The organism is Pseudomonas sp. HMSC08G10, from assembly GCF_001808425.1.
In the GTDB taxonomy this organism is placed as follows: domain Bacteria; phylum Pseudomonadota; class Gammaproteobacteria; order Pseudomonadales; family Pseudomonadaceae; genus Aquipseudomonas; species Aquipseudomonas guariconensis.
Genome location: NZ_KV793331.1, coordinates 69,982 through 126,339 on the forward strand (window position 1 = coordinate 69,982; position 56,358 = coordinate 126,339).

Here is a 56,358-nt window from a genome sequence, read left to right on the forward strand (position 1 = left end):
CGTTGCCATGACATCATCAACCACCCCGAGCGGCCGATCGCCCTGTTCGTGGCGCGTCGACCAGGTACCGAAAGCTACCTGATCGACCTGCGCGAAGGGCGCCTGCTGCAGACCGTCACCTCGCAACCGGACCGGCACTTCTACGGCCACGCGGTGATTCATAAAAGCGGTGAGTGGCTGTACGCCACCGAGAACGACACCACCGATCCGGGGCGTGGCGTGCTGGGCATCTACCGCTTCGAAGGTGATCGCCTGGTCCACAGCGGTGAGATCCCTACCCACGGCATCGGCCCGCACCAGGTATCCTGGCTGCCGGACGGCGAAACCCTGGTGGTGGCCAACGGCGGTATCCGCACCGAGGCCGAAAGCCGCGTGGAAATGAACCTCGACGCCATGGAGCCCAGCCTGGTGCTGATGCGCCGCGACGGCACCCTGCTGAGCAAGGAAACCCTGGCCCAGCAGATGAACAGCGTGCGCCACCTGGCCATCGGCAGCGACGGCACCATCGCCGCCTGCCAGCAGTTCATGGGCGATGCCCACGAGACCGCCGAACTGCTCGCGATCAAGCGCCCCGGCGAGCCGTTCAAGGCCTTCCCGGTGCCCGAGCGACAGTTGCAGTCGATGGCCCAGTACACCGCCAGCGTCGCCATCCACAGCGACCTGCGCCTGGTGGCGTTGACCGCACCGCGGGCCAACCGCTTGTTCATCTGGGACCTGGACAGCGGTGCGGTCAAGCTCGACGCGCCGATGCCCGACTGTGCGGGCGTGGGCGCGGTGAAGGACGGTTTCGTGGTTACCTCCGGCCAAGGGCGCTGCCGGTTCTATGACTGCCGCAAAGCCGAGCTGGTCGCCCAGCCGCTGAACCTGCCGTCCGGGTTCTGGGACAACCACCTGCACCTGGCCTAGGGGACCGCACGGCCCTTTCGCGGCCACCCCGCGAAAGGGCTGCAAACCTGCGTGTTCGCCCATAGGCGACCACCTGTCCATCCCCGCCTTCCCCCATCCCTGAAAAACAGGCAATACTTCTCACATCCGCACGTGGGCAGGATCGCCCGTTGTCGTGCCAGACGAACAACAACTATCCAAGGAACCGGACTATGCTGCGCCGCCGCATGCTGATCATGTTGGCCGTGGTCCTGCTGATCGTATTGACCTTAGGTGGCATCAAGGCGTTCTCGATCTACAAGCAGATCCAGATGTTCTCCGCACCGAAACCGCCGGTCAGCGTCGCTGCGGCAATGGCCGAAGAGCGCCAGTGGCAGGAGCGTCTGCCTGCGATCGGCAGTCTCAAGGCGTTCCAGGGCGTCGAGCTGAGCCTGGAAGTGGCCGGCACAGTCAAATCGCTGCATTTCGAGTCGGGCCAGAAGGTCAAGGCCGGCCAGCTTCTGTTGCAACTGGACCACGACCAAGAGACCGCACTGCTCGGCACAGCCCAGGCAGACCTGGGCCTGGCCAAGGTGGATTTCGGCCGGGGCAGCCAGTTGGTTGGCGATTCGGCGATTTCCCGCGGCGAGTTCGACCGCCTCACCGCCCAGTACCGACGCAACCAGGCCGTCGTCGACCAGCTCAAGGCCTCCCTGGCCAAGAAAAGCATCAGCGCGCCCTTCAGCGGCACCATAGGTATTCGCCAGGTGGACGTGGGCGATTACCTCGCCAGCGGCACAGTGATCGCCACCCTGCAGGATCTCTCCAGCCTGTATGTCGACTTCAACGTGCCCGAGCAAAACCTGCCCCAACTGAGCCTCGGCCAGCAGGTGCTGGTGCAGGTGGCGGCCTACCCGGGCCAGACCTTCCCTGCCAGCCTGAGCGCCATCAACCCCAAGGTCGAGGAAAGCACCCGCAACCTGTTGCTGCGCGCCACCCTGGCCAACCCCGACGGCAAGCTGCTGCCTGGCATGTTCGCCAGTTTGCTGGTGCTGTTGCCCGACCCGCGACCTCAAGTCGTGGTACCGGAAAGCGCCATTACCTACACGCTCTATGGCAACTCGTTGTACGTGGTCGCCCAGAAGAAAGACAAGAACGGCCAGGTGGAAAAGGCCGCCGACGGCCAGCCGCAACTGGTCGCCGAACAGCGCACGGTCAAGACCGGAGAACGTCGTGATGGTCTAGTGGTGGTGGGCGAAGGCCTCAAGGCGGGTGAACAGGTGGTGACCGCCGGCCAGCTGAAGCTGACGCCTGGCACGGCCATCCGCATCAGCCACGACAAAGCCCTCCAGCTGGACGGCCAGCGCGCCTCCGGCGCCAACTGATCAGGAGGCTGGCATGGCGTTCACCGACCCATTCATCCGCCGCCCGGTCCTGGCCAGCGTGGTCAGCCTGTTGATCCTGCTGCTGGGCTTCCAGGCCTGGAGCAAGCTGCAGATCCGCCAGTACCCGCAGATGGAAAACGCCCTGATCACGGTGACCACCGCCTATCCCGGGGCCAATGCCGAGACCATTCAGGGCTATATCACCCAACCTTTGCAACAGAGCCTGGCCAGCGCCGACGGCATCGACTACATGACCTCGGTGAGCCGCCAGAACTTCTCGGTGATCTCGGTCTATGCACGCATCGGCGCTGACACTGACCGCCTGTTCACGCAACTGCTGGCCAAGGCCAACGAGGTACGTAACAAGCTGCCCCAGGACTCCGAAGACCCGGTGCTGAGCAAAGAGGCCGCCGACGCCTCGGCCCTGATGTACATCAGCTTCTACAGCCAGCAGATGAGCAACCCACAGATCACCGATTACCTTTCGCGTGTGATCCAGCCCAAGCTGGCCACCCTGCCTGGCATGGCCGAGGCGGAAATCCTCGGCAACCAGGTGTTCGCCATGCGCATCTGGCTGGACCCTGTGAAGTTGGCAGGCTTTGGCCTGGCGGCCACCGACGTGACCAACGCGGTCCGCCGCTACAACTTTCTCTCCGCTGCCGGCGAAGTCAAAGGCGAGTATGTGGTCACCAGCATCAATGCCACCACCGAGCTCAAATCCGCCGAGGCCTTTGCCAAGCTGCCGGTCAAGACCGTCGGCGACAGGCGCGTGCTGTTGGGCGATGTGGCGCGGGTGGAAATGGGCGCGGAGAACTACGACACGGTCAGCTCCTTCGACGGCCCGCCCTCGGTGTACATCGGCATCAAGGCCACCCCCGCCGCCAACCCGCTGGAGGTGATCAAGGAAGTCCGGCGGATCATGCCGACGCTGGAAGCGCAGTTGCCGTCGAATCTCAAGGTCTCCATCGCCTACGACGCCACCTTGTTCATCCAGGCTTCCATCGATGAGGTGATCAAGACCCTCGGCGAGGCCGTGCTGATCGTCATTGTCGTGGTGTTCCTGTTCCTGGGTGCCCTGCGCTCGGTGCTCATCCCGGTGGTGACCATTCCGCTGTCGATGATCGGCGTATTGTTCTTCATGCAGATGATGGGTTACTCGCTGAACCTTTTGACCTTGCTGGCCATGGTGCTGGCCATCGGCCTGGTGGTGGATGACGCCATTGTCGTGGTGGAGAACATCCACCGGCACATGGAAGAAGGCAAGACGCCCTTCGAGGCCGCCTTGGAAGGCGCTCGGGAGATCGCCATGCCGGTGGTGTCGATGACCATCACCCTGGCGGCGGTCTATGCCCCCATCGGCTTTCTCACAGGCCTGACCGGCGCGCTGTTCAAGGAGTTCGCCCTGACGTTGGCCGGGGCGGTGGTCATCTCCGGCATCGTCGCCCTGACCCTGTCGCCGATGATGTGCGCCCTGCTGCTGCGCCAAGAACAGAACCCCAGCGGTCTTGCCCACCGCCTGGACGTGCTGTTCGACGGCCTCAAGGTCCGCTACCAACGCCTGCTGCACGGCACCCTGAACAGCCGGCCGGTGGTGCTGGTGTTCGCCGTGATCGTGTTGTGCCTGATCCCGGTGCTCTTGATGTTCACCCATAACGAACTGGCGCCGGACGAGGACCAGGGGGTGATCTTCATGATGAGCAATGCCCCGCAAACGGCCAACCTGGACTACCTCAACGCCTACACCGATCAGTTCACACCGGTGTTCAAGACCTTCCCCGAGTACTACTCATCGTTCCAGATCAACGGCTTCAATGGGGTGCAGAGCGGTATCGGGGGCTTTCTGCTCAAGCCTTGGAACGAACGCGAGCGCACCCAGATGGAGTTGTTGCCGCTGGTGCAAGCCAAACTGGAAGAAATCGGCGGACTGCAGATCTTCGGCTTCAACCTGCCGTCGCTCCCGGGCACAGGCGAAGGCCTGCCGTTCCAGTTCGTGATCAATACCGCAGGCGACTACCCTGCCCTGCTGGAGGTGGCCGAACGGATCAAGGCCCGCGCCCAGGCATCAGGCAAGTTCGCCTTCCTCGACATCGACCTGGCCTTCGACAAGCCCGAGGTGGTGGTGGACATCGACCGGGACAAGGCAGCGCAGATGGGCGTGTCCATGGATGATCTGGGCGGCACCCTGGCAACGTTGCTGGGCGAGGGCGAAATCAACCGTTTCACCCTTGAGGGGCGTAGCTACAAAGTCATCGCCCAGGTCGAACGGCCCTACCGGGACAACGCCGGCTGGCTGAACAACTACTACGTGAAGAACGATCAGGACCAGTTACTGCCCTTGTCGACCCTGATCACCGTCAGCGACCGCGCAAGACCCCGCCAGCTCAACCAGTTCCAGCAACTGAACTCGGCGATCATCCAGGGCTTTCCACTGGTCAGTGTCGGCGAGGCGCTGCAGACCGTGCAGGCGATCGCCCAAGAGGAGGCACCGGAAGGGTTCTCGTTCGATTACGCTGGCACCGCACGGCAGTTCGTCCAGGAAGGCAGCGCCCTGTGGGTCACCTTTGGTCTGGCGCTGGCGATCATCTTCCTGGTGCTGGCGGCGCAGTTCGAAAGTTTCAGGGATCCGCTGGTGATTCTGGTCACGGTGCCGCTCTCCATCTGCGGCGCCCTGTTGCCGCTGTTCCTCGGCGTTTCGAGCATGAACATCTACACCCAGGTGGGGCTGGTGACGCTGATCGGCCTGATCAGCAAGCACGGCATTCTGATCGTCGAGTTCGCCAACCAGTTGCGCGAGCGAATGGGTGTGGATGCCCGCGAGGCCATAGAAGTCGCCGCAGCCATACGCCTGCGGCCGGTGCTGATGACCACTGCAGCCATGGTATTCGGCATGGTGCCGTTGATCCTGGCGACCGGGGCCGGTGCGGTCAGCCGCTTCGACATCGGTATCGTCATCGCCACCGGCATGTCGATCGGCACACTGTTCACCCTGTTCGTGTTGCCCAGCATCTACACGCTCTTGGCGCACCGGACCGTGGCGACGTCTTCACGGGTAACCCCGGTCCCACCAGGTCCGCCCTGATCCCTGTGGGAACGGGTTTTACCCGCGATGCGGTCGACACAAACAAAATTGGCGGGCAATAAAAAACGCCAGGGACCCTTCATTGGGCCCCTGGCGCTTCACCATCATGCGCTCGATCAACCGAACGGTCGCAGCCCTTGGCGCATACCGAACAGGAACAGCAACAGGTCATGATCCGGCTGGGCCGTATTCTGCTGCTTCACTTCGCGGGGCACCGCGCACAGGCCACCGATTTCGGCCTTGCTGAACACCGCCGGTCTAGGCTCTTCCCACGCCGCCACAGCAGCGGTGGTCACTGCCAGTGCCGCGACCAGGAACAAAGCTCGAGCGATTTCTAGTTTCATTGCTCTAACCCTTTGACAGCGCTGCCAAACGCCATCTGGTAAAAATAGAGCAGGCTCTGCCACTGTGCATCGTTGAGTGACGAATGGCGCCGCAATTGGCGCAGGTCCTTAGCGGCTGCGCGCTGGCAACTGATGCGCCGGCGGCACTTTTCCAGGTCCAGCAGCGCGACTTCGACCCGGGCCTTCTCGCCCTCGCCGATGACCTTGACGAACACATGCTTGCCATACAGGCAGCCGTGCTGCCAATGGCCCAAGTGCATGCGCGCCAGATTGTCGGCCAGCTCCTTGAGCATGCGTTCGTGCAGCACTTGCGGGTAACGCTCGCGGGCGCCTTCGGCATGCCAGGTGTCCAGGTCGACGAACCCGTCGAGCGCCTCGCTCACCAGCAGGGCTCGCCATTGGTGATCGGCGCCACGCTCGGCGCCAGCGAACACCAACCGCGGCACACGCACGCCAAGCTGCTCGAAACTGTTCAGGGCATCCAGCTCACGCAGTACCGTCGGGCGGCCGAACGGATGGCGCAGGCTGCGATAGATGTGACCGACCTGACGCTTGGCATACAGGACCTTGCCCTTCGCGTCGCTCAAACGCTGCACACCACTTTCCCCACCGCGCCGCTGGTTGGGCTCCTCCACCCATTCACCCTGTTGCTGCCAGTAGTACTCGAAATCGGACATCGCATTGCCGGCCACTGCCATGAACACCTACCCCTTGCGTAATACGTATACCCGCCACATCGCATACAACGGCAGGAAATCCAGACGGTCCTGAATTCTGAAACCGGCTGTAACAAACTCATTTTCGATGGTATCGACCGGCAACACAAAGCGATTTTGATAACTGCTCTGCGCGGCCTTCGCACTGCGCCGATGCTCGAGCTTTTTGCGTCGCCAGGCCTTGAAGTTGCCATCGACCCACAGCGACAGGATCACGCTGTCGCGGCTGACCCGATGAAACTCCGAGAGGATCGTCTTGCGGTGGGCGGCATCGCCGATGTGGTGGAACAGGCGCATGCAGAAAATGCTGTCCACCGCGTTGTCCGGCAAATCGATAGCGAATGCGGAAGTCTGCAAGGGGCGCACCCGGGCAACCACCTCTGGCGGCTGGGAAGTACAGGCGGTCTCGATCATGTCGGCGGAATTGTCGGCGCCGATGATCACCCGATTGGGCTTTTCCGCCAATAGCGGCCAGAAACGCCCTGCACCACACGGCAGGTCGAGTACCAGGCCAGGCTCCCCTGCAAGCGCCAGGGCGCGGCGGGCCAGTTGTTCGTCACGGTAATGGGAAAGGCGGCGTGCCAGACCATCTTGATGCTTGAGGAAGTACTCCTGGGCATGCTGACGGTCATACTTCTCGGAAAATGGGAGTTTGATCGGGCTCCGCATTGGGCATCTCCTGATTCAATTCCAGCCACTCTACGGAGCGAAGCGTTGGAATCAGGTCATGCCCATGTGAAAAATCCGTCATGCGTGCAACAGCATATTTCAGGTATCACCCCAACAGTGGGGCTTGGTCGCCGGCCTCGCTGTCCGCTGTAATCGCCTTGCCCCTGCTCAGGTCCACCTGGAAGCGACAGCCATGAGGCAACGTCGCCGTCAGGGTGACGCGCCAGCCCTGGTCGTCGCAGATCCGCTGCACCAGCGACAAGCCCAGACCCAGGCCCTCGCCACGGCGTTCGTCACCGCGCACGAAGGGGCGGAACATCGCTTCGCGCTGCTCCTCAGGGATGCCCACACCGCTGTCCTCGACGCTGAAACCGTTCGGTTCCAGGCTAAGACGAATGTAGCCACTGTCGGTGTAGTGGGCGGCATTGCGCAGGAGATTGCCCATCACCGATTGCAGGAACGTCGCGTTGTACAACACCGGGCTCGCACTGACCCGGCCGTCGTAATAAAGGGTCAGGCCCTTCTGTTCGATGGTATCGCGCCAAACCCCTACCAGGTCGTCGGCCACTTCGCTCAAGGTCGCCTGCGAAGCGACGGCGCCTTCATCGCGCTGGGCACGGGCCAGCATCAGGAAGGTCTTGACCAGCTCACGCATCTCCTCGGTCGCCCGCGCGATGCGCTCCACCTGGCTGCGTGAACGGCTATCCAAGTTGGGATTCTCCATCAGCAGTTCGCAGGAGGTGGCGAGCACCATCAGTGGCGTGCGCAGTTCATGGCTGACATCGCTGGTGAACAACCGCTCGCGGGTCAGGGCATCACGCAAGCGACCGAGCGTATCGTCGAAGGCCACGGCCAACTGCCCGACCTCGTCCGCGGCATAGTCCGGCGCCAGAGGGGGCGCAAGGCCCAGCAACTGGTCACGGTGGCGGACCTGCCGGGCCAGTCGGATCACCGGTGCCATCACTCGCCTGGCCAACAGCCAGCCCAGAGTCACCGCCAACACCAGACTGAGCACGAAGCCCACCACCACGACCGCGAACAGCACCCGCTCGCGCTCTTCGAAATCGCTCTGGTCCTGCAGCAGCACGTAGCGCCGGCCATCGACGATCTCGACCATCGCGTGATAGGAAAGCTGGTCGCGGAACACCTCGTGGAAGCCCGGCGTCAGGTGCCGCAAGTCCTTGGGCAGTTCGAAATCGTCACGCCCGCCACTGAAGTAGAACAGCTGGTCAGGACGGGGCCGATGGCTCCAGTCGCTGATGCTGTCCATGCGCAACAAGCGCTGCAAATCGCCACCGAGCACGGCGGAGATCAAACGCTCCTCGACCAGGTGGACCGTGGCAACGATGCCGAAAGCGAAGGCCCCGGCCACCAGGGCGCTCATCAACGCAAAGGCGATGATGATGCGCTGGGCAAGACTTTGCTTAAACTCCATCACGGCCCTCGGCGAGGCGATAGCCGACGCCATGGACGGTATGCAGCAACGGTTTCTCGAAGGGTTTGTCGATGACCTGACGCAACTGGTGTACATGGCTGCGCAAGCTGTCGCTGTCGGGGCAGTCGTCCCCCCAGAGGGCTTCTTCCAGCACCTCGCGGCGCAGCACGTGCGGACTCTTCTGCATCAGCACGGCCAGCAACTTGAGGCCGACCGGGTTGAGCTTGAGCAGGCGGCCCTGGCGAGTGACCTCCAGGGTGTCGAGGTCGTAGCTCAGATCAGCAACCTGCAACGTGCGTCGGCCACCCCCCTGGGAGCGTCGCAGCACTGCCTCGATACGCGCTGCCAGCTCCGACAGGGCAAAAGGCTTGAGCAGATAATCGTCGGCACCGGAACGGAAGCCCTGCAGGCGATCATCGAGCTGATCGCGGGCGGTGAGCATGATCACCGGGGTATCACGGCGGGCGTCTTCGCGTAGGCGTTTGCACAGGGTGTAACCGTCGATCCCAGGCAGCATGATATCGAGCACGATCAGGTCGTAGTGTTCGGTCGCGGCCAGATGCAGCCCGGACAGGCCATCCTGGGCGCAGTCGACGGTATAGCCTTTCATCCCCAGGTAGTCGGCCAGGTTGGCGAGGATATCGCGGTTGTCTTCAACCAGTAGAATGCGCATCGGTTTCTCCTGTACGACGCTTTCGCTCTGCGCGGCAGGCGCAGCTTAAGGCCATCGCCCGCGCCGCGCCAGCCTTAGGGCATTTGGCCGTTGCTGACGTATTTTTCACTGATCCTTCACGAACCCAGGATAGCGGCAGGCCGACAATGCCCGGCATTTATCGTCCCTGGAGTCGTCATGCAAGAAACCACCCGCCCCCGCCCGATCAACCTCTGGTTGTACCTGGGTATTCCGCTGGCCACCGTGGTGGCCCTGCTCCTGAGTGAATGGACCTCTTTGGACATGGACGTGGCCAATCTGGCCTTCGACCCAGTGGCTGGGGCATTCATCGGCCGTCATAGCTACTTTCTGGAAAACATCCTGCATGACCGGGTCAAGCAGATCGTGATCATCATGGGTTTGCTGTCCATTGTCGCCTTCATCGCCAGCTTCTTCTGGTCGCGCCTGTTCGGCTGGCGTCGCGAACTGGGTTGCCTGGTGCTGGCGCTTGCGCTCTCCACCTCCTTCGTCACCCCACTCAAGGCGGTGACCGAAGTCCAGTGCCCCTGGAGCCTGAGCCAGTTCGGCGGCAAGGAAACCTATAGCAAATTGATGGAGCATCGTCCGCAAACCGACAAGCCTGGCCGCTGCTGGCCAGGCGGCCACGCGGCAACGGGTTTCAGCCTGTTTGCGCTGTTCTTCATGCTGCGCGATCGCAGACCACGCCTGGCCCGTGCAGCCTTCACCGTAGCGTTCGTGACCGGTACCGTGCTGTCCATCGGCCGTATGCTGCAAGGGGCACACTTCCTGTCGCACAACGTGTGGACGGCGGTTTTCTGCTGGTTGATCGGGCTGGGCTGCTATTACCTGGTCTTGTATCGCCGAGGCATTGCGCTGGAGGCAGTGCCTCAACGCAGCGTGGCCTGAAGGGGCACGGTGCGCCCCATCGCAAGCTGTCGCCAGCTGCCACATCGATCTGTGGGAGCGGGTTTACCCGCGAGAAGCTGCGCCATCGGAGCAAAACACACGCCCAAGAAAAAGCCCCGCACTAGGCGGGGCTTTTTCATGCAGCGGGTGAGGCTGGCTTACATCATGCCGCCCATGCCACCCATGCCGCCCATGTCAGGCATGCCGCCTGCAGCTGGCTTGTCTTCCGGCAGGTCGGCAACCATGGCTTCGGTGGTGATCATCAGACCACCGATCGAAGCTGCGGCTTGCAGAGCCGAACGGGTGACCTTGGCTGGGTCCAGGATACCCATCTCGATCATGTCGCCGTATTCGCCGGTAGCGGCGTTGTAGCCGTAGTTGCCCGAACCTTGCTTGACCTTGTCAGCGACAACGCTTGGCTCGTCGCCGGCGTTGGCAGTGATCTGGCGCAGCGGTGCTTCGACCGAGCGACGCAGCAGGGCGATACCGACGTTCTGGTCTTCGTTGTCGCCTTTGAGTTCGGCAACGGCCTGCAGAGCGCGAACCAGGGCAACACCACCGCCAGGCACCACGCCTTCTTCGACGGCTGCGCGGGTAGCGTGCAGGGCGTCTTCAACGCGGGCTTTCTTCTCTTTCATCTCGACTTCGGTGCCAGCACCGACCTTGATCACGGCAACACCGCCAGCCAGCTTGGCCAGACGCTCTTGCAGCTTCTCACGGTCGTAGTCCGAAGAGGTTTCTTCGATCTGGGCACGGATCTGCTTGACGCGTGCTTCGATGTCAGCGTCGGAACCTGCGCCGTCGATGATGGTGGTGTTTTCCTTGGACAGGATGACGCGCTTGGCGTTACCCAGGTGCTCCAGGGTGGTGGTTTCCAGGGTCAGGCCGATTTCTTCGGAGATGACCTGGCCGCCAGTCAGGGTGGCGATGTCCTGCAGCATGGCCTTGCGACGGTCGCCGAAGCCAGGTGCCTTGACAGCCGCGACCTTGACGATGCCGCGCATGTTGTTGACGACCAGGGTAGCCAGGGCTTCGCCTTCGACGTCTTCAGCAACGATCAGCAGCGGACGGCCGGCCTTGGCAACGGCTTCCAGCACTGGCAGCAGTTCGCGGATGTTGGAGATCTTCTTGTCGACCAGCAGCAGCAGCGGGCCTTCCAGCTCGGCAACCATGGTGTCCGGCTTGTTGACGAAGTAAGGCGACAGGTAGCCGCGGTCGAACTGCATGCCTTCTACGACGGACAGTTCGTTTTCCAGGCCCGAGCCTTCTTCGACGGTGATGACGCCTTCTTTACCGACTTTTTCCATGGCTTCGGCGATGATTTCACCGATGGAGCTGTCGGAGTTGGCGGAGATGGTACCTACCTGGGCGATGGCCTTGGAGTCGGCGCAAGGCTTGGACAGGTTCTTCAGCTCGGCGACGATGGCAGCAGTGGCCTTGTCGATGCCGCGCTTGAGGTCCATCGGGTTCATGCCGGCGGCAACGGCCTTGAGGCCTTCGTTGACGATGGCCTGAGCCAGAACGGTAGCGGTGGTGGTGCCGTCACCGGCAGCGTCGTTGGCCTTGGAAGCGACTTCCTTGACCAGCTGGGCGCCCATGTTCTCGAAGGCGTCTTTCAGCTCGATTTCCTTGGCAACGGAAACGCCGTCCTTGGTGATGGTCGGAGCGCCGAAGCTCTTGGCCAGGACAACGTTACGGCCTTTCGGGCCCAAGGTCGCTTTTACTGCGTCAGCCAGAACGTTAACGCCAACCAGCATTTTTTTACGGGCGGAATCGCCGAATTTTACGTCTTTAGCAGCCATGATCGTTTAATCCTTGAATTCTAGAATGCTTCTGGAAACCGGGAGGGGGAATCAGCCTTCGACGACAGCGAGGATTTCGTTCTCGCTCATCACCAGCAGGTCTTCGCCGTCGACTTTGACGGTGTTGCTGCCCGAGTAAGGGCCGAAGACCACTTTGTCGCCCACTTTGACGGCCAGGGCACGAACTTCGCCGTTGTCCAGGATGCGACCGGTGCCGACGGCGACGACTTCGCCGCGGTTTGGTTTTTCAGCGGCCGAACCCGGCAGGACGATACCGCCAGCGGTTTTCGATTCTTCTTCGCTGCGACGGATGACGACGCGGTCATGCAGAGGACGAAGCTTCATTGTCGATCTCTCCCAAATTGTGGTTTTCATCGGCCGGTGTCGATACCGGCGGGTTGATACGGTCCGGCGTTGCCGGTCAGGGCTCGCACGGGACGAGCCCCGTATATATGTCTGGTGTCGCCACCAGAAACCTTGCGGTGACCCATACATGTGGTCGGCAAAATCAATTACAAGGCTTGGCTCGGAAAATTTTTCATCGACTTGAAAAAAGCGAGGGCCGCATCGCCTTCCATCGCAGCTTTACCGGCGATGGAAGGCGATGCGGCCCCTGGAACGTTACTTGTCGTGCCGCTCGTACTCACCCTCGATCACATTGGGGCGATGGCCGGCATCGTTGGGACGAGACTGGAACGGGTCATCCTGAAAGGCCCGCTGGCGCATGGCCTGGGCTTCGGCGCGCTGACGCATCTTGCGTGCGGCGAGATGACGGGTGAAAGGCAACAGGCACAGCAGGCCCAACACGTCGCTGATGAAGCCCGGCAGCAACAGCAGGCCACCGCCCAGCGCCAGCATCATGCCTTGGAACATGTCCTCGGCGGGCAGTTCGCCGCGCTGCAGACTCTCACGGGCGCGCAGGGCGGTGGCCAGCCCGGCCACCCGCATGACCAGCACACCCAAAGCGGAACCGGCGATGATCAGCAGCAGCGCCGGGAAGAAACCGATGGCGGCACTGACCTTGACGAAGACGAACAGCTCCAGCACCGGAAAAATCAGAAACAGCAATAGAAAAGCACGCATCAAAGGATCCTCGGCGGAAGAAAACCTTCCATTACGACCACCAGATGGATGCGTGGACTCGGCATTTCAACCCTCGACTTTCGCCGTAACCGGCCATTGGTCGGCGCGGGCCAGCAAGACCAAGGCTTCGCGAACCTGTATCGGCGTATTGCAAACCTGGGGGAAAGCCAACCAGTGGATACCCTGGCCGATGCGAAGGTGCATGCCCTCGCTGTCGATGCCGACCAGCTCGGCAGGTGCGGTGCGCGGCAGGTCGGTCAGCGCTACGTAATGCGCAATGGCATTGGCGTGATCACTGTTCATGTGCTCGATCATGCTCGCCTCGACCTTGCCGGCGAAGGGGTTGGCCAAGGTGACCTGGTCGAGCCAATGGATTGCGCCGAAACCACCGATATAGCGGTGGCGCACTGGCTGCAGGACCCAGAAATCGAAATCATGGGCCTTGTGATAGTTGGCCGCTTCGGGAAAGTAACGGTAATAACGCTCGGCCGCCGCTTCGATGGCCGCCTCGTCGGTGAGCTTGTGCGCCTCGGCCATCACCGTCAGGCGCCCTACCGCCTGGACATCCTCGGCATCGCGCTCGCCCACCAGCAGTGAGCACTTGGCATCTTTCTGCAGGTTATGCGTGTGCTGGGCGATGCGGCTGATGAGGATCAGCGGGCGCCCTTCGGCGTCAAGACAGTACGGCACCACGGAGCCGAACGGATAGCCGGGCATGGATTTGGAATGGGTCGAAAGCACGCCGCGGTATTCCTTGAGCAGGAGTTCTCGGGCGGGGCGCAGGGCGTTGTCACTCACGAAAGGCGCTCCTGGTGGCGGACTGGTTGGCTGACAAGATAAGCATTATCCCTGTCGGGTGCCAAGATTCCCCACGCGCCAGGGAGCACTGCCTTGCTCCCTGGCGCCCTGTTCGCGAAGGGCTGCGTGGCAGCCCAGGCGCTCACCAGGTCACGCCAAAGCCTGCGGTGTAGCGGGTTTTATCCAGGTCGCTGTCACGCGTACCGCTGATGATGTCTTTCTCTGCTTTGAGGTTGAGCGAGGCCCATTCGGTGACTTTGTAGCGCAGGCCTGCCTCGGCATCCAGCGCATAGTTCGCCACACCGCCCAGCGGTTTACCCACCTCGCCGCGGGTGAACAGCTCGACACTCTTGCCGATCAGATAGCGGTTGTAGTCCCACTTCACGGCAGCGGAATAGAAATTGTCCTTGCCGCCATCGCGGTATTCGAAATCCGTGCGGTTGATCAACGAGCCAAGGGAGAAAGCCCCCAACTCGTCGTCCCAGAACTGGTAGCCCGGGCCAGTACCCACGGTGCGCTGGCGAGCCAGGTCCTCGACATGGTCACGCTTGTATTCCATACGCCCCTGCCAGAACCACTTGTCGGTGATGAAGCGGTCCAGTGCGTATTCGGCGCTCCAGTTGTTGGTGGTGGTGACGTCGTCCTTGGTCTCGCGGTTGTACTCGCCTTCGGCGTTGTGCCGCCAGCGGCCATGGCGGGCGGTGGTCTTGAAGCTGATGTCGTAGTCGTCGGTATCGTTTTCGGCGCGCTTGTAGTCCATGGCCAGGTCCACATTGCCTTTCCACAGGAAGTCTTCGACCAGCGGCTGAGGCTTCATGATCTGCTCGATGCTGGCAAGGTCCACGGTCTTGGGGACATCGCCATTGGCCAGGGTGACTTTGCCGGGCTCGGCGGCCTTGAGCGACTTGGCCTTTTCACCGCTATAGGCGTCCTGCTTGACCAGCAGTTCCTGATCGCTTTCCAGGGTCTGCACTTGCTTCCAGTCCAAGGCGATGGCACCGCCGTAAGTGGTTTGCAACAACAGCTTGCCACCATCGAAGACCTTGATCGTGCCACTGAGCCTGTCGCCGTTTTTCATCCATACCGTGTCGGCAAACGCCGGCACGCAGGACAAGACAGCGAGAATGAAAAGCAGGGTTCTAGAATACATAAGCTGACTACAGGTTCGATTTGACGAAAAAAGCCGGGCATTATCCAGATCGCCACGACCAGAGCAAGGACAGACCCAGACCATGCCGTTGAGTTCCACTCTCATTTATCCCGACCGTTGGTCCGCTTTCATCTGCAGGCCAGGGGGCCTTTGATGTCCGGTTCCTCACACGCCTCCACCGACGAGGCCCAGGCCCGACGAATGGCGCTGTACTCGGTGCTCGGCGAGATTCCACCCGGCAAGGTGGTCAGCTACGGTGAGCTGGCCGAGCTCGCAGGGCTGGGCCGCGCGGCGCGTTGGGTGGGTCGCACTCTCGGACAACTGCCTGCGGACACCCGCTTGCCCTGGCATCGGGTGCTCGGAGCCGGCGGTCGCCTGAGCCTGGCGTTGGGCACCCCGTCAGGAGACGAACAGCGCGCACGATTGCGTGCAGAAGGCGTGACAGTCAGGAACAATCGCGTGGATATGTCGCGTCACGGCTGGCGTCCAATGGAGCACAGCGGTTAGAGTGCGCGTTTTGTTTTCGCAAACTTGAGGCAGATGTTGGCCCATGCCCCGTAAAACCTGGCGCGCTGCGCTCGCTGCCTATGCCAGCCCGTCGACCTTGGTGCTTTTGTTGCTCGGCTTCGCCGCCGGCCTGCCCTACATGCTGGTGTTTTCGACATTGTCGGTCTGGCTCCGGGAAGCCGGCGTTGCCCGCGAAACCATCGGCTATGCCAGCCTGATTGGCCTGGCCTACGCCTTCAAGTGGGTCTGGTCACCGTTGCTCGACCAATGGCGCCTGCCAGTGCTCGGCGCTCTGGGCCGTCGCCGCTCTTGGCTGCTGTTTTCACAGATGCTGGTGATGATCGGCCTGGTCGGCATGGGGCTGTGCGACCCGCAAAAGCACCTTTCCTGGCTGATTGCCCTGGCCGTGCTGGTGGCGTTTGCCTCGGCCACCCAAGACATCGCCGTCGACGCCTACCGCCTGGAAATCGCCGATGACCAGCGCCAGGCCGCCCTCGCCGCCAGTTACATGGCCGGTTACCGGGTCGCCGCCCTGCTCGCCACCGCCGGCGCCCTGTTCTTCGCCGAATGGTTCGGTTCCACCGGCTTTAGCTACCTGCATCAGGCCTGGACCGGCACTTACGTACTGTTCGGCGTGCTGATGCTGCCAGCTGTGTTCACCACGCTGGTGATGCGCGAACCGCCGGTGCCCATGCGCACCCAGCTGTCGGCGGCGCGCTATGGTCTGGTACACCAGCTGGCGTCGGTGTTCGTGCTGATCATCCTGCTGGTGTCGGTACCGGCGAGTTTCACCCAGATGTTCAATACCGGATGGTCGAGCGTGATTTCCGGCGACGCGACGGTTCTGGACCTGCTGATCGAGGACCGTGCCTTCCTGCGCCTGATTCTCTATGTGCTACTGACCTGGGCCTGCCTGTCGTCCCTGGGCCGGCGGGGCCTGGCGCCTGTGCTGACACCGGTCAACGACTTCATCCTGCGCTATCGCTGGCAGGCGCTGCTGCTGCTGGGCCTGATCGCCACCTATCGCATGTCGGATACCGTGATGGGTGTGATGGCCAACGTGTTCTACATCGACCAAGGCTTTACCAAGGACCAGATCGCCAGCGTCAGCAAGATCTTCGGCTTGATCATGACCCTGGTCGGCGCGGGTATCGGTGGCCTGTTGATCGTACGCTTCGGCATCCTGCCGATCCTGTTCATCGGCGGTGCGGCGTCGGCGGCGACCAACATCCTGTTCCTGATGCTGGCCGATATGGGTCCGAACCTGGAGATGCTGGTGGTCACCATCTCGCTGGACAACTTCAGCTCGGGCCTTGCCACCTCGGCCTTCGTCGCCTATCTGTCGAGCCTGACCAACCTGAAGTTCTCGGCGACCCAGTACGCCCTGCTGAGCTCGATCATGCTCTTGCTGCCACGTTTGATCGGTGGCTATTCGGGCGTGCTGGTAGAGAAGTTCGGCTACCATGACTTCTTCCTGATCACCGCCCTGCTCGGCGTGCCGACCCTGATCCTGATCGCCTTGCACTGGCATCAGGAAGCCGGCCGAGGCAAACAGGCGCCGGTGGAAGACTCCGCGGCCGAGCGCCCTTGAGGAACAGGGGCCGCCTTGCGGCCCCCCAAACCCAGGGTTTGCTTTCCAGTGAGTGAGTACGGAAATATTTCGTACAGCGCCTAGGCCACGGCTCCTTCGTCCCGGCGCCCACCCACCACGTACCACAACGGCCACAGCGCCAGCGCCCCGGCAATACCTGCCGCCAACGCGAAGTGCAGCAGGCTCGCCCCCGCCCCCAACATCGCCAGCAACGCGCCACCGAGCCCCAACAGGGCAATGGTGATCATGCCCAGCATGGCCGATACCAGCCCCTTGCTCTGCTCGCTGGAGAATAGGGTCATGCGGTACAGGACCGCATTGGCCACCCCCAGGCCCAAGGCATACAGGGACATCCCCGCGACCAGGCTGGTCACCGTCGGCCAGGTCCAGGTGGCCACGACCATCAGGCACAGCCCCGCTAGGTAGGGCCACAGCGCGCCGCGTACCAGGCTAGGCAACGGATAGCGGTCGGCGATGCGGTTGATGATCAAGTTGCCCAGAATCAGCCCACCAAACACTGGCAATTGCCACAGCGCATACTCCATCGTGCTCAGGCCCTCGTCGCTGATCAACAGCACAGGCGACAGGCCGATCCAACCGATCAGTGGCAAGCCCACCAAACCCAGCGCCGCGCTGCCCGCGACGAAGCGGCGGTTGGCCAGCAACTGGCCATAACCCGCCAGCAGCGGCAACAGGTGAATCGGCGTGAAGGGCAACCGCGAGCCATCGCGCCGCTCTACGCCCAGAGTTTCCGGCATCAACCGGTACAGCAGCAGCCAGGTCAGCACCGCGCCAGCGGCGAACGCCAGGAACAACCAGCGCCAGTCCAGCCATTGCAACAGCAAGGTGCCCACCAATGGGCCCAATAGCGGCGATAGCAGGGCGATGTTGGCCAACAAGGCCATCATGCGTACCGCATCGGCTTCGCTGAAGGCCTCGTTCAGCGCCGGGTAGCTGACCGTGACGACGAAGCCCAGACCTACGCCCTGCAACAAGCGCAGCAGATTGAACAGGCCAATGTCGTGTACCCAGTACGTGGCCAGGCAAGCCACGCCAAAGAACGCGCAACCAGCCAGCAACAGCGGGCGACGACCGTAGCGATCGGCCAGCGGACCGATCAGCCATTGCAACAGTACACCGCCGAGCAGGTACAGGTTCAGGGCGTGGGGAATGTACTCGGGGCTGGCCTTGAGGTCGTCGACCACCACGGGCATGGCGGGCATGACCGCATCGCTGGCGAGATACGTCAGCAATTCGAACAGGGCCAGGGTCAGTGCGAACAGCAAGGCTCGCAGGGGCGTGATATGCAGCAATGGCTTCATGATGAAAAACAGCTGGAAACAGGAGGGATCAGCCTATATGCCAGAAATGACAGGATCAGGCTGTGAACAAGTGTAATGGAGAGAAAACGCATCGCGGGGCAAGCCCCACTCCACCGATCGTATGCGCGTTGCACACTTGCGCTGCATCGGTAGGAGTGGGCTTGCCCCGCGACACTACGTCGTGCGGTGCAGCTTACTGCACAGCCGGCTCCTGCACTACGCGGATAACCCGCTGCGGGAAGGGAATGTCGATGCCTTCAGCCTTGAGGCGATCGCGAGCATGCTCGTTGAGCATGAACATCACGTCCCAATAATCGGCGGTCTTGACCCACACACGCAGGGACACGGTGATCGCACTGTCGCCCAAGGTGGAGATCACCGCCTGCGGGGCGGGATCCTGCAGGACCCGTGGATCCTTGGCCAGGTCCAGCAAGACATTGCGGGCTTTCTGCAGGTCGGCGTCATAATCGACGCCCACATCGAACACGACCTTGCGGGTGGGCTGGCGGTTGAAGTTGGTGACGATACCGTTGGACAAGCTGCCGTTGGGCATGATCACGGTCTTGTTGTCACCGGTGCGCAGCACGGTGTGGAAGATCTGGATACTGTCGACGGTGCCGCTCACGCCCTGGGCTTCGATCCAGTCGCCGATACGGAACGGGCGGAACAGCAAGATCAGCACGCCACCAGCGAAGTTCGCCAGGCTACCCTGCAGGGCCAGGCCGATGGCCAGGGCAGAACCACCGATGGCCGCCACGAACGAGGTGGTCTCGATGCCGATCATCGAAGCCACACTGATCGCCAGCAGAATCTTCAGCACGATATTGGCGATGGTACTGATGAAGCTTTGCAGCGCCGGATCAGGGTTGCGCATCCCAACCAGCTTGCCCAAGCGAGCGCTAAGCTTGTTGGTGACCCACCAACCGATGGCCAGGGTCACCAGCGCGAGCGCCACACGGCTGCCGTATTCCATGATCAAAGGGATCCAGGTCTGCGATTGGCGGACCAGCTGATCGACTTCAGCGTTCAAATCCATATTCATCTCCTGATGCCGGATGACACATACACGAAAAAACAGGCCGCGGAAATTCCGCGGCCTCAGGGCCCCATGGACATCAATACGCCATCAAGGTTCCTGCGATACCTGATCAGTCGCGGAAGTTGTTGAACTGCAGCGGCATGTCGAACTCCTTGGTGCGCAGCAGGGCGATGGCTTCCTGCAGGTCGTCACGCTTCTTCCCGGTGACGCGCACTTGCTCGCCCTGGATGGCGGCCTGGACCTTCAGCTTGCCGTCCTTGATGGTGGCAACGATCTTCTTGGCCAGATCCTTGTCGATGCCCTCGCGGAACTTGGCTTCCTGCTTCATTTCCTTACCCGAAGGGTAAGCGTCCTTGACTTCCAGGCACTTGACGTCGATCTTGCGCTTGACCAGTGCCAGGCGAAGGATCTCGATCATCGCCTCGAGCTGGAATTCCGCCTCGGCGGTCAGAAGCACGGTCTGCTCCTTGTCCTTGAACTCGAAGCTGCCCTTGCCCTTGAGGTCGTAGCGACGGTCCAGTTCCTTCACCGCGTTGTCCACGGCGTTGGTGACTTCGTGCTTGTCCAGTTCCGATACCACGTCGAACGAAGGCATGGTTGTTCTCCAAAAATAAAAGCGCGCTCGGTCGGATGGAGCGCGCCAGGTTTGACGGTTAAAATGCGGACTCATTATAACGGGTTGCGAAACGCAGATGAGCAGCACCTGGCATATTCTCGGCGCCGGTAGCCTCGGCAGCCTCTGGGCCTGTCGCCTGGCCCGCGCCGGCAAGGCGGTCCGCCTGATCCTGCGTGACGAGCAGCGCCTGGCCGCGTACCAGGCCGCCGGCGGCCTGACCTTGCTGGAGCAGGACCAGACCAGCCACTACGCGATTCCCGCCGAAACCGACCAGGCCCACGCGCCTATCCACCGCCTACTGGTGGCCTGCAAGGCGTATGACGCCGCGCCTGCCATCGCCTGTCTGGCGCCTCGCCTGGCCGCGGGCGCCGAATTGGTGCTGCTGCAAAACGGCCTGGGCAGCCAGGATGAAGTGGCCGATCAGGTGCCTCACGCCCGGTGCATCTTCGCCTCAAGCACCGAAGGTGCCTTTCGCGAGGACGACTGGCGCGTACGCTTTGCCGGGCAAGGCTTCAACTGGCTGGGCGATCCTGTGAACCCGTCTGTGCCGCAATGGTTCGACGATCTGCACGATGCCGCCATCCCCGCCGAATGGACGGTGGATATCCTCACCCGCCTGTGGCGCAAACTGGCGCTCAATTGCGCAATCAACCCGCTGACCGTACTTCACGACTGCCACAACGGTGGTCTGCTGGCACACCTGGAGCAAGTCTCCACCCTGTGCGTAGAACTGGCCGATCTGCTGCGTCGTTGCGGCCAGCCAGAAGCCGCCGAGGGCCTGGATGAACAGGTGCAACGGGTGATTCTGGCCACCGCGGCCAACTACTCTTCCATGTACCAGGATGTTCGCCATGGCCGTCGCACCGAAGTGCACTACCTGCTTGGCCACGCCTGCCGGGCCGCTGCCCGCCATGGCCTGAAGCTGCCGCATCTGGAACAGTTGCACCAGCGCCTGGTCGATAACTTGAAGGCCCGTGGCCTGCCCAGCGACTGACGCTGGCCCTTCAACCGCACAGAGGACGCACCCTCGCCCATGACCTTGCGCCAACGCCTGGAAAATCTCCCGGTCGGGCAGAAGCTGCTGGCGGCCCTGCTGGTATTGCTGGTCACCATCCTGCTGGTGGCCAACCTCACGTTCATCAGCGCCGCCTACTGGATCACCCAGGAAAGCATGGCGCCCCAGGCCCTGCAGACCATCGGTCGGCTGGTGTCCAACCCGCAGCTGTCGGCCCGCGCCGGCGACTCACCGCAAACGGCCACGGCACTGCTCAAGGAGCTCGACAGCTACACCCCGTTGCGTGCGGCGGCCTTGTACGGCAGCGACGGACGCATGCTGGCCCAACTGCAACACGGCGAGCCGCTGGCGCTGCCCAAACGCTTTCGCAACATCGATGGCTGGCGCCTGATGGAGTTTCGCAGCACCCAGCTGATCCGCCTGCCTCGCGACGGCGGCCCGCCAGCGCACCTGCTGCTGGTGGCCAGCAGCGAATTGCCCGTGGCCTTCTACACCGGCACTCTGACCGCCAGCCTGGCGATCCTAGTGTTCAGCATCCTGCTGTGGATGGTCATTGCCCGGCAAATCAAGCGCCTCATCACCCAACCGATCAACCAGCTGGAGGAGCTCAGCCGTCAGGTTACCCGCGAGGAGAGCTACGCCTTGCGCGCCCAGCGTGGCAACGACGACGAGATCGGCAGCCTGGCCGAGGCGTTCAATACCATGCTCTCGCGCATCGAGGCGCGCGAGCAGCAGCTCAAGCGCACGCGCGACGAGTTCCAGATGGCCTATGACCAGGCCCAGGGGTTGGCCGAGGAAACCCGCCATACCAACCGCAAGCTGGAGCTGGAAGTCCAGGTGCGCAGCAAGATCGAGAAAAAACTCACAGGCTTCCAGAACTACCTCAACAGCATCATCGACTCCATGCCCTCGGCCCTGATCGCCCTGGACGAGCAGCTCTACGTGACCCAATGGAACCACGAAGCGACCGTGCTCTCGGGCACGCCCCTGGATGAGGCGTTGAACCAGCCGATCTTCATCGCATTCGAACCGCTCAAGCCGTTCCTCCCGCAGCTCAAGGAAAGCGTCGAGAAACACCGGGTGGCGAAAATCGAACGGGTCACCTGGCCCAAGGGCGAGGACCTGCGCCACTATGCCCTGACCTTCTACCCCTTGACCGGCGGCGGAGGCCGGGGGGTGGTGATTCGAATCGACGACATCACCCAGCGTCTGTCGCTCGAAGAGATGATGGTGCAATCGGAAAAAATGCTGTCGGTGGGGGGGCTGGCCGCCGGCATGGCCCATGAGATCAACAACCCGCTCGGGGCCATCCTGCACAACGTACAGAACATTCGCCGACGGCTATCGCCTGAACTGCCACGCAACCAGGAGCAGGCCGCGGAGCTGGACATCGACCTGGCGACCGTCAACCGCTACCTCGAAAGCCGCGACGTACCGCAGTTGCTCGACGGCATCCAGCAGGCCGGTGCACGGGCGGCGAAAATCGTTACCCACATGCTCAGCTTCAGCCGCCGCAGCAACCGACAACTGGTGCCCTGCGACTTGCCGGCCCTGATCGACCAGGCGGTGGAAATCGCGGGCAACGACTTCGACCTGACGGTCGGTTTCGACTTCAAAGGGCAAAACATCGTGCGCCAGTTCGACCCCGCATTGGGGCCGGTGCCCTGCACCGCCAACGAGCTGGAGCAAGTGCTGCTGAACCTGCTCAAGAATGCAGCCCAGGCCATCCATCAACGGCCACAACCAGCCGAACCTGGGCGTATCGTCCTGCGTACCCGGCTCAACCCGCCCTGGGCGGAAATCCAGGTCGAAGACAACGGCGTCGGGATGCCGGAGTCGGTGCGCAAACGCACCTTCGAACCATTCTTCACCACCAAGGAGATCGGCCAGGGCACAGGGCTTGGCCTGTCGGTTTCGTACTTCATCATCACCAACAACCACAAGGGGCAGATGGAGGTTCACTCCGCACCCGGCCAGGGCACCTGTTTCACCCTGCGCCTGCCCCTTGGTCAGCCGGCACCGATGGCGTCGGCCAACTCGGAGGCATGACATGGGCTATCGGCTGTCGAAGATCTACACCCGCACCGGCGACAAGGGCGAAACAGGCCTTGGCGACGGTCGCCGGGTACCCAAGGATCATCCGCGGATCGAGGCGATCGGCGAGGTGGACAGCCTCAACAGTCAACTGGGCGTGCTGCTCGCCGGGCTGCAGAGCGCAGGGCTGGAGGAGTTGATCGAGATTCTGGCGCCTTGTCAGCACCGGCTGTTCGACCTGGGCGGCGAATTGGCGATGCCCAGCTATCAAGCCTTGGACCAAGTCGAAGTAGAGCGGCTGGAAGCGGCCATCGATCGCTGGAACGAGGAGCTCGGCCCCCTGAAGAACTTCATCCTGCCCAGTGGCTCGGCGCTGGTGGCCCAGGCCCACGTGTGTCGAAGCCAAGCGCGCAGCGCAGAGCGTCGGTGCCAGCAGTTGAATGCCATCGAGCCGCTGGATGGGGTGGGCTTGGCATACATCAACCGGCTGTCCGATCTGTTGTTCGTCGCAGCGCGGATCATCGGGCGTCGCCAAGGGGTCGCAGAGGTGCTGTGGCAGGCTGCGGCCAAACCGCAGGCCTGATGTCGCAGCTAAACCCGCTCATACAGGAAAGGTGTTGACCGTGTACGAGCGGGTTTACCGGCGAATGACCGAGATCAGGACTGCGGCCAGAATGCCCGGATACCTGCCACGCCCTGGGCACCAGCTTCCCAGGCACGCTCACGCTCCCCGGCGCCAACCCCTCCCAGCAGGAACACCGGATGATTGACCCCCTGGATCAACCGCCCAGCCTCCTCCCAACCCAACGGGGTAGCCTCTGGATGAGTCTGGGTCGCCTGCACAGGCGACAAGGTGACGAAATCCACTCCCATCTGCTCGGCCAAGGCCAGCTCTTCAGCATTGTGGCACGAAGCCGCCAACCAGCGCGTCTTCGGGAACGGTCGCCCATTGGCGGCGTACTTGCGCAGTTGTGCGGACGTCAGGTGCCAACCCGCCGACGGGAAGTCGCCCAGCCATTCCAGCGGTCCCTTAAGCATCAGCTGGGCCTTGCCGGCACACAGCCCGACCGCATCCACTGCCACATCACGGTATTTGGGATCGTACATGTCCGGCGCACGCAGCTGGATCAGACGGATGCCGCCTGCGATGGCCTTCTGGATGCCGCGCAGCAATTCGGGCGCCTCCAGGCCATCGGGGGTGATCAGGTACTGGTCCGGCAGTCGCGCGGCAGCAACGATCGGCTTGTTGGCCTCAGGGAACTCGTATTGCCCCAAATCCCGTGGCGCTACCCAAGCCAGGGGCTGGCCCTCGGCGCCATGAGGTTCGCCGGTGAAGGCGTCCACCTCACGGACATCCAGCAGCACCTGTTTGTCCGGGTAGTCGTGGCTGACCTTGATAAGTGGTCGCGAGCCCGTCACCTCGATACCCAGCTCTTCGCGCAACTCACGCGCAAGCGCCACCTCGATGGCCTCACCCTCTTCCACCTTGCCGCCAGGGAACTCCCACAGGCCGCCCTGGTGCTGGGTATCGGCGCGTCGGGCAATCAGGATGCGCCCATCTGCGCCACGAATGACCGCCGCAACAACATGAATCCGTTTCACCCTTCTCGCTCCGCCAGGCCAGCCTTCTGCCAGGCCTGGAAGGCCGGCCATTGATAAATGGTTTCAATGTAAGCGGCCGCTTCGGCCGGAACTTCGACGCGGTAGGTGCGCAGACGCACCGCCACCGGCGCGAAGAACGCATCGGCCAGGCTCGGCTTGCCGAACAGGAACGGCCCAGGCTCCTTGGCCGCCAGTCGGCACTCAGACCACAGGGCAACGATTCGGTCGATATCGACTTGCACGTCCAGCGGCATGTTCTCCAGCGCTTCATCGCGAGACAGATCGAACGGCATCGTGCTGCGCAGCGCCATGAAACCACTGTGCATCTGCGCACACGCTGAACGCGCCTGGGCACGGGCAGCGATGTCCGCCGGCCACAGTTGGGCCTCCGGATGACGTTCGGCAAGGTATTCGGCAATGGCCAAGGAGTCGGCGATGACGCCGTGCTCGGTCTTGAGCAGCGGCACCTTGCCGGTAGCGGAGAATTCGAGGATACGTTTGCGGGTATCGGGCTGGTTCAGGGTGATCAGCGTCTCTTCATACGGCACGCCAGCCAGCTCAAGGGCCAGGGCACCGCGTAGCGACCAGGATGAGTACAGCTTGTCGCCGATGATCAGGTGATAGCTCATGGTTCGGCTCCATTGGATCGGAATACTAGGGACTGCTGTGCAGCGCTTCGCGGGCGAACCCGCTCCCACAACGTTTGCATATGCTGCATGGGAGCGGATTTACCCGCGAAGAGGCCATCAGGTGCGGTATTCGGCGTTGATCTTCACATACTCGTGGGACAGGTCGGTGGTCCAGATGGTTTCGCTGCATTGGCCGCGACCAAGCTCGATGCGAATGGTGATTTCTTCCTGGGCCATCACCTTGGCGCCCTGGTCCTCGGTGTAGCTCGGGCTGCGGCCGCCCTTGCTGGCAATGCACACGTCATCGAGGAACACGTCGATCAGGCTGACATCCAGTGCCGGCACGCCGGCACGGCCGACGGCGGCAAGGATGCGGCCCCAGTTGGGGTCGGAGGCGAACAGCGCGGTCTTGATCAGCGGCGAGTGGGCCACGGCGTAGCCGACGTCCAGGCACTCCTGGTGATTGCCACCACCGTTGACCTGAACGGTAACGAACTTGGTCGCGCCTTCACCGTCGCGAACGATGGCCTGGGCAACTTCCATACACACCTCGAAGACAGCCTTTTTCAGGGCCTCGAACAGCGCACCGCTGGCCTGGGTGACTTCCGGCAGATCGGCCTTGCCGGTCGCGATCAACATGCAGCAGTCGTTGGTCGAGGTATCGCCGTCGATGGTGATGCGGTTGAACGACTTGTTGGCGCCATCGAGCAGAAGGTCCTTGAGCACCGCAGGAGCCACCTTGGCGTCGGTGGCGATGTAGCCGAGCATGGTGGCCATGTTCGGACGGATCATCCCGGCGCCCTTGCTGATGCCGGTCACGGTGACGGTCACGCCGTCGTGCTGGAACTGGCGGCTGGCCCCCTTGGGCAGGGTGTCGGTGGTCATGATGCCGGTGGCGGCCTCGGCCCAGTTGTTTTCCGACAGGTCATCCAGGGCAGCTTGCAGCGCGCCCTCGATCTTCTCGACCGGCAGCGGCTCGCCGATCACGCCAGTGGAAAACGGCAGCACAGCGCTGGCCTCCACGCCCGCCAGTTCCGCCAGCTTGGCACAGGTGCGCTCGGCAGCGGCCAGGCCCGGTGCGCCGGTACCTGCGTTGGCGTTGCCAGTGTTGGTCAGCAGGTAGCGCACGGTGCCCTGCACGCGCTGCTTGGACAGGATCACAGGCGCTGCGCAGAAGGCGTTGAGGGTAAACACACCGGCGACGCTGGAGCCTTCGGCGCAACGCATCACCACCACGTCCTTGCGCCCAGGGCGCTTGATACCCGCCGAGGCGATGCCGAGTTCGAAACCGGGAACCGGGTGCAGGGTGGGCAAAGGACCAAGACCAACAGCCATGTAAGCGCTCCTAGAGAAACCAAAGGGGGATGTGGCGATGCCGCACGATCTTAATGGCGGCCAACGCGGTGATGGAAGAGCGGGACCGCTATGCGGCCCTTTTGCGACACAAGGCCGCTACCACAAGGTTGCGGCGCTTTGGAATCAAGCGCTGCACCTGTGGTAGCGGCCTTGTGTCGCGGTGGGCTGCAAAGCAGCCCTGATCAACAGTCAGTGCCAGGGCTGTTCGATCACTCGATCTGACCGTGGCAGTGCTTGAACTTCTTGCCCGAACCGCACCAGCACGGCTCGTTGCGACCCATCTTTTGCTCGTTGCGTACCGGCGCGGCAGCCACAGCCACCTCGGCGCCTTCCTCGGCGAGCTGCTGCTCGCTTTCCAGGCCAGGAGCGGCAGCATGCTGGAACTGCATGCGCTGAGCCAGTTCCTCGGCTTCGCGGCGCAGACGGGCTTCTTCTTCGGCCGGATCCTCGCGGCGAACCTGAACGTGGGAGAGCACGCGGATGGTATCGCGCTTGATCGACTCCAGCAGCTCCTGGAACAAGGCGAAGGATTCGCGCTTGTACTCCTGCTTCGGGTTCTTCTGCGCATAGCCACGCAGGTGGATACCGTGGCGCAGGTGGTCCATGGTCGACAGGTGGTCTTTCCACAGGTCGTCCAGCACGCGCAGCAGGATCTGCTTCTCGAAGGTGCGCAGGGCATCGATGCCAGCCTGGTCTTCCTTCTCGTTATAGGCAGTGGTGATTTCGTGGAGCAGCTTCTCGCGCAGGGTCTCTTCGTAGAGGCGCTCGTCCTCGTCGAGCCACTGCTGGATCGGCAGCTTGATGGCGAAATCACTGGCCAGCGCGGCCTCCAGGCCTGCCACGTCCCACTGCTCAGGCAGCGATTGGGGCGGGATGTGCTGGCTGATGGTGGCATCGAGCACTTCCTGGCGGAACTCGGCGATGGTGTCACCGATGTTCTCGGCGGCCAGCAAGCTGTTGCGCATGTGGTAGATCACCTTGCGCTGTTCGTTGGCCACATCGTCGTATTCGAGCAACTGCTTACGGATGTCGAAGTTGCGACCCTCGACCTTGCGCTGGGCCTTCTCGATGGCATTGGTGACCATGCGGTGTTCGATGGCCTCGCCGGACTGCATGCCCAGCGCCTTCATGAAGTTCTTCACGCGGTCGGAGGCAAAGATACGCATCAGGCTGTCTTCAAGAGACAGGTAGAAGCGGCTCGAGCCTGGATCGCCCTGACGACCGGCACGACCACGCAGCTGGTTGTCGATACGGCGGGACTCGTGCCGCTCGGAAGCGATCACGTGCAGGCCACCGGCCTCGATCACCTGTTGATGACGCTTCTGCCAGTCGGCCTTGATCTGAGCGATCTGCTCGGCGCTCGGGTTCTCAAGGGCGGCGACTTCTGCCTCCCAGTTGCCGCCCAACAGGATGTCGGTACCACGGCCGGCCATGTTGGTGGCGATGGTCAGCGCACCTGGCGCACCGGCCTGGGCGATGATCTCGGCTTCTTTTTCGTGGTACTTGGCGTTGAGCACCTTGTGGTCGATACCTTCTTTTTTCAGAAGGTTGGACATGTGCTCGGAGGTCTCGATGGTGGCGGTACCGACCAGCACCGGACGCCCCTGTTTCATGCTTTCCTTGATGTCGGCGATGATCGCGGCGTACTTCTCGTCGGCAGTCAGGTACACCAGGTCGTTGAAGTCCTTGCGCGCCAACGGCTTGTTCGGCGGAATGACCATCACGTTGAGGTTGTAGATCTGGGCGAACTCGAAGGCCTCGGTGTCAGCGGTACCGGTCATGCCGGACAGCTTGGTGTAGAGGCGGAAGTAGTTCTGGAAGGTGGTCGAAGCCAGGGTCTGGCTCTCGGCCTGGATGTTCAGGTTTTCCTTCGCTTCGATGGCCTGGTGCAGGCCTTCGGAGAGGCGGCGGCCCGGCATGGTACGACCGGTGTGCTCGTCGATCAGCAGGACCTGGCCGTCCTGGACGATGTACTCGACGTTGCGGTGGAACAGTTTGTGGGCGCGCAGACCGGCATAGACGTGGGTCAGCAGGCCCAGGTTGTGCGCCGAGTAGAGGCTCTCGCCCTCGGCCAGCAGGCCGGCCTGGGTCAGCATCTCCTCGATGAACTGGTGACCGGCTTCGTTGAGCTCCACCTGACGGCTCTTTTCGTCGATGGTGAAGTGGCCTTCCTGGGTGACCTGGCCTTCGACTTCCTCGATGTGCTGCTTCAGGCGCGGGATCAGGCGGTTGATCTCGATGTACAGCTTGGAGCTGTCCTCGGCCTGGCCGGAGATGATCAGCGGCGTACGGGCTTCGTCGATGAGGATCGAGTCGACTTCGTCGATCACGGCGAAGTTCAGCTCACGCTGGAACTTCTCTTCCAGGCTGAACGCCATGTTGTCACGCAGGTAATCGAAACCGAATTCGTTGTTGGTGCCGTAGGTGATGTCCGCGGCGTAGGCAGCACGCTTTTCTTCCGGCGGCTGGAAAGCCGACACGATGCCCACGGACAGACCGAGGAACTCGTACAGCGGGCGCATCCAGTTGGCATCGCGGCGGGCGAGGTAGTCGTTGACGGTCACCACGTGCACGCCTTTGCCGGACAGTGCGTTGAGATAGACCGCCAGGGTACCGACCAAGGTCTTGCCTTCACCGGTACGCATTTCTGCGATCATGCCTTCGTGCAGGGTCATACCGCCGATCAGCTGCACGTCGAAGTGACGCATGCCCATGACACGCTTGCCGGCCTCGCGGGCCACGGCGAAGGCTTCCGGCAGCAGTTGGTCGAGGGTCTCGCCTTTGGCCAGGCGCTCCTTGAACTCTGCGGTCTTGCTCCGCAGCTGCTCGTCGGAGAGGGCCACCATCTTCTCTTCGAAGGCATTGACGATGTTCACCGTCTTGAGCATGCGTTTGACTTCACGCTCGTTCTTGCTTCCAAAAAGTTTTTTTAACAAAGGCGCAAACATATCGGCAGGATCTTCCACACGTAGGGATGGAGGGCGGCCCCATGAGTCGCCCGTGCAGCCCTGAGGCCGCATGCGAACGAGCATTCTACCCGGAAACGATGGTGAGGAAAGTGGTGGTTTTCCACGATGCTGGCACAGCGCTTTGGCGGGGGCCCTCCTAACATAAGGCCTTTTCGAACAAGTTCAAGGTGCTGGAAGATGAAACGTCTCAGGGACATTTCCCAAAGAGATCATGGGGTTGCCGCCCTTGCAGGTCAGCCTGCCCTCTCAATTGAGCTATAAAACCGCCACAGCGTCCTGCGGTCAGTCCAGCGCCCTGGCTTCTGTTAAGATGACCAATCTGTAACCACCTGCGTACCCCCATGGCCTACAAGCCCTCCCCCGCCCAGCCTCCGGCCGCGCTGTTGCGTCAGGCCAGGCCACTGCGCCTGCTGCTCAACCAGGCCGAGCGCTTGGCCCATTTGCAGCGTCTGCTGGAAAGCCAGCTGCAACCGGCCGCCCGCGAGCATTGCCATGTGGCGTCCTGGCGAGATGGCACCTTGCTGCTGGTGGTGACGGACGGTCACTGGGCTACGCGTCTGCGCTATCAGCAAAAGCGCCTGCAACGCCAGCTGCAGGCACTGGAGGCATTCGGCAATTTGCAGCGCATCCTGTTCAAGGTGCAACCCCCGCTGGTGCCGGCCAAACGGGATGGCCAAGGTGTGGAGCTGTCCTGCAAGGCCGCCGAGAGTATCCGCGATTCGGCCGAGGGTATCGCCGACCCCAAGCTGCGGGCAGCCCTGGAACGGCTGGCAGCGCATGCCCAAGGCAAGGAAAAGGGCTGAAAACGCCCCATAAAAAAGGCCACCCGAAGGTGGCCTCAATGAACTAGAGAGTGTTCGAACTTACACGGCCGCAACAGGGCGCATGTAGGAGATCGGTGCCGTGCTGGCATCTTCGAAAGTGACCACTTCCCAGGCGTCCTTCTCAGCGATGAGCTTGCGCAGCAACTGGTTGTTCAGCGCGTGTCCGGACTTGTAGCCCTTGAACTCGCCGATCAGGCTGTTGCCCAGCAGGTAGAGATCGCCGATGGCATCGAGGATCTTGTGCTTGACGAATTCGTCTTCGTAACGAAGGCCGTCTTCGTTGAGCACGCCGTCCTCATCGACCACGATGGCGTTTTCCACACTGCCGCCCAACGCAAGGTTGTGCTTGCGCAGGTACTCGATGTCACGCATGAAACCGAAGGTGCGGGCGCGGCTGACTTCCTTCACGAACGACGTGCTGGAGAAGTCGACACTGGCGCTCTGGGTCCGGTTGCGCAGTACCGGATGATCGAAGTCGATCTCAAAGCTCACCTTGAACCCGTCGAAAGGCAGGAAGGTGGCGCGTTTGTCGCCCTCCTCCACCGTCACTTCGCGCAGGATGCGGATGAACTTCTTGGCGGCGTCCTGTTCTTCCAGGCCGGCGGATTGAATCAGGAATACGAAGGGGCCCGCGCTGCCATCCATGATCGGTACTTCCGAGGCGGAGAGCTCGACGTAGGCGTTATCGATGCCCAGGCCCGCCATGGCGGAGAGCAGGTGCTCGACCGTATCGACCTTTACGTCACCGTTGACCAGCGTCGTCGACATGGTTGTCTCGCCGACGTTGGCCGCACGGGCCGGGATCTCGACGACGGGGTCGAGGTCGGCACGGCGGAAGACGATGCCGGTGTCCACAGGCGCTGGCTTGAGGGTCAGGTAGACCTTCTCCCCGGAGTGCAGGCCGACACCTGTGGCACGGATGGTATTCTTCAGGGTGCGTTGTCTAATCATGGCTTTGGCCGCTTCAGCGCAAATTGCGAACAGGTATCAACAAAGGCTGGGGATGATAACAGACCCGGCCTTTGCTGAACACCAATCACCCCTATACCCCTGATAAATTCCATTAATCGGCCTGGCGACGCAGGAACGCCGGGATGTCGAGGTAGTCCAGATCATCCTGTGGGTTGAGTTTAGCCGCTGCTGCGGCACCTCCGTGGGCCTGGTTGCGCATCACGGTCGGACGCTCCAGGTCGCGGTAGTTGACGGCAGGCTGCTCCTGACGCACCGGTGCAGGGTTGGACGCCTCATAGGCGGCGGCCGCGCTCTGCAGAGTGTTGTCGACGACTTTGACCGGTTTCTCGATACGTGCGCCCAGACCGGTGGCAACCACGGTCACGTGCAGCTCGTCGCGCATATCCGGATCGATCACGGTGCCGACCTTGACCATGGCATGGTCGGAGGCGAAGGCTTCGATGATGCTACCGACGTCGGAGTACTCGCCCAGGGACAGGTCCGGACCTGCGGTGATGTTCACCAGGATGCCGCGGGCGCCCTGCAGGTTGACGTCTTCGAGCAGCGGGTTGCGGATCGCCGCCTCGGTGGCTTCGCGGGCACGGTTCGGACCGCTGGCGCAGCCGGTACCCATCATCGCCATGCCCATCTCACCCATTACGGTGCGCACGTCGGCGAAGTCGACGTTGATCATCCCCGGACGCTTGATGATGTCGGAGATACCACGCACGGCGCCAGCCAGCACGTCATCGGCCTTGGCGAAGGCCGACAGCAGGCTTGCATCCTTGCCCAGGATGGTCAGCAGCTTCTCGTTGGGGATGGTGATCAACGAGTCGACGCTTTCGGCCAGCATGCGGATGCCCTCGTCGGCGATCTGCATGCGCTTGCGACCTTCGAACGGGAACGGACGGGTCACCACCGCAACGGTGAGGATGCCCATTTCCTTGGCCACTTCGGCGATGATCGGCGCAGCACCGGTACCGGTACCGCCGCCCATGCCAGTGGTGATAAAGACCATGTTGGTGCCCTGCAGCACCTCAGCGATGCGCTCACGGTCTTCCAGCGCGGCCTGACGGCCGACTTCCGGATTGGCACCAGCACCCAGGCCCTTGGTGACACCGGTACCCAGCTGCAGGATGGTGCGCGCACCGATGTTCTTCAGCGCCTGGGCATCGGTGTTGGCGCAGATGAACTCGACGCCTTCGATGTTGCTTTTGACCATGTGGTTGACGGCGTTGCCACCACCACCACCGACACCGATCACTTTGATGACCGGACTTTGCGGGACGTTGTCTACGAGCTCGAACATTTTCCCTCTCCTTAACTGTTCTCTAGTTTTTGCGCCTACCACTACTGCTTTGAAACTTAGAAGTTGCCCTGGACCCAACGCTTGAATCGTTCAAGCACCGGAGCCTTCGGTTCATCGCCATAGCTGTTGTTGCTGCTGTTGCCGGTCAGGGGCAGGTCCTCGGTCTGCTTTTGCAGGCCGTAGGTGAGCAAGCCCACGCCGGTGGAATAGATCGGGTTGCGCACGACATCGCTGAGCCCCCGAACGCTGTGCGGTACGCCAAGGCGCACCGGCATGTGGAAGATTTCCTCGGCCAGTTCCACAGCGCCTTCCATCTTGGAGGTGCCGCCGGTCAGGACGATGCCGGCCGGCACCAGGTCCTCGTAGCCGCTGCGACGCAGCTCGGCCTGGATCAAGGTGAAGAGCTCGTCGTAACGGGGCTCCACCACCTCGGCCAAGGCCTGGCGCGACAGCTCGCGCGGTGGGCGGTCGCCCACGCTCGGCACCTTGATGGTCTCGCCAGCGCCGGCCAGCTTGGCCAAGGCACAGGCGTAGCGGATCTTGATTTCCTCGGCGTACTGGGTCGGGGTGCGCAGGGCCATGGCGATATCGTTGGTCACCTGGTCGCCCGCGATCGGGATCACCGCGGTGTGGCGGATGGCACCCTCGGTGAAGATGGCGATGTCGGTGGTACCACCCCCGATGTCCACCAGGCACACGCCCAGTTCCTTCTCGTCATCGGTCAGCACCGAATAGGCCGACGCCAGTTGTTCGAGGATGATGTCGTCGATTTCCAGACCACAGCGGCGCACGCACTTTTCGATGTTCTGGGCGGCGTTGACTGCGCAGGTGACCACGTGGACCTTGGCTTCCAGACGCACACCGGACATGCCCAGAGGCTCGCGCACGCCTTCCTGGTTGTCGATCACGTAGTCCTGCGGCAGGGTGTGCAGCACCCGCTGGTCTGCCGGGATGGCCACGGCCTGGGCGGCGTCCAGTACGCGCTCGAGGTCAGCGGTGCTGACTTCGCGATCGCGAATCGCGACGATGCCGTGGGAGTTGAGGCTGCGAATGTGATTACCGGCGACGCCGACGAACGCCGAGTGAATGCGGCAGCCGGCCATCAGCTGCGCCTCTTCCACCGCGCGCTGGATCGACTGCACGGTGGACTCGATGTTCACCACCACGCCTTTCTTCAGGCCGCGGGAGGGATGGGTACCGATGCCCACGATTTCCAGTGTGCCGTCAGCGGCCACCTCACCCACCAGCGCCACCACCTTGGAGGTGCCGATGTCCAGCCCGACGATCATTTTGCCGCTATGCGCGTTTGCCATGGTCCTGCCTCTCTCTAATTCTTCGCAACGGCGGGTTGGGCCGTCGTCGGTGCAATCGGTTCCCGCCAGCCAACGGCAAGCCCGTTGGCGTACCGCAGATCAACGCGGGCGATGTTGGTGATCTGCTCTTTGAGTGTCTTGTCGTAAATGGCAATGAAACGGCGCATCTTCTCCACCAGATGGTCGCGCCCCAGCAGCAGCTCGATCCCAGGCCCGGCGCTACCCGCGCCGGTGGTGAGGAACCAACTGCCTCGCTCGCGCAGCTCCAGGCGAGCGATGGAAAAGCCCAGGGGGCGCAGCATCTGGCTCAATACCTGATACTGCTGCATGACTTGTTGCTGAGCGCGCTGCGGCCCGAACAGCTGCGGCAGGTGCTCGTAGTTGGCCAGTTCGCGCGGGGTGAAGGCCTGGCCCTGGTTGTTGAGCAAGGCTTCGTCGCCCCAGCGCGCCACCGGCAACTGTTCTTCCAGGCGGATCACCACCTCGTCCGGCCATACCCGGCGGACTTCGGCATGGGCGATCCATGGCATCTGTTCGAGCTCCAGGCGCATCGCCGTCAGGTCGACACTGAAGAAGCTTGCGGCCACGTACGGCGCGATCCGCTGCTGCACTGCCTGCTGGCTGATGTAGCTCAGGTCGCCCTGCACGGCGATCTTGGTGATCGGCCGGTCGGCATACGGCATCAGGCGCACGGCGCCTTCATAGGCGCCGAAGCCTGCAGCGACCAGCAGCACCGGCCACAGCAAGCGTTTGAGGCCGCCCAGGCTGGGCCGCGGCAGGCGCGCCGATACGGGCTCGTCGGCCACCAGTCGGCTGGCACCACGCGGCACCGGCTTGCTACGGCCGGTAACGGGTTGCTGCTGACGTATCATCGCGCCGTGCATGGCTCTTAACCTCGCGTCGCTACGCTTTCGGCCAGGATCGCCAGCACCAGTTGCTGGAAGTCCAGACCAGCCGCGCGGGCCGCCATCGGCACCAGGCTATGGTCGGTCATGCCGGGTGCGGTGTTGACTTCGAGCAGCCAGAACCGGCCCTGCTCGTCCTGCATCACGTCCAGACGCCCCCAGCCTTCGATGCCAATGGCATCGCAGGCGCGTGCGGTCAGTTCGATCAGTTCCTGTTCCTTGGCGTTGTCCAGCCCGCACGGGATGCGGTATTGGGTATCGTTGGCCAGGTACTTGGCGTCGTAGTCGTAGAACACGTGCGGCGTGCCCAAGGCAATCGGAGGCAGCACCTGACCGCGCAGCACGGCAACGGTGAACTCCGGACCATGGATCCACTGCTCGACCAGCACTTGGGAGTCGTAGCGGGCGGCATCGCGCCAGGCAGCGACCAGCTCCTGCTCGTTGTTCACCTTGGCCATGCCGATACTGGAACCTTCATGGGCCGGTTTGACGATCAACGGGAAGCCCAGTTCCTTACCGGCCTCGACACAATCGTGCTCGCTGCCCAGCACGGCATGGCGCGGGGTCGGAATGCCCAGGCTCTGCCAGACCTGCTTGGTGCGCAGTTTGTCCATCGCCAGCGCAGACGCCAGGATGCCGCTGCCGGTGTAGGGAATGTCCAGACACTCCAGCAGGCCCTGCATGCTGCCATCTTCTCCCCCACGGCCATGGAGAATGATGAAGGCGCGGTCGATCTTCTCGCTCTGCAGGCGTGCCAGCAGGTCATCGCCCACATCGATGCCGACCACGTCGACACCGGCGCTGGTCAGCGCTTCGAGCACCGCCTTGCCGGACTTGAGCGACACCTCGCGCTCGGCGCTCTTGCCGCCGTACAGCACAGCGACGCGACCGAAGGCTTTTACGTCCAGGGTCGAGTGCAATTTGTCGTAGGCGCTGCTCATTTCGACTTCTCCTGGCTGGCGACGGCGCCAGCGAACAGCGGGCTCTTGATCAGTTGCGGGGCCAGGCCGCCGATGTCACCGGCGCCTTGGCACAGCAGGATGTCGCCGGCGCGCAGCAATGGCTTGACCAGCGGCGCAAGATCGACACCCCGTTCGATGTAGATCGGGTCCAGTTGGCCGCGCTGACGGATGCTGTGGCACAGCTGGCGACTGTCGGCCCCCGGGATCGGCTCCTCGCCGGCCGGGTAGACCTCCATCAGCAGCAATACGTTGGCGTCGGCCAGTACCTGTACAAAGTCGTCGTACAGGTCGCGGGTGCGGCTGTAGCGGTGCGGCTGATAGACCATCACCAGACGCCGGCTCGGCCAACCGCCACGCACGGCCTTGATTACCGCGGCCACTTCGGTCGGGTGGTGTCCGTAGTCGTCGACCAGCATCACGTTGCCGCCTTCGACCGGCAGCTCGCCGTACACTTGGAAACGCCGGCCCACGCCCTGGAAGCCGGACAGGCCTTGGACGATGGCGTCGTCGCTGATGCCTTCGTCGGTGGCGATGGCAATGGTGGCCAGGGCATTGAGCACGTTGTGGTTGCCCGGCATGTTGACCGAAACCTCCAACGGCTCGCAGTCGCGGCGCAACACGGTGAAGTGGGTCTGCATGCCTTCCTGGCGAACGTTGATCGCGCGCACGTCAGCTTCTTCGCTGAAGCCGTAGGTGACGGTCGGACGCTTGACCTGTGGCAGGATCTCGCGCACTACCGGATCGTCCAGGCACATCACGGCCAGACCGTAGAACGGCAGGTTGTGCAGGAACTCGACGAAGGTTTTCTTCAGTTTGTTGAAGTCGCCTTCGTAGGTGGCCATGTGGTCGGCATCGATGTTGGTGACGACCGCGACCATCGGCTGCAGGTGCAGGAAGCTGGCGTCGCTCTCATCGGCCTCGGCGATCAGGTAGCGGCTAGTGCCGAGCTGGGCGTTGGTGCCGGCTGCGGTCAGGCGCCCACCGATGACGAAGGTCGGATCCAGGCCGCCGGCGGCGAACACCGATGCCAGCAGGCTGGTGGTGGTGGTCTTGCCATGGGTACCGGCCACGGCGATGCCATGACGGTAGCGCATCAGCTCGGCGAGCATTTCGGCGCGCGGCACCACAGGAATGCGCCGCTCGAGGGCGGTGGCGACTTCCGGGTTGGCCGGATTGATGGCGCTGGACACCACCAGTACATCAGCGTTGGCGGCGTTCTCGGCACGGTGGCCGACGAAAATCTCGGCGCCGAACGACTCCAGGCGCTCGGTGACCGGGGACGCTTTGAGGTCCGAACCGGACACCTGGTAGCCCAGGTTCAGCAGCACTTCGGCGATGCCGCACATGCCCACGCCGCCGACACCGACGAAGTGGATGCGACGGATGCGGCCCATTTTCGGCTGGGGCATGGCTTTCTGGCTCTCAACCATGGGCCACCTCCAGGCAGATATCGACCACGGTGCTGGTTGCGGCAGGTTTGGCCAGGCGCCGTGCGGTGCTGGCCATGGTGTTGAGTTTCTCGGGTTGCATCAGCACCTCGTTCAGGCGTTCAGCGAGCTGCGCTGCGCCAGTTGTCGCTTGTGGCATCAGGAAGGCAGCGCCTTCACGAGCCAGGTATTGGGCGTTGTGGGTCTGGTGGTCGTCGATGGCGTGGGGCAAAGGCACCAGCACCGAGGGCAGGCCTGCCGCAGCCAGTTCGCTGACGGTCAGGGCACCCGCCCGGCATACCACCATGTCAGCCCAGCCATAGGCATAGGCCATGTCCTTGATGAAGGGCTCTACCTGAGCCTCGACCCCCGCCTCGCGATAACGCTCGGCGGTGATCGGCGCGTGTTGCTTGCCGGCCTGATGGAACACCTCGGGGCGCAGGCTCGCAGGCACTTCCGACAGGGCCTTAGGCAGCAATTTGTTCAATGGTTCCGCACCCAGGCTGCCACCGAGCACCAACAGGCGTGCGCGGCGCTCGGCCAACGGGGCGCGTGGCGCCTCAAGGAACAGCTCCGGGCGCACCGGATTGCCGGTGGTGCGGCGCTTGCCGCTGGCCTGGAAGGTGTCCGGGAAAGCTTCGCAGACTCGCGCCGACAGCGGCACCAGCAGCCGATTGGCGGTACCGGCGCGGGCATTCTGCTCATGGATGACCAGCGGCACGCCACACAGCCGCGCGGCGACACCGCCCGGGCCGGTCACGTAGCCGCCAAAGCCCAGCACGCAAACCGGCTTGAGCTGACGGATGATACGTCGCGCCTGGAGCACTGCCTTGACCAGCGTGAACGGCGCCTTGAGCAGCGAAAGCTTGCCTTTGCCGCGCAGGCCGCTGACCTGGATCAGGTGCAGGGGCAGACCTGCCTGGGGCACGAGTTCGTTCTCGATACCGCGCGGGGTACCCAGCCAATGCACGCTGTAGCCACGGGCCTGGAATTCACGGGCGCAGGCCAGGGCCGGGAAGACATGCCCCCCGGTGCCACCGGCCATGATCAGAACGTTTTTGCCGTCAGCGGCCATGGTAGGTCTCCTCGGCAAAATCGCTTTCCTTGAATTCGTGCTCCTCGCTGCCCAGATGCGTGCGGCTTTCCCACTCGATGCGCAGCAGCAATCCCACGCAGGCACAGCAGATCACCAGCGAACTGCCGCCGTAGCTGAGGAACGGCAGGGTCAGGCCTTTGGTCGGTAGCAGGCCGACGTTCACGCCGATGTTGATCAGGAACTGGCCGATCCACAGGAACGCCAGGCCAAACGCCATGTAGGCGGCAAAGAACTGCTTGGCCTTTTCCGCCCACAGGCCAATGTACAGGGCCCGCACGGTGACGAAGACGAACAGCGCCACGGTGCACAGCGAGCCGACCACGCCCAGTTCCTCGGCCAGGACCGAGAACACGAAGTCGGTGTGCGCTTCAGGCAGGTAGAACTGCTTCTGCACGCTGTTGCCCAGGCCCACGCCCAGCCATTCGCCACGCCCGAAGGCAATCAGTGCCTGGGTCAGCTGGTAGCCGGAGCCGAACTGGTCGGCCCAGGGGTCGGTGAAGGTGATCAGACGCGCCATCCGGTAGGGCTGGGCCTGGACCAGAATGAACACCGCCACCACCGCCAGCACCACCATCAAGCTGAAGCGGAACAACCCCACCCCGCCGAGGAACAACATGGCTGCGGCTGCGCCCATCATCACGACGGTGGCGCCGAAGTCCGGTTCCATCAGCAGCAGGCCGGCCATCGGCAACAGGACGATGAAGGGTTTGAAGAAGCCCATCCAGCTCTCACGGACTTCCTGCTGGCGGCGTACCAGGTAGCCGGCCAGGTAGATGACCACGAAGACCTTGGCAATCTCAGAGGGCTGGACGTTGAAGAAGCTGAAGCCGATCCAGCGCATGGAACCGTTCACTTCCCGGCCAATGCCTGGCACCAACACCAAAAACAGCAGGCCGAAGGCACCGACCAGCATCATGAAGCCCATGCGCTGCCAGGTGGCGATCGGCACCATCATGGTCGCGCCACAGGCGACCAGGCCCAGGGCCACGTACACCAGATGGCGGAACATGTGATACAGCGGGTTGCCCGACTGCACTGCGGCCACTTCCGAGGAGGCCGAGGTGATCATCACCAGGCCCAGGCCCAGCAGCGCCAGACAACCGGCGAGGAAGGCGAAGTCCAGGTCGATGCCGCGGCCGCTGATCAGCGGCGATGGATAAGGCTTGAGGATGCCGAAGATCATGCCAGCCCCTCCGCTGCCCGGGCGAACAGACGTCCGCGTTCTTCGAAGTTCTTGAACATGTCGAGGCTGGCGCAGGCCGGCGACAAGAGCACGGCATCGCCTGGCTCGGCCAGCTCGGCGCATTGCTGCACGGCTTCATCCAGGGTCTTGACCCGAACCTGGTGCACGCCCTCGCCCAGCGACTGGGCCAAGCGCTCGGCATCACGCCCCAGCAGGACCACGGCGCGGCAGAAACGCGCCACCGGCTCACGCAATGCCGAGAAGTCCGCTCCCTTGCCGTCGCCTCCGGCGATGAGCACCAGTTTGCCGTCGATATCCGCTCCCAGACCTTCGATCGCCGCCAGGGCAGCACCGACGTTGGTGGCCTTGGAGTCGTCGTACCAGTTGACACCGTTGCGCTCACGCACCCATTGGCAACGGTGGGCGAGCCCGGTGAACTCACGCAGCGCGTCGAGCATCGGCGCGAACGGCAGGCCCACGGCATGACCCAGGGCCAGGGCAGCCAGGGCGTTGCTCTGATTGTGGGCACCGCGGATCTTCAGTTCACGCACCGGCATGAGGGTCTGGAATTCGAAGGCCAGGTACTTCTCGCCATCCACTTCACGCAGGCCGAAAGCCTTGAAGTCTGGAACGTTCAAGCCAAAGGTCCAGCACGGGCGGCCCTCGACCGGCAACGGCCGGCTCAAGGCATCCTGGCGGTTGACCACCACCTGGCGAGCGCCACGGAAGATCCGGTGCTTGGCCAGGTGATAGGCCGGCAGGCCGCTGTAGCGGTCCATGTGGTCTTCGCTGATGTTCAGCACAGTGGCCACTTCAGCGTTGAGCTGGTCGGTGGTCTCCAGCTGGAAGCTGGAAAGCTCCAGAACATACAGTTCCACCGTGTCATCCAGCAGATCCAGCGCCGGTGTACCCAGGTTGCCACCCACCGCCACACGCTTGCCCGCCTTGGCGGCCATTTCGCCGACCAGGGTGGTCACGGTGCTTTTGGCATTGGAGCCGCTGATCGCCACGATGGGCGCCTTAGCATGACGCGCGAACAACTCGATGTCGCCGGACAGCGTCACGCCGCGGGCCGCAGCCTGCTGCAGCGCCGGGGTGGCCAGGGCCAGACCAGGGCTGACATAGAGTTCGTTGGCGCGGCACAGGAAGTCCACGTCCAGCTCGCCACAGCGCACTTCCACCTGCGGATACTCACGACGCAGGGTTTCCAGTTCCGGCGGCTGCTCGCGGGTATCGGCGACCGCAAAGGCAATGCCCCGGCTCGCCAGGAAGCGAACCAGGGACATGCCGCTCTTGCCGAGGCCGACAACGATGCGGAATTGGTCGGAAGCGATCAATGACACGCTCACTTACCTCAGTTTCAGGGTGGCAAGGCCGATCAGCACCAGAATCACGGTGATGATCCAGAATCGGACGATCACCCGCGGCTCGGGCCAACCCTTGAGTTCAAAATGGTGATGGATCGGCGCCATGCGGAACACCCGCTTGCCGGTCAACTTGAAGGAGGCCACCTGGATCACCACCGACAGGGTCTCCATGACGAACACGCCGCCCATGATGAACAGGACGATTTCCTGGCGAACGATGACGGCGATGGTGCCCAGCGCAGCGCCCAGCGCCAGCGCGCCGACGTCACCCATGAAGACTTGGGCCGGGTAGGTGTTGAACCACAGGAAGCCCAGGCCGGCACCGATCAGCGCGCCGCAGAACACGATCAGCTCACCTGCCCCCGGTACGTACGGAATCAGCAGGTATTCAGCGAACTTAACGTTGCCGGACAAGTAGCAGAAGATGCCCAGGGCGCCGCCGACCATCACGGTTGGCATGATCGCCAGGCCATCGAGGCCGTCGGTCAGGTTGACCGCGTTGCTCGAGCCGACGATGACGAAATAGGTCAGCACGATGAAGAACGCGCCCAGGGGAATGGTGAGGTCCTTGAGCATCGGCACGATCAGGGTGGTCTCGACGCTGGTCGGTGCGGTGGTGTACAGGAACACTGCCGCGCCCAGACCGAACACCGATTGCCAGAAGTACTTCCAGCGGCTCGGCAAGCCACGGGAGTTCTTCTCGATCACCTTGCGATAGTCGTCGACCCAACCGATGGCGCCGAACAGCATGGTCACGATCAGTACGACCCAGACGTAGCGGTTGGTCAGGTCGGCCCACAGCAGTGTGCTGATGCCGATGGCAGACAGGATCAGGGCACCGCCCATGGTAGGGGTGCCGGATTTGGACAGGTGCGATTGCGGGCCGTCGTTACGGACAGCCTGACCGATCTGGCGGATCTGCAGGGTGCGGATCATCCACGGCCCGAGCCACAGCGCCAGGGACAGCGCGGTCAACACACCCAGGATCCCGCGCAGGGACAGGTACTGGAAGACCGCGAAGCCCTTGTAGAACTGTTGCAGATACTCGGCCAACAGCAGCAGCATTAATGTTTCTCCCCGCTGGGACCGCACAAGGCCGCCACGACGTTTTCCATCGCAGCGCTGCGCGAACCCTTGATCAAGATAGTGGTGTCACTGGCAGTCTCGGCGCGAACGGCATCGATCAGCTCAGCCTGGGTGGTGAAATGGCGGCCATTGGCGCCGTACGCCGCGACCGCGTGGGCCATGTTGGTACCCACCGCGTACAGGGCGTCGACCTTGCCGCGGGCGTAGTCACCCACCTGACGGTGGCCTTCTTCTGCCCATTGCCCCAGTTCACCGATATCCCCGAGCACCAGGACGGTGCGTCCGGAAAAGCCGGCGAGTATATCAATGGCAGCGCACATCGAGGTGGGATTTGCGTTGTAGCTGTCGTCGATCACACGCACACCGTTGGCGGCGATCTGGGCAACGGTGCGGCCTTTGACCGGCTGGACTGCCTCCAACCCGGCTGCAATGCCCTCCAGGCTCACGCCCAAGGCATGGGCAGCGGCGGCGGCGGCCAGCGCGTTGCTGACATTGTGGGTGCCCAGCAGGTTCAGTTGCACCTTCACCGAGCCTTGCGGCCCGTTCAAGGTGAAGGACGGGCAGCCACGGGCGTCGCGCCCGATGTCGCTGGCGTGGAAATCAGCCTGAGGATTGTCCAGTGCAAAGCTGAGGATGCGGTGCTGGCCGGCGCGCTTGCGCCAGACCTCGAAGGCTTTGTCGGCCAGATTAAGGACAGCCGTGCCGCCCTCGCCCAGGCCCTCGAGGATCTCGCCCTTGGCCTCGACGATCTTCTCGGGACCGCCGAATTCGCCAACGTGGGCGGTTCCGGCGTTGTTGATGATGACCACCTGAGGCTGAGTCAGGCCGACGGTATAACGGATCTCACCGATGCGCGAGGCGCCCAGCTCGATCACCGCAGCACTGTGCTCCGGGGATATTTCCAGCAAGGTCAGCGGTGCGCCGAGGTCGTTGTTCAGGTTGCCCCGCGTGGCCAGTACCAAGCCACGCGTGCGCAGGATGCTGGCCAGCAGCTCCTTGACCGTGGTCTTGCCGCTGGAACCGGTGATGGCCGCGACCGGCTTGTCGAAGGCAGCGCGGTTCAGGGCGCCGAGCCGGCCCAGGGCGAGCCGGCTGTCGGCAACCACCAGCTGTGGCAAGTCGACACCTTCCACTTCGCGCTCCACCAGCGCAGCCACGGCGCCCTTGGCCTTGACGTCAGCCAAATAGTCGTGGCCATCGAAACGCGGCCCGGCCAGAGCGACGAACAACTGTCCGGCCCCCACGGTGCGGCTGTCGATGCTGACGCCGCTGAAGCTCGCATCGGCACCGACATGGCGTGCCGCGAGCGGCGCGACCAGCTGGCTGAGTGTCATGGGCTTAAGCATGTGGAGCCTCCCAGGCTGCAAGTGCCTTCTCGGCCTCGACCAGATCGGAGAAGTCATGGCGTTCGCCATTGATCTCCTGATAATCCTCATGCCCCTTGCCAGCGAGGACGATGACATCGTCGGCGGCAGCGGTGGCGATCAGATGTGCGATGGCATCGCCTCGACCGGCGACGAATTCGACGTCGGCAGGCTTGGCGAAACCAGGGCGAATATCATCGAAGATCCGCTGCGGGTCTTCAGTACGCGGATTGTCGTCAGTGACCAGCACGCGGTCAGCCAGGCGCTCGGCCACTTCCGCCATCAACGGACGCTTGCCGCGATCACGATCGCCACCGCAGCCAAACAGGCATAGCAGGCGACCATGGGCGTGCGGGCGCAGGGCTTCGAGGACCTTTTCCAGCGCATCGGGCGTATGGGCGTAATCGACCACCACCAGCGGCTTCTCGCCACCACCCAGGCGCTGCATGCGCCCGATGGGGCCCTGCAGCTGCGGGGTGACCTTCAGGATTTCATCCAACGGGTAGTCCAGCGCGAGCAGGGTGGCCACCGCAGCGAGCATGTTGCTCAGGTTGAAGCGGCCCAGCAGACGACTGCGCAGCGCATGCTCGCCCTGCGGGGTCACCAGCACCGCACGCACACCGTCGTCATCAAAGCGGGCTTGTTTGCAGAACAACGTGGCGGCCGGATCCAGCAGGCTGTAGCTGATCAGACGGGACTCGCCGTGGCTTTGGGCCAGGCGACAACCGAACTCATCGTCCAGGTTGACCACGCGGCAACGCAGGTCCGGCCAGGCGAACAGCTTGGCCTTGGCAGCCTCGTAGGCCTCCATGCTGCCGTGGTAGTCCAGGTGATCACGGGACAGGTTGGTCATCACCGCGATGTCGAATGCCAGTGCCGCGACACGGCCCTGCTCCAGGGCGTGGGACGACACTTCCATGGCCACGGCCTTGGCGCCGCCATGCTTGAGGTCGTTCAGGGTCGCCTGCACGGCGATCGGGTCAGGTGTGGTCAGGCGGCCGCTGCGCAGCTCGCCATAGAAACCAGTGCCCAGCGTGCCGATCAGCCCGCAGCGCTGCCCCAGGGCATCGAGGGCCTGGGCCACCAGCTGGGTAACGCTGGTCTTGCCGTTGGTGCCGGTGACACCCACCAGATCCAGCTGACGGCTTGGTTCGCCATAGAACCGCCCGGCGATTTCCGACAGTTGGCCAATCAGGCCGCGCACCGGAATCAGCGGCGCCTCGGTGATCGGCAGAACGCTCGCTCCCTGCTCTTCATAGGCCACGGCGGCGGCGCCGCGGGCCAAGGCATCGGCGATGTGCTCGCGGCCATCGACCTTCGCCCCGGGAACAGCCAGGAACAGATCGCCCGGCCGCACCTGGCGACTGTCGAGCGTCAGCTCGCGGATCAGTGGATCGCGGCTGGCATGGGCGAAAAGCTTGCTCAATGGCATTGTCATCAACCACGCCCTCCATTGGCGGGTACTGCGCTGGCCTGCTGGGTCGCGGGTGGCGGCAGGTTGTCTGGCGGAACGTTCATCAGGCGCAGGGTGCCCGACATCACCTTGCTGAATACAGGCGCCGAGACCAGGCCACCGAAATAGCCACCTTTGCTCGGCTCATCGATGACCACCACGATGGCGTAGCGCGGGTCGCTCATCGGACCGAAGCCTGCGAACAGCGAACGGTAGGCGTTTTCGGTGTAGCCCTTGGAGCCGACAGTGGCCTTACGCGCGGTACCGGACTTGCCACCCACGTGATAGAACGGCACCTGGGCACGGAACACCCCACGCGGGGCTTCGATGACCTGCTGCAACATGGCCTGGACGGTTTCGGCGGTGTCGGCCGGAATCGCCTGTACGGCCTCCGGCGCTTTGTCGACCTTGAGAATCGACAGCGGCACCATCTTGCCGTCGTTGGCAATCGCCGCGTAGGCATGCACCAACTGCAGGGCCGTCACCGAAACGCCATAGCCGTAGGACAGGGTAGCGGTCTCGGCCTTGCGCCATTCGCGGTGGTTGGGCAGATTGCCGACACGCTCGCCCGGGAAGCCCAGGCCGGTGTACTGGCCCAGGCCGACTTGGGACATGACCCGATAGATCGCCTCGCCACCGATGTCGAAAGCAATCTTGCTCATGCCGACGTTACTGGAGTTGATCAGGATGCCGGTCAGGTCGAGGATCGGCCCCTCGCTCTTGGACACGTCCTTGATGGTGTAGCGGCCAATCTGCAGGCTGCCCGGATACACTTCGACCTTGTCGGTGGGTTTCCAGCGGCCGCTCTGCAGGGCCGCACTCATGGAGATCGGCTTGACAGTGGAGCCCGGCTCGAACACATCGATGATCGCCCGGTTGCGCATGGCCGCCGGGAACATGCTGCGGCGGTTGTTCGGGTTGTAGGTCGGCTGGTTGACCATCGCCAGGACCTCGCCGGTCTTGACGTCCATGATCACCAGGCTGCCGGCCTTGGCTTCCTGCTCGGCGATGGCATTGCGCAGCTCACGGGTGGCCAGGTATTGCAGGCGCAGGTCGATGGACAACGCCAAGGTCTTGCCGGCCTTGGCGTTCTTGGTGACCTGGATGTCCTTGATCAGCCGACCACGCCGATCCTTGATCACCTGGCGTTTGCCAGGCACCCCGGCGAGCCACTCGTCATAGGCCAGCTCGACCCCTTCGCGACCATGGTCGTCCAGGTCTGTGAAGCCCACCATGTGCGCGGTGACATCGCCCGCCGGATAGAAGCGGCGGAACTCTTCCATGCCGTAGACGCCCGGCACCTTGAGGTCGAGCACCTGCTGGCCCTGCTCCGGCGTCAGCCCGCGGACCAGGTAAATGAATTCTTTGTTGGCTTGCTGGGTCAGGCGCTCGGTCAGTTGCTGAGCGTTCTGCCCAAGCGCGGCAGCCAGTTGTGGCCAGCGATCACGGGCAACCTGCATTTCCTTGGGGTTGGCCCACAGGGTGGTGACCGGCGTACTGACGGCCAACGGCTCACCGTTGCGGTCGGTAATCAGGCCACGGTGCGCGGGAATAGGAATATGACGCAGGCTGCGGGCATCGCCCTGGCCCTTGAGGAAGTCACGGTCGATCACCTGAAGGTCGATGATGCGCCAGGCGATGGCGCCGACCATCAGCGCCAGCAAAGCGATCACAACCCGGAAGCGCCAGGGGTAGAGTGCGCCTTCGAGCTTCATCATGGCGCCACCATCCGCACTTCGTCAGCGGCCGGCACACGCATTTTCAGTTGCTCGCTGGCCAGGTTCTCGATACGGCTGTGGGCGGTCCAGGTGCTTTGCTCGAGGATCAACCGCCCCCACTCAGCCTGGGCCTTGTCGCGCTCGTTAAGCTCGCCATAGAGGGTGTTGAGCAACTGGCGGTTCCAGTGGGCGCTGTAGGACACGGCGATCGCCGACACCAGCACACCGATAAACAGCAGAAGCATCAGGAAGCTTCCACCTGGCAAAGGTTTGGCAAACAGCCGGCTCACCGCAGCTTCTCCGCCACCCGCATCACGGCACTGCGTGCGCGCGGGTTGGCCTGAAGCTCTGCATCGGAGGCGAACTGCGCCTTGCCGATCAGGCGGATCCGGGGTTCGAAGACCTTGTGCTGCACCGGCAGATTGCGCGGCAAGTTGTCTGCCTCGCCCTTGGCCAGCTTGCGCATGAACAGCTTGACGATGCGGTCCTCGAGCGAATGGAAGCTGATCACCGCCAGCCGGCCACCGACTTCCAGCGCCTCGATTGCAGCCTCAAGGCCGGTCTCGAGATCGCCCAGTTCGTTGTTGACGTGAATACGCAGCCCCTGGAAGGCGCGGGTGGCGGGATTCTTGCCCTTTTCCCAGGCAGGGTTGGCGACCTTGAGCACTTCGGCAAGGTCACCCGTGCGAGTGAACGGCTGCTGCTCTCGGCGCTGCACGACGGCGCGCGCCATGCGCTTGGCGAAACGTTCCTCACCGTATTCTTTGAAGACCCGGGCGATTTCGTCTTCGGGGGCGGTGGCGATGAACTCGGCGGCGCTGATGCCCTGGTCGGGATTCATGCGCATGTCCAACGGGCCGTCATTGAGGAAACTGAAGCCACGCTCGGGGTCATCCAATTGCGGCGAGGAGACGCCCAGGTCCAGCAGAATGCCGCTGACCTTGCCATCGAGGCCACGCTGCGCGACTTCATCGCCCATCTCGGCAAAGCTGCGCTGCACAATGACAAAGCGGCCGTCTTCGGCCGCCAGCGCTTGCCCTGTCGCAATCGCTTGTGGATCTTTGTCGAAACCCAGCAACCGTCCTTGCGGCCCGAGCTTGCTGAGAATAAGACGGCTGTGCCCACCCCGCCCGAAGGTGCCATCCAGATAGCAACCGTCGGCGCGCAGGGCCAATGCCTCGACAGCCTCGTCGAGCAGCACGGTGATGTGGTTGAAGCCGCTATCTATCGTCACAGGATCAGGTCACGCAAATCATCGGGCATGGCGCCCGGTTGTTGAATAGCTGCAAGGTCGGCTGCCGAAACCGCGTTCCAGGCATCCTCATCCCACAGCTGGAATTTGTTCAGTTGCCCCACCAGCATCGCCTTCTTATCGAGCTTGGCGTATTCGCGCAGGCGGGGCGGCACCAGGAAACGACCACTGCCATCGAGCTCCAGGTCCACCGCATTGCCGATCAGCAAACGCTGCAGGCGGCGGTTTTCCTCACGCAACGACGGCAAGGCACGCAACTTGGCTTCGATCTGTTCCCACTCATCGAGGGGATAAACACACAAGCAGGGGTCTACTGCGTCAATGGTCACGATCAATTGACCATTGCAACGCGAATCGAGCTCGTCACGGTACCGACTCGGCATGGCGAGTCGGCCCTTTGCATCGAGGCTGACGGCGTTGGCTCCGCGGAACACGGCTGCGATTCCCCACTGAGGTTAGCTTTATTTGGTCAGAAAACCCACTTCATCCCACTTTCTGCCACTTGCGCACACTATAGGAATCCGTCCGCCACACCGTCAAGGCACGTTCATAAGGAAATCCCTTACAGGACGGCGATTTAGCGCAACAAAGGAAGGAGGAACGAATACCAGCGAAGAAATTTGGCGAGAAAAATCAAAGACACGCGGACAGATGCAGCGTGAAGTTAAAGTGATTTATTAAGAGTAAGAATTTTTCGGTATTACCAGGACATATCTGCTATCGATTCAAGCAGGGAAGGAGGAAGGTGGAGAGTCGATCTGTAAGCCGGGTTCTGTCGAGGACAGTCATTCCTCTACGACGGCCATCACTGGACGCCTTTAGCAACCTACCCGGTTCCGACGCGGGCCACGCCGTAAGGAACCCTATTTGGTCTTGCTCCGAGTGGGGTTTACCTAGCCACGAACTGTTACCAGTCGTGCGGTGCGCTCTTACCGCACCTTTTCACCCTTACCGGCACCGAAGTGCTTAGGCGGTTGTTTTCTGTGGCACTTTCCGTAGGCTCGCGCCCCCCAGGCGTTACCTGGCACTCTGCCCTATGGAGCCCGGACTTTCCTCCCCCCTCTTTTGCGGAACAAAAGAAGGCAGCGACTGTCCGATCGACTCTCCGCCGACAAGGTTAACGGCAGGCGCGCTCAAGAACAAGTGACGCACCAAAGAATATCAATTTGCCACTATTTGGCTTTCTGTTTTTCCAGGGCAAATTGATAGAGCAAGTTCTTGCGAACGCCAGTGATTTCCGCCGCCAGCGCAGCCGCGCGCTTGAGCGGCAACTCCGCCAGCAACAGGTCGAGCACCCGCTGCGCTTCGCCGCTGATGGCTTGTTCATCCTCAGGTGCGCTCCAACCACCGACCAACACCACACACTCACCGCGCTGCTGATTGCTGTCGCCCTCGACAAAGGCGCGCAACTCACCCAGCGGCAACCCCTTGAGGGTCTCGAAGGTCTTGGTCAGCTCACGCCCCAGCACTGCCGGGCGATCCGCACCGAGCACCGCCTCCATGTCCTCCAGGCATTCGAGGATGCGGTGCGGGGCTTCATAGAAAATCAGGGTCCGCGGCTCCTCCTTGACCAGCTCGAGCCGGGCCCGGCGACCCGCCGCCTTGGCCGGCAGGAAGCCTTCGAAAATGAATCGGTCCGACGGCAGCCCCGCCGCCGACAACGCGGCGATCAATGCGCAGGCGCCGGGCACTGGCACCACCTGCACCCCTGCCGCACGCGCCTGGCGCACCAAGTGGTAGCCTGGATCGGAGATCAGCGGCGTACCGGCATCCGATACCAAGGCCACGTCGTCTCCCGCCAGAAGCCGAGTGATGAACCGCCCGCCTTCATCTCGCTCGTTGTGTTCGTGGCAAGCTGCCAGTGGAGTGTCAATACCGAAATGCTGAAGCAGGCGCACCGAGTGACGGGTATCTTCGGCAGCGATCAGCGCCACATTCGCCAGGACCTTGAGGGCCCGGGCACTCATGTCGTCCAGATTGCCGATCGGCGTGGCGACGACATAAAGCGTGCCCATCATGGATTTCGAAGCCCCTGCAACATCAGTCACTGCGCACACCTGTCTTGTGGATCAAAGGCGCCATTGTAGCCCGAGCACCCGCAACAGCGCGCAAAGAACTTCACGGACCTGCTCCTGCAGACGACCTATAGTGAAGGATTCCACGTCAGCAACATCGCGCCCCGGCCGACGCTTGGGTACAATTGCCGGCCACCTTGATCGAGTAACAGGACTTTTACATGATCGCTTGCCTGCGGCTGTTCACAGCCCTCTGCTTCGCTGCCCTGCTGGCAGCTTGCGCCAGCTCGCCCTCATCCAGCCTGGGTGAACTGCCGCGCACCCCGGATGCCAGCATCGAGCAACTGCTCGACAAGGCAGCCACCAGCAAGTCCGCGGAAGATGCCGCGCTCCTGCGCCTTAGCGCCGCCGACCTGGCCTACAAGCAGAAGGACTACCCACGCGCCGCACGCATTCTCGAGCAGGTCCCGATGGACTCGCTCAAGCCTGCCCAACAAGTGTTCGCCAGCACCTTGGCCGCCGAGCTCGCCATGAGCCGAAACCAGCCCAAGGCGGCCCTGACCGCCCTCTCCCATCCGAGCCTGCAACGCCTGGACGAACTGCCAAAGGACCAGCAGGCACGTACCTACAGCGTCCACGCCGCCGCCCTGGAGGCCGACGGCCAGACCCTGGCCGCCGCCCAGCAGCGTGTACTGCTTGCCCCGCTGCTCAGCGACAAGGCCGCTGCCGCGAACGACGACGCCATCTGGGCCCTCGTCGCCTCGCTGCCGGCCGAGCAGTTGCAACAACCTGCCAGCAACGAAACCCTCGCCGGCTGGACCAGCCTGGCGCTGGCCGTCAAGCGTGCCGGCACCCTGGAGCAACAACAGGCAGCCATCGATACCTGGCGCGATCAGCACCCGGATCACCCAGCCGCCAAGCAACTGCCGCAGGCCCTGGTCAAACTGAAGGAACTTGCCAGCCAGCCGCTGACCAAGATCGCCCTGTTGCTGCCTCAGGAAGGCCCATTGGCCGGCGTTGCCCGCGCCCTGCGTGACGGCTTCATGGCCGCTCACTTCCAGGCTCAGCAGTCCGGCCAACCTGCGCCGGCCGTACAGGTCTTCGACAGCTCGCGCATGACCTCGCTCGACGAGTTCTACCGCCAGGCCCAGGCCGCCGGTGTACAGCTGGTCGTCGGCCCGCTGGAAAAACCCTTGGTGAAAAAGCTCGCGGCTTACCCGCAACTGCCGATCACCACCCTGGCGCTGAACTACGCCGATGCCGGCCAGAAAGCACCGCCACAACTGTTCCAGTTCGGTCTTGCCGCCGAGGACGAAGCCCGCGAAGTCTCCCGCCGCGCCCGGGCCGACGGCATGGTTCGCGCCGTGGCACTGGTGCCAAGCGGCGAATGGGGTGACCGCGTGCTGGCCGCCTTCCGTAAGGACTGGGAGAGCCATGGCGGCACCCTGCTGGCCGCCGAACGCATCGCCCAGCCGGTCGCCCTCGCCCAGCAGATCGCCGAGCTCTTCCAACTGCGCCAGAGCGAAGGTCGCGCCAAGAGCCTGCAGAGCACTGTAGGCGGCACCATCGCCGCACAACCGTCGCGTCGCCAGGACATCGACTTCATCTTCCTCGCCTCTACCCCGCAACAGGCGCAGCAGATCAAGCCGACCCTGAACTTCCAGTACGCCGGTGACGTTCCGGTCTACGCCACCTCGAACCTGTACAGCGCCAGCGGCGACGTGAACCAGTACAACGACATGAATGGTATCCGCTTCTGCGAAACCCCGTGGTTGCTCGACTCCACCAACAGCCTGCGCCAGCAGGTGGTTCAGCAGTGGCCTCAGGCCGCAGGCAGCCTCGGCCGCCTGTACGCCATGGGTGTCGACGCCTACAGCCTGGCGCCGCGCCTGAACCAGCTCAAGGCCCTGCCCGACAACCGAGTCGAGGGCCTCTCCGGCAGCCTGACCATGAACCCCAGCCAGCGCGTCGAACGCCAACTGCCCTGGGCCGAGTTCTCTGGCGGCCAAGTCAAGCGCCTGCCGGATACCCCTCGCTGATGCCCGACGCATCGCCTGCCAGCGCAGGCCAGGCTGCGGAAAACCACGCCCTCGCGTTTCTTCGAGGGCAGGGTTTACAGCTGCTGGCGCGTAACTGGCGATGCAAGGGTGGCGAGCTCGATCTGGTCATGCTCGACGCCGATACAGTAGTATTCGTCGAAGTCCGCTACCGGTTGCATGCGGCCTTCGGCGGAGCCGTCGGGAGCATCGACACACGCAAGCAGAAGCGACTGGCGCTAGCCGCCAACCTGTTCCTGCAGAAGGAGCCTCGCTGGGCCGATCAGCCCTGCCGCTTCGACGTTGTCGCCCTGCAGGGCAGCCACCACGCGGGCCAACCGCTGCAATGGCTGAAAAACGCCTTCGAATGCTGAACCCATTCCGATTTTTTAGCTCTATGTTTCGCGGGCTGGTTCCTGTCGCGCGTCGCGCTGGCCACCGCCCCTCTTAAGGTCACACCAGATGGACATGCAATCCCGAATTCGCCGGCTGTTCCAGGCCAGCATCGATACCAAGCAACAGGCGATGGACATCCTGGCACCTCACATCGAGCAGGCCAGCCTGGTCATGGTCAATGCCCTGCTCAACGAGGGCAAGATGCTCGCGTGCGGCAACGGCGGCTCGGCAGGCGATGCCCAGCATTTCTCCTCGGAGCTGCTCAATCGATTCGAGCGTGAACGCCCGAGCCTGCCAGCCATCGCCCTGACCACCGACAGCTCGACCCTCACGTCGATCGCCAACGACTACAGCTACAACGAGGTCTTCTCCAAGCAGATCCGTGCTCTGGGCCAGCCCGGGGATGTATTGCTGGCGATCTCTACCAGCGGCAATTCCGCCAACGTGATACAAGCGATCCAGGCTGCGCACGACCGTGAAATGATCGTCGTGGCACTGACCGGGCGCGACGGTGGAGGCATGGCCTCGCTGCTGCTGCCTGAAGACGTGGAGATTCGCGTGCCGTCGAACGTCACCGCGCGAATCCAGGAAGTCCACCTGCTGGCGATCCATTGCCTGTGCGACCTGATCGACAGCCAACTGTTCGGGAGTGAAGAATGAACCCCAAGCGCCTCGGCCTGATGGCCCTGACCCTGTGCCTGAGCATCTCGGGTTGCAGCTCGGTACTGACCTCCACCCGCAACTCGCCCATCGAGGACGATCGCGGCACCCGCACCATCGGAAGCAAGATCGATGACTCGCTGATCGAGACCAAGGTTTCGGTCAACATCGCCAAAGCCAATGCCGACCTAGACAAGGGCTCTCACATTGTCGTCAGCAGCTACAACGGCATCGTCCTGTTGGCCGGCCAGACCCCTCGTGCAGACCTCAAGAGCCTGGCCGAACAAACCGCCAGCCAGGTCCAACGCGTCAAGAAGGTCCACAACGAGCTGCAGGTCATGCAGCCGTCCTCGATCCTCGCCCGCAACAACGACGCCTGGCTTACCACCAAGATCAAGGCCCAGATGCTGGGCGATGCCAATGTGCCCAGCACCCGCATCAAGGTGATCACGGAGAACGGCATCGTCTATCTGCTGGGCCTGGTGACCCAAGGGGAAGCCAACGCCGCCACCAACGTGGTACAGGGCGTGTCGGGTGTGCAGAAGATCGTCAAGCTGTTCGAGTACATCGACTGACCCACCTGGCAGCGTAACGCCTGACCGCGATACAAGCCCGCTCCTGCAGTGATCCCCCTGCGGAGCGGCACCTGCCCCAAGATTCGTTCCACCCCTCGTTATCCTCAGGAAGTACCCATGAAGAAGTCCCTGCTGTCCGTCCTCGCAATCGGCGCCTTCGCCGCCCTGGCCGGCTGCTCGACCCCAAGCCAGATCACCCTCAACGATGGCCGTGAAATCCAGACCGTCGACGCACCGAAGTTCGACAGCGATGCTGGCTTCTACGAGTTCGAGCAACTGGATGGCAAGCGCACCCGCGTCAACAAGGACCAGGTCCGCAGCATTCAAGACTTGTAAGCCAAGCCCTGAAGCCAATAAAAAAGGCGATCCATCTGGATCGCCTTTTTTATTACTTGACCACCTTGAGACTGGGTCGGCCACTGGGACGTGGCGGCTGACCACCGCCCTCCGGCGGCCCATCATCATCAGGCTCGACACCCTCGTCGTCCAGCTCATCGCTGTCCAGTGGCGGCTCCAGCTCGAAGACCATGCCCTGGCCATTCTCCCGGGCATAGATACCCAGGATCGCACCCACAGGCACGAACAACGAATGCGCCACGCCGCTGAAGCGACCTTCGAAACTGACCGCATCGTTGTCCATGTGCAGGTTACGCACGGCATTAGGGGAGATGTTCAGGACGATCTGACCATCGCTGGCGAATCCCTGGGGAACCTGGACCGCTGGAAACTCAGCATTGACCAGCATGTGGGGGGTGCAATCGTTGTCGACGATCCACTCGTACAGCGCTCGAACCAGATAGGGGCGACTGGAGTTCATCAACGGCTCCTTAAAGCTTGCGCATTTCACGTTCTGCAGCGGACAGGCTCGCCTGAAAAGGCTCGCGGGCAAACTGCCGCTCCATGTAATCCAATAGCGGCTTGGCCTGCCGCGGCAATTCGATACCCAATACCGGCAACCGCCACAATATGGGCAATAGACAACAATCGACCAGGCTTTGCTCCTCACTCATGAAGCAAGGAAATTCTCCGAACAACGCAGAGACGCCGGTCAGGCTCTCGCGCAACGCTTTACGCGCATCAACGCGCGCCGCCTCCGTGCTGCGCGCATCGAGAATCGTATCGGCCAACGCGCACCAGTCACGCTGGATACGATGCATCAGCAGCCGACTGTTGCCGCGCGCCACCGGATAGACCGGCATGAGCGGCGGATGCGGATAACGCTCCTCGAGGTACTCCATTATCACGGTCGATTCGTACAGGGCCAGATCGCGATCGACCAGGGTCGGCACGCTGGCGTAGGGGTTTACTTCGACCAGCTTGGGCGGCAGACGCGCAGGATCGACATCAACGATCTGCACACTGATGCCCTTCTCGGCGAGAACAAGGCGTACCCGGTGAGAATAATGATCAGCGGGGTCGGAATAGCAGGCTAACCGGTTGGTTGCGCCCATGTAGCGCCTCCTCGCATGGGGATGCTTTGTGAAACTCTAAATGCAAACGCGCCCTGGAGGGCTCCACCGCATCAGCGATGGAGCGCCCCAGGGCGCGTTCAACTACCAGAAACTACTGCGTGATCAGTGCACGTCCTTCCAGTACTCGCGCTTGAGCAAATAGGCGAATACGAAGAAGAAAGCCAGGTACAGCAACACATAGGTACCGATGCGCTGGCTTTCCAGTTTGACCGGGTTGGCCGAATAGGCCAGGAAGGTCACCAGGTTCTTGACCTTCTCGTCGAACTGCTCGGGCGTCAGGGTACCGGATTTCGGCTCGATGGTCAGCTGGTCACAGGCCTCATGGGTCAACGGGCTGCCGGTCAGCGGGTCAAACTGCTTCTTGCCGTCGACCACCATCTGCACCTGCTTGCAACCGATCACTTGGTTACCTTGCAGGCCAACCAGGACGTTGGGCATACCCACGTTCGGGAACACCTTGTTGTTGACCCCATAAGGACGCGACTTGTCCTCATAGAAGCTGCGCAGATAGGTGTACAGCCAGTCGGTACCACGCACACGAGCGACCAGGGTCAGGTCGGGCGGTGCCGCACCGAACCAGGTCTTGGCATCGCTTGGCTGCATGCCGATCTTCATGTGATCGCCGATCTTGGCACCGGTGAACACCAGTTTCTCGAGCATCAGCTCGTGCGGAATGCCCAAGTCGTCGGCCACGCGCTCATAGCGCTGGAACTTGGCGCTGTGGCAGCCCATGCAATAGTTGGCGAAGGTACGCGCGCCGTCCTGCATGGCGGCTTTGTCGGTCAGATCGATATCGACCTTGTCCAGCACCGGGCCGTGCTCGCTGGCGGCGAAGGACAAGGCGGGCATCATTGCCAGGAACAGTACTGCAATTAGCTTTTTCATCAGCCAGTCACCCTTTCCGGAACCGGTTTGGTCTTCTCGAGCCTTGTGTAGAACGGCATCAACAGGAAGTAGGCGAAATACAGCACGGTGCAGACCTGCGACAGCAAGGTCCGACCCGGCGTAGGCGCCAGTACGCCCAGGACACCGAGAATCACGAAGGCAATGCAGAACACCAGCAGGAACACTTTGCTCAGCCAGCCCTTGTAGCGCATCGAGCGCACTGGGCTGCGGTCAAGCCAGGGCAACACGAACAGCACGGCAATGGCAGCCCCCATGGCGATCACGCCGAACAATTTGTCAGGGACAGCACGCAAGATCGCGTAGAACGGCGTGAAGTACCAGACCGGCGCGATGTGCTCAGGGGTCTTGAAGGCGTTGGCCTGCTCGAAGTTCGGTTTTTCCAGGAAGTAACCGCCCATTTCAGGGAAGAAGAACACCACCGCACAGAACACGAACAGGAACACCACCACGCCGACAATGTCCTTGACGGTGTAGTACGGGTGGAACGGGATACCGTCGAGCGGA

53 protein-coding genes and 1 other RNA gene (2 of these 54 cut by a window edge) are annotated in these 56,358 nt (G+C 62.7%); 15 read left to right on the forward strand and 39 right to left on the reverse strand.

Annotated features, from left to right (window positions below; all coding sequences use genetic code 11):
- From HMPREF3173_RS20295 to HMPREF3173_RS20305, 3 genes are all read left to right on the forward strand, one after another.
- Positions 1–906: the 3' portion of a DUF1513 domain-containing protein gene (locus HMPREF3173_RS20295; protein WP_070576128.1), read on the forward strand. Its footprint begins 192 nt before the window's first position; only the last 906 of its 1,098 coding nucleotides appear in the window; its start codon lies off the left edge, out of view; it ends in the stop codon at positions 904–906.
- Between the two features lie 191 nt (positions 907–1,097).
- Entirely contained in the window at positions 1,098–2,249 is a 1,152-nt protein-coding gene (locus tag HMPREF3173_RS20300; RefSeq protein WP_070576131.1) for an efflux RND transporter periplasmic adaptor subunit, read from the forward strand.
- Positions 2,250–2,262: 13 nt separating this feature from the next.
- Entirely contained in the window at positions 2,263–5,328 is a 3,066-nt protein-coding gene (locus HMPREF3173_RS20305) for a multidrug efflux RND transporter permease subunit (RefSeq protein WP_070576134.1), read from the forward strand.
- 116 nt (positions 5,329–5,444) lie between these two features.
- Here HMPREF3173_RS20305 and HMPREF3173_RS20310 read toward each other — a convergent pair whose 3' ends face one another.
- The 5 genes from HMPREF3173_RS20310 to colR all read right to left on the reverse strand — a co-directional run bounded on the left by HMPREF3173_RS20310 (position 5,445) and on the right by colR (position 9,165).
- The gene (locus HMPREF3173_RS20310; RefSeq protein WP_070576137.1) at positions 5,445–5,672 is read right to left on the reverse strand and encodes a hypothetical protein; all 228 of its coding nucleotides are present in this window, start codon (positions 5,670–5,672) and stop codon (positions 5,445–5,447) included.
- The gene (locus tag HMPREF3173_RS20315) at positions 5,669–6,370 is read right to left on the reverse strand and encodes a lipopolysaccharide kinase InaA family protein (protein WP_070576139.1); all 702 of its coding nucleotides are present in this window, start codon (positions 6,368–6,370) and stop codon (positions 5,669–5,671) included. Before HMPREF3173_RS20315 ends, HMPREF3173_RS20310 begins: the two co-directional genes overlap by 4 nt.
- 6 nt (positions 6,371–6,376) lie before the next feature.
- Entirely contained in the window at positions 6,377–7,057 is a 681-nt protein-coding gene (locus HMPREF3173_RS20320; protein WP_070576143.1) for a class I SAM-dependent methyltransferase, read from the reverse strand.
- Positions 7,058–7,163: 106 nt separating this feature from the next.
- Entirely contained in the window at positions 7,164–8,492 is a 1,329-nt protein-coding gene (locus HMPREF3173_RS20325) for a sensor histidine kinase (RefSeq protein WP_043213545.1), read from the reverse strand.
- Positions 8,482–9,165 carry a two-component system response regulator ColR gene (gene colR, locus HMPREF3173_RS20330; protein WP_043213544.1) on the reverse strand — a complete coding sequence of 228 codons (684 nt, stop codon included), beginning with the start codon at positions 9,163–9,165 and terminating at the stop codon, positions 8,482–8,484. The genes HMPREF3173_RS20325 and colR overlap by 11 nt, the downstream gene beginning before the upstream one ends.
- A 177-nt stretch (positions 9,166–9,342) precedes the next feature.
- Between colR and HMPREF3173_RS20335 the strand changes: the two genes are divergently transcribed.
- Entirely contained in the window at positions 9,343–10,071 is a 729-nt protein-coding gene (locus HMPREF3173_RS20335; protein ID WP_070576146.1) for a phosphatase PAP2 family protein, read from the forward strand.
- Positions 10,072–10,229: 158 nt separating this feature from the next.
- On the opposite strand, the gene groL is transcribed toward HMPREF3173_RS20335, so the two are convergent.
- The 5 genes from groL to HMPREF3173_RS20360 all read right to left on the reverse strand — a co-directional run bounded on the left by groL (position 10,230) and on the right by HMPREF3173_RS20360 (position 14,904).
- The gene (groL, locus tag HMPREF3173_RS20340) at positions 10,230–11,873 is read right to left on the reverse strand and encodes a chaperonin GroEL (RefSeq protein WP_043213539.1); all 1,644 of its coding nucleotides are present in this window, start codon (positions 11,871–11,873) and stop codon (positions 10,230–10,232) included.
- 51 nt (positions 11,874–11,924) lie between these two features.
- Positions 11,925–12,218 (reverse strand): co-chaperone GroES, encoded by a 294-nt coding sequence (locus tag HMPREF3173_RS20345; protein WP_009395550.1) that lies wholly within the window; start codon positions 12,216–12,218, stop codon positions 11,925–11,927.
- 276 nt (positions 12,219–12,494) lie between these two features.
- Positions 12,495–12,956: an FxsA family protein gene (locus HMPREF3173_RS20350; protein WP_070576149.1), complete on the reverse strand. Its 462-nt coding sequence runs from the start codon at positions 12,954–12,956 to the stop codon at positions 12,495–12,497.
- Positions 12,957–13,022: 66 nt separating this feature from the next.
- Positions 13,023–13,754: a HugZ family pyridoxamine 5'-phosphate oxidase gene (locus HMPREF3173_RS20355; protein ID WP_070576152.1), complete on the reverse strand. Its 732-nt coding sequence runs from the start codon at positions 13,752–13,754 to the stop codon at positions 13,023–13,025.
- Positions 13,755–13,896: 142 nt separating this feature from the next.
- The gene (locus HMPREF3173_RS20360; RefSeq protein WP_043213529.1) at positions 13,897–14,904 is read right to left on the reverse strand and encodes a DUF481 domain-containing protein; all 1,008 of its coding nucleotides are present in this window, start codon (positions 14,902–14,904) and stop codon (positions 13,897–13,899) included.
- A gap of 153 nt (positions 14,905–15,057) precedes the next feature.
- On the opposite strand from HMPREF3173_RS20360, the gene HMPREF3173_RS20365 reads away from it, so the two are divergent.
- Positions 15,058–15,411: an MGMT family protein gene (locus tag HMPREF3173_RS20365; RefSeq protein ID WP_070576155.1), complete on the forward strand. Its 354-nt coding sequence runs from the start codon at positions 15,058–15,060 to the stop codon at positions 15,409–15,411.
- A 43-nt stretch (positions 15,412–15,454) separates the two neighbouring features.
- Complete coding sequence (locus tag HMPREF3173_RS20370; protein ID WP_070576158.1) at positions 15,455–17,002, forward strand: AmpG family muropeptide MFS transporter; 1,548 nt, start codon at positions 15,455–15,457, stop codon at positions 17,000–17,002.
- An 80-nt stretch (positions 17,003–17,082) separates the two neighbouring features.
- On the opposite strand, the gene HMPREF3173_RS20375 is transcribed toward HMPREF3173_RS20370, so the two are convergent.
- The 3 genes from HMPREF3173_RS20375 to HMPREF3173_RS20385 form a co-directional block, all read right to left on the reverse strand.
- The gene (locus HMPREF3173_RS20375; RefSeq protein WP_070576162.1) at positions 17,083–18,324 is read right to left on the reverse strand and encodes an MFS transporter; all 1,242 of its coding nucleotides are present in this window, start codon (positions 18,322–18,324) and stop codon (positions 17,083–17,085) included.
- A 193-nt stretch (positions 18,325–18,517) separates the two neighbouring features.
- Positions 18,518–19,360, reverse strand: a complete 843-nt coding sequence (locus HMPREF3173_RS20380) for a mechanosensitive ion channel family protein (RefSeq protein WP_043213521.1) — start codon at positions 19,358–19,360, stop codon at positions 18,518–18,520.
- A gap of 112 nt (positions 19,361–19,472) precedes the next feature.
- Positions 19,473–19,958: a YajQ family cyclic di-GMP-binding protein gene (locus HMPREF3173_RS20385; protein WP_043213519.1), complete on the reverse strand. Its 486-nt coding sequence runs from the start codon at positions 19,956–19,958 to the stop codon at positions 19,473–19,475.
- Positions 19,959–20,055: 97 nt separating this feature from the next.
- Between HMPREF3173_RS20385 and HMPREF3173_RS20390 the strand changes: the two genes are divergently transcribed.
- Genes HMPREF3173_RS20390 through HMPREF3173_RS20400 form a run of 3 tightly spaced genes read left to right on the forward strand, consistent with a single transcriptional unit; the run spans position 20,056 to position 23,611 of the window.
- Positions 20,056–20,973, forward strand: a complete 918-nt coding sequence (locus tag HMPREF3173_RS20390) for a putative 2-dehydropantoate 2-reductase (RefSeq protein ID WP_070576164.1) — start codon at positions 20,056–20,058, stop codon at positions 20,971–20,973.
- A 39-nt stretch (positions 20,974–21,012) separates the two neighbouring features.
- On the forward strand, positions 21,013–23,043 hold the full coding sequence (locus HMPREF3173_RS20395; RefSeq protein ID WP_043207541.1) for a sensor histidine kinase: 2,031 nt from the start codon (positions 21,013–21,015) through the stop codon (positions 23,041–23,043).
- A gap of 1 nt (position 23,044) precedes the next feature.
- The gene (locus HMPREF3173_RS20400; RefSeq protein WP_070576167.1) at positions 23,045–23,611 is read left to right on the forward strand and encodes a cob(I)yrinic acid a,c-diamide adenosyltransferase; all 567 of its coding nucleotides are present in this window, start codon (positions 23,045–23,047) and stop codon (positions 23,609–23,611) included.
- A gap of 74 nt (positions 23,612–23,685) precedes the next feature.
- On the opposite strand, the gene HMPREF3173_RS20405 is transcribed toward HMPREF3173_RS20400, so the two are convergent.
- From HMPREF3173_RS20405 to secA, 4 genes are all read right to left on the reverse strand, one after another.
- Positions 23,686–24,630: a Nudix family hydrolase gene (locus tag HMPREF3173_RS20405; protein WP_070576169.1), complete on the reverse strand. Its 945-nt coding sequence runs from the start codon at positions 24,628–24,630 to the stop codon at positions 23,686–23,688.
- Positions 24,627–25,259, reverse strand: a complete 633-nt coding sequence (locus tag HMPREF3173_RS20410; RefSeq protein ID WP_043207534.1) for a glutathione S-transferase family protein — start codon at positions 25,257–25,259, stop codon at positions 24,627–24,629. The genes HMPREF3173_RS20405 and HMPREF3173_RS20410 overlap by 4 nt, the downstream gene beginning before the upstream one ends.
- 117 nt (positions 25,260–25,376) lie before the next feature.
- Positions 25,377–26,594 (reverse strand): bifunctional glutamate N-acetyltransferase/amino-acid acetyltransferase ArgJ, encoded by a 1,218-nt coding sequence (gene argJ, locus HMPREF3173_RS20415; RefSeq protein ID WP_043207533.1) that lies wholly within the window; start codon positions 26,592–26,594, stop codon positions 25,377–25,379.
- Between the two features lie 230 nt (positions 26,595–26,824).
- Positions 26,825–29,563: a preprotein translocase subunit SecA gene (gene secA, locus HMPREF3173_RS20420; RefSeq protein WP_070576171.1), complete on the reverse strand. Its 2,739-nt coding sequence runs from the start codon at positions 29,561–29,563 to the stop codon at positions 26,825–26,827.
- A gap of 362 nt (positions 29,564–29,925) precedes the next feature.
- On the opposite strand from secA, the gene HMPREF3173_RS20425 reads away from it, so the two are divergent.
- Positions 29,926–30,387, forward strand: coding sequence for a DUF721 domain-containing protein (locus HMPREF3173_RS20425; RefSeq protein WP_043207527.1), 462 nt, complete (start codon positions 29,926–29,928; stop codon positions 30,385–30,387).
- A 60-nt stretch (positions 30,388–30,447) separates the two neighbouring features.
- Here HMPREF3173_RS20425 and lpxC read toward each other — a convergent pair whose 3' ends face one another.
- The 18 genes from lpxC to rsmI form a co-directional block, all read right to left on the reverse strand.
- On the reverse strand, positions 30,448–31,359 hold the full coding sequence (gene lpxC, locus HMPREF3173_RS20430; protein ID WP_070092350.1) for a UDP-3-O-acyl-N-acetylglucosamine deacetylase: 912 nt from the start codon (positions 31,357–31,359) through the stop codon (positions 30,448–30,450).
- Positions 31,360–31,471: 112 nt separating this feature from the next.
- Positions 31,472–32,668, reverse strand: coding sequence for a cell division protein FtsZ (gene ftsZ, locus HMPREF3173_RS20435; protein ID WP_043207523.1), 1,197 nt, complete (start codon positions 32,666–32,668; stop codon positions 31,472–31,474).
- 56 nt (positions 32,669–32,724) lie between these two features.
- Positions 32,725–33,981, reverse strand: coding sequence for a cell division protein FtsA (ftsA, locus tag HMPREF3173_RS20440; protein WP_043207521.1), 1,257 nt, complete (start codon positions 33,979–33,981; stop codon positions 32,725–32,727).
- A 14-nt stretch (positions 33,982–33,995) separates the two neighbouring features.
- Positions 33,996–34,865, reverse strand: coding sequence for a cell division protein FtsQ/DivIB (locus HMPREF3173_RS20445; RefSeq protein WP_043207518.1), 870 nt, complete (start codon positions 34,863–34,865; stop codon positions 33,996–33,998).
- 5 nt (positions 34,866–34,870) lie between these two features.
- The gene (locus tag HMPREF3173_RS20450; RefSeq protein ID WP_070576174.1) at positions 34,871–35,827 is read right to left on the reverse strand and encodes a D-alanine--D-alanine ligase; all 957 of its coding nucleotides are present in this window, start codon (positions 35,825–35,827) and stop codon (positions 34,871–34,873) included.
- Complete coding sequence (murC, locus tag HMPREF3173_RS20455; protein WP_070576177.1) at positions 35,824–37,278, reverse strand: UDP-N-acetylmuramate--L-alanine ligase; 1,455 nt, start codon at positions 37,276–37,278, stop codon at positions 35,824–35,826. The genes HMPREF3173_RS20450 and murC overlap by 4 nt, the downstream gene beginning before the upstream one ends.
- Complete coding sequence (gene murG / locus HMPREF3173_RS20460) at positions 37,271–38,350, reverse strand: undecaprenyldiphospho-muramoylpentapeptide beta-N-acetylglucosaminyltransferase (protein ID WP_070576181.1); 1,080 nt, start codon at positions 38,348–38,350, stop codon at positions 37,271–37,273. The genes murC and murG overlap by 8 nt, the downstream gene beginning before the upstream one ends.
- Positions 38,340–39,554: a putative lipid II flippase FtsW gene (gene ftsW / locus HMPREF3173_RS20465; RefSeq protein ID WP_043207508.1), complete on the reverse strand. Its 1,215-nt coding sequence runs from the start codon at positions 39,552–39,554 to the stop codon at positions 38,340–38,342. Before ftsW ends, murG begins: the two co-directional genes overlap by 11 nt.
- Positions 39,551–40,897 carry a UDP-N-acetylmuramoyl-L-alanine--D-glutamate ligase gene (murD, locus tag HMPREF3173_RS20470; RefSeq protein ID WP_070576417.1) on the reverse strand — a complete coding sequence of 449 codons (1,347 nt, stop codon included), beginning with the start codon at positions 40,895–40,897 and terminating at the stop codon, positions 39,551–39,553. The genes ftsW and murD overlap by 4 nt, the downstream gene beginning before the upstream one ends.
- A gap of 6 nt (positions 40,898–40,903) precedes the next feature.
- Entirely contained in the window at positions 40,904–41,986 is a 1,083-nt protein-coding gene (gene mraY, locus HMPREF3173_RS20475; RefSeq protein ID WP_043207506.1) for a phospho-N-acetylmuramoyl-pentapeptide-transferase, read from the reverse strand.
- A complete protein-coding gene (gene murF / locus HMPREF3173_RS20480) occupies positions 41,986–43,353 on the reverse strand; it encodes a UDP-N-acetylmuramoyl-tripeptide--D-alanyl-D-alanine ligase (RefSeq protein WP_070576184.1) in 1,368 nt (455 codons plus the stop codon). Before murF ends, mraY begins: the two co-directional genes overlap by 1 nt.
- Complete coding sequence (locus HMPREF3173_RS20485; protein WP_070576186.1) at positions 43,346–44,809, reverse strand: UDP-N-acetylmuramoyl-L-alanyl-D-glutamate--2,6-diaminopimelate ligase; 1,464 nt, start codon at positions 44,807–44,809, stop codon at positions 43,346–43,348. Before HMPREF3173_RS20485 ends, murF begins: the two co-directional genes overlap by 8 nt.
- Positions 44,809–46,539 (reverse strand): peptidoglycan D,D-transpeptidase FtsI family protein, encoded by a 1,731-nt coding sequence (locus tag HMPREF3173_RS20490; protein WP_167358096.1) that lies wholly within the window; start codon positions 46,537–46,539, stop codon positions 44,809–44,811. Before HMPREF3173_RS20490 ends, HMPREF3173_RS20485 begins: the two co-directional genes overlap by 1 nt.
- A complete protein-coding gene (gene ftsL, locus HMPREF3173_RS20495; protein WP_043207496.1) occupies positions 46,539–46,832 on the reverse strand; it encodes a cell division protein FtsL in 294 nt (97 codons plus the stop codon). The genes HMPREF3173_RS20490 and ftsL overlap by 1 nt, the downstream gene beginning before the upstream one ends.
- Entirely contained in the window at positions 46,829–47,776 is a 948-nt protein-coding gene (gene rsmH, locus HMPREF3173_RS20500) for a 16S rRNA (cytosine(1402)-N(4))-methyltransferase RsmH (RefSeq protein WP_070576189.1), read from the reverse strand. Before rsmH ends, ftsL begins: the two co-directional genes overlap by 4 nt.
- Positions 47,773–48,228: a division/cell wall cluster transcriptional repressor MraZ gene (mraZ, locus tag HMPREF3173_RS20505; RefSeq protein ID WP_011535546.1), complete on the reverse strand. Its 456-nt coding sequence runs from the start codon at positions 48,226–48,228 to the stop codon at positions 47,773–47,775. The genes rsmH and mraZ overlap by 4 nt, the downstream gene beginning before the upstream one ends.
- A gap of 311 nt (positions 48,229–48,539) precedes the next feature.
- An RNA gene (gene rnpB, locus HMPREF3173_RS20510) (RNase P RNA component class A) lies at positions 48,540–48,899 on the reverse strand.
- A gap of 67 nt (positions 48,900–48,966) precedes the next feature.
- The gene (gene rsmI / locus HMPREF3173_RS20515) at positions 48,967–49,809 is read right to left on the reverse strand and encodes a 16S rRNA (cytidine(1402)-2'-O)-methyltransferase (protein ID WP_177343707.1); all 843 of its coding nucleotides are present in this window, start codon (positions 49,807–49,809) and stop codon (positions 48,967–48,969) included.
- A gap of 221 nt (positions 49,810–50,030) precedes the next feature.
- Here rsmI and HMPREF3173_RS20520 point away from each other — a divergent pair, with 221 nt between their 5' ends.
- The 5 genes from HMPREF3173_RS20520 (at position 50,031) to HMPREF3173_RS20540 (ending at position 53,812) form a co-directional block, all read left to right on the forward strand.
- On the forward strand, positions 50,031–51,848 hold the full coding sequence (locus tag HMPREF3173_RS20520) for a penicillin-binding protein activator (protein WP_070576196.1): 1,818 nt from the start codon (positions 50,031–50,033) through the stop codon (positions 51,846–51,848).
- Entirely contained in the window at positions 51,848–52,219 is a 372-nt protein-coding gene (locus HMPREF3173_RS20525; protein ID WP_070576199.1) for a YraN family protein, read from the forward strand. Before HMPREF3173_RS20520 ends, HMPREF3173_RS20525 begins: the two co-directional genes overlap by 1 nt.
- 88 nt (positions 52,220–52,307) lie before the next feature.
- Entirely contained in the window at positions 52,308–52,901 is a 594-nt protein-coding gene (locus HMPREF3173_RS20530) for a phosphoheptose isomerase (RefSeq protein ID WP_043207486.1), read from the forward strand.
- Positions 52,898–53,476 (forward strand): BON domain-containing protein, encoded by a 579-nt coding sequence (locus HMPREF3173_RS20535; RefSeq protein WP_043207483.1) that lies wholly within the window; start codon positions 52,898–52,900, stop codon positions 53,474–53,476. Before HMPREF3173_RS20530 ends, HMPREF3173_RS20535 begins: the two co-directional genes overlap by 4 nt.
- Positions 53,477–53,593: 117 nt before the next feature.
- Positions 53,594–53,812: a YgdI/YgdR family lipoprotein gene (locus tag HMPREF3173_RS20540; RefSeq protein ID WP_043207481.1), complete on the forward strand. Its 219-nt coding sequence runs from the start codon at positions 53,594–53,596 to the stop codon at positions 53,810–53,812.
- A 52-nt stretch (positions 53,813–53,864) separates the two neighbouring features.
- Here the strand turns inward: HMPREF3173_RS20540 and HMPREF3173_RS20545 are convergent, their stop codons facing one another.
- The 4 genes from HMPREF3173_RS20545 to HMPREF3173_RS20560 all read right to left on the reverse strand — a co-directional run.
- On the reverse strand, positions 53,865–54,293 hold the full coding sequence (locus HMPREF3173_RS20545; protein WP_043207479.1) for a ClpXP protease specificity-enhancing factor: 429 nt from the start codon (positions 54,291–54,293) through the stop codon (positions 53,865–53,867).
- Positions 54,294–54,303: 10 nt separating this feature from the next.
- Positions 54,304–54,927 (reverse strand): glutathione S-transferase N-terminal domain-containing protein, encoded by a 624-nt coding sequence (locus HMPREF3173_RS20550; RefSeq protein ID WP_043207478.1) that lies wholly within the window; start codon positions 54,925–54,927, stop codon positions 54,304–54,306.
- Between the two features lie 123 nt (positions 54,928–55,050).
- Positions 55,051–55,833 carry a cytochrome c1 gene (locus HMPREF3173_RS20555; protein ID WP_070576202.1) on the reverse strand — a complete coding sequence of 261 codons (783 nt, stop codon included), beginning with the start codon at positions 55,831–55,833 and terminating at the stop codon, positions 55,051–55,053.
- Positions 55,833–56,358, reverse strand: the final stretch of a protein-coding gene (locus tag HMPREF3173_RS20560; RefSeq protein ID WP_043207474.1) for a cytochrome b. 686 nt of this gene lie beyond the right edge of the window; 526 of the gene's 1,212 nt are visible here — the last part of the coding sequence; its start codon lies beyond the right edge, outside the window; it ends in the stop codon at positions 55,833–55,835. Before HMPREF3173_RS20560 ends, HMPREF3173_RS20555 begins: the two co-directional genes overlap by 1 nt.

Excerpts from the sequence above, each read along its gene's own strand:
- HMPREF3173_RS20300 (WP_070576131.1), top strand. The coding sequence starts at position 1,098 with ATGCTGCGCCGCCGCATGCTGATCATGTTGGCCGTGGTCCTGCTGATC.
- HMPREF3173_RS20305 (WP_070576134.1), top strand. The coding sequence starts at position 2,263 with ATGGCGTTCACCGACCCATTCATCCGCCGCCCGGTCCTGGCCAGCGTG.
- HMPREF3173_RS20310 (WP_070576137.1), bottom strand. The coding sequence starts at position 5,672 with ATGAAACTAGAAATCGCTCGAGCTTTGTTCCTGGTCGCGGCACTGGCA.
- HMPREF3173_RS20315 (WP_070576139.1), bottom strand. The coding sequence starts at position 6,370 with ATGGCAGTGGCCGGCAATGCGATGTCCGATTTCGAGTACTACTGGCAG.
- HMPREF3173_RS20320 (WP_070576143.1), bottom strand. The coding sequence starts at position 7,057 with ATGCGGAGCCCGATCAAACTCCCATTTTCCGAGAAGTATGACCGTCAG.
- HMPREF3173_RS20325 (WP_043213545.1), bottom strand. The coding sequence starts at position 8,492 with ATGGAGTTTAAGCAAAGTCTTGCCCAGCGCATCATCATCGCCTTTGCG.
- colR (WP_043213544.1), bottom strand. The coding sequence starts at position 9,165 with ATGCGCATTCTACTGGTTGAAGACAACCGCGATATCCTCGCCAACCTG.
- HMPREF3173_RS20335 (WP_070576146.1), top strand. The coding sequence starts at position 9,343 with ATGCAAGAAACCACCCGCCCCCGCCCGATCAACCTCTGGTTGTACCTG.
- groL (WP_043213539.1), bottom strand. The coding sequence starts at position 11,873 with ATGGCTGCTAAAGACGTAAAATTCGGCGATTCCGCCCGTAAAAAAATG.
- HMPREF3173_RS20345 (WP_009395550.1), bottom strand. The coding sequence starts at position 12,218 with ATGAAGCTTCGTCCTCTGCATGACCGCGTCGTCATCCGTCGCAGCGAA.
- HMPREF3173_RS20350 (WP_070576149.1), bottom strand. The coding sequence starts at position 12,956 with ATGCGTGCTTTTCTATTGCTGTTTCTGATTTTTCCGGTGCTGGAGCTG.
- HMPREF3173_RS20360 (WP_043213529.1), bottom strand. The coding sequence starts at position 14,904 with ATGTATTCTAGAACCCTGCTTTTCATTCTCGCTGTCTTGTCCTGCGTG.
- HMPREF3173_RS20365 (WP_070576155.1), top strand. The coding sequence starts at position 15,058 with ATGTCCGGTTCCTCACACGCCTCCACCGACGAGGCCCAGGCCCGACGA.
- HMPREF3173_RS20370 (WP_070576158.1), top strand. The coding sequence starts at position 15,455 with ATGCCCCGTAAAACCTGGCGCGCTGCGCTCGCTGCCTATGCCAGCCCG.
- HMPREF3173_RS20375 (WP_070576162.1), bottom strand. The coding sequence starts at position 18,324 with ATGAAGCCATTGCTGCATATCACGCCCCTGCGAGCCTTGCTGTTCGCA.
- HMPREF3173_RS20380 (WP_043213521.1), bottom strand. The coding sequence starts at position 19,360 with ATGGATTTGAACGCTGAAGTCGATCAGCTGGTCCGCCAATCGCAGACC.
- HMPREF3173_RS20385 (WP_043213519.1), bottom strand. The coding sequence starts at position 19,958 with ATGCCTTCGTTCGACGTGGTATCGGAACTGGACAAGCACGAAGTCACC.
- HMPREF3173_RS20390 (WP_070576164.1), top strand. The coding sequence starts at position 20,056 with ATGAGCAGCACCTGGCATATTCTCGGCGCCGGTAGCCTCGGCAGCCTC.
- HMPREF3173_RS20395 (WP_043207541.1), top strand. The coding sequence starts at position 21,013 with ATGACCTTGCGCCAACGCCTGGAAAATCTCCCGGTCGGGCAGAAGCTG.
- HMPREF3173_RS20400 (WP_070576167.1), top strand. The coding sequence starts at position 23,045 with ATGGGCTATCGGCTGTCGAAGATCTACACCCGCACCGGCGACAAGGGC.
- HMPREF3173_RS20410 (WP_043207534.1), bottom strand. The coding sequence starts at position 25,259 with ATGAGCTATCACCTGATCATCGGCGACAAGCTGTACTCATCCTGGTCG.
- argJ (WP_043207533.1), bottom strand. The coding sequence starts at position 26,594 with ATGGCTGTTGGTCTTGGTCCTTTGCCCACCCTGCACCCGGTTCCCGGT.
- secA (WP_070576171.1), bottom strand. The coding sequence starts at position 29,563 with ATGTTTGCGCCTTTGTTAAAAAAACTTTTTGGAAGCAAGAACGAGCGT.
- HMPREF3173_RS20425 (WP_043207527.1), top strand. The coding sequence starts at position 29,926 with ATGGCCTACAAGCCCTCCCCCGCCCAGCCTCCGGCCGCGCTGTTGCGT.
- lpxC (WP_070092350.1), bottom strand. The coding sequence starts at position 31,359 with ATGATTAGACAACGCACCCTGAAGAATACCATCCGTGCCACAGGTGTC.
- ftsZ (WP_043207523.1), bottom strand. The coding sequence starts at position 32,668 with ATGTTCGAGCTCGTAGACAACGTCCCGCAAAGTCCGGTCATCAAAGTG.
- ftsA (WP_043207521.1), bottom strand. The coding sequence starts at position 33,981 with ATGGCAAACGCGCATAGCGGCAAAATGATCGTCGGGCTGGACATCGGC.
- HMPREF3173_RS20445 (WP_043207518.1), bottom strand. The coding sequence starts at position 34,865 with ATGCACGGCGCGATGATACGTCAGCAGCAACCCGTTACCGGCCGTAGC.
- HMPREF3173_RS20450 (WP_070576174.1), bottom strand. The coding sequence starts at position 35,827 with ATGAGCAGCGCCTACGACAAATTGCACTCGACCCTGGACGTAAAAGCC.
- murC (WP_070576177.1), bottom strand. The coding sequence starts at position 37,278 with ATGGTTGAGAGCCAGAAAGCCATGCCCCAGCCGAAAATGGGCCGCATC.
- murG (WP_070576181.1), bottom strand. The coding sequence starts at position 38,350 with ATGGCCGCTGACGGCAAAAACGTTCTGATCATGGCCGGTGGCACCGGG.
- ftsW (WP_043207508.1), bottom strand. The coding sequence starts at position 39,554 with ATGATCTTCGGCATCCTCAAGCCTTATCCATCGCCGCTGATCAGCGGC.
- mraY (WP_043207506.1), bottom strand. The coding sequence starts at position 41,986 with ATGCTGCTGCTGTTGGCCGAGTATCTGCAACAGTTCTACAAGGGCTTC.
- murF (WP_070576184.1), bottom strand. The coding sequence starts at position 43,353 with ATGCTTAAGCCCATGACACTCAGCCAGCTGGTCGCGCCGCTCGCGGCA.
- HMPREF3173_RS20485 (WP_070576186.1), bottom strand. The coding sequence starts at position 44,809 with ATGACAATGCCATTGAGCAAGCTTTTCGCCCATGCCAGCCGCGATCCA.
- HMPREF3173_RS20490 (WP_167358096.1), bottom strand. The coding sequence starts at position 46,539 with ATGAAGCTCGAAGGCGCACTCTACCCCTGGCGCTTCCGGGTTGTGATC.
- rsmI (WP_177343707.1), bottom strand. The coding sequence starts at position 49,809 with ATGGGCACGCTTTATGTCGTCGCCACGCCGATCGGCAATCTGGACGAC.
- HMPREF3173_RS20520 (WP_070576196.1), top strand. The coding sequence starts at position 50,031 with ATGATCGCTTGCCTGCGGCTGTTCACAGCCCTCTGCTTCGCTGCCCTG.
- HMPREF3173_RS20525 (WP_070576199.1), top strand. The coding sequence starts at position 51,848 with ATGCCCGACGCATCGCCTGCCAGCGCAGGCCAGGCTGCGGAAAACCAC.
- HMPREF3173_RS20530 (WP_043207486.1), top strand. The coding sequence starts at position 52,308 with ATGGACATGCAATCCCGAATTCGCCGGCTGTTCCAGGCCAGCATCGAT.
- HMPREF3173_RS20535 (WP_043207483.1), top strand. The coding sequence starts at position 52,898 with ATGAACCCCAAGCGCCTCGGCCTGATGGCCCTGACCCTGTGCCTGAGC.
- HMPREF3173_RS20540 (WP_043207481.1), top strand. The coding sequence starts at position 53,594 with ATGAAGAAGTCCCTGCTGTCCGTCCTCGCAATCGGCGCCTTCGCCGCC.
- HMPREF3173_RS20545 (WP_043207479.1), bottom strand. The coding sequence starts at position 54,293 with ATGAACTCCAGTCGCCCCTATCTGGTTCGAGCGCTGTACGAGTGGATC.
- HMPREF3173_RS20550 (WP_043207478.1), bottom strand. The coding sequence starts at position 54,927 with ATGGGCGCAACCAACCGGTTAGCCTGCTATTCCGACCCCGCTGATCAT.
- HMPREF3173_RS20555 (WP_070576202.1), bottom strand. The coding sequence starts at position 55,833 with ATGAAAAAGCTAATTGCAGTACTGTTCCTGGCAATGATGCCCGCCTTG.